General features: G+C 66.6%; 56 protein-coding genes, 1 tRNA gene and 4 pseudogenes (1 of these 61 only partly in view). 26 read left to right on the top strand and 35 right to left on the bottom strand.

Annotated features, from left to right (window positions below; genetic code table 11):
* From JM664_RS13805 to dusB, 4 genes are all read right to left on the bottom strand, one after another.
* Positions 1-459: the 5' end (the start) of a sensor histidine kinase NtrY-like gene (locus tag JM664_RS13805; RefSeq protein WP_227420509.1), read on the bottom strand. The gene continues 1,797 nt to the left of window position 1, outside the view; the window shows 459 of its 2,256 coding nt (coding positions 1-459); the start codon lies at positions 457-459; its stop codon lies off the left edge, out of view.
* 76 nt (positions 460-535) lie between these two features.
* Entirely contained in the window at positions 536-1,906 is a 1,371-nt protein-coding gene (locus JM664_RS13800; protein WP_227420508.1) for a response regulator, read from the bottom strand.
* Positions 1,906-2,988, bottom strand: coding sequence for a two-component system sensor histidine kinase NtrB (locus tag JM664_RS13795; RefSeq protein WP_227420734.1), 1,083 nt, complete (start codon positions 2,986-2,988; stop codon positions 1,906-1,908). The genes JM664_RS13800 and JM664_RS13795 overlap by 1 nt, the downstream gene beginning before the upstream one ends.
* The gene (gene dusB, locus JM664_RS13790) at positions 2,988-3,914 is read right to left on the bottom strand and encodes a tRNA dihydrouridine synthase DusB (protein ID WP_227420507.1); all 927 of its coding nucleotides are present in this window, start codon (positions 3,912-3,914) and stop codon (positions 2,988-2,990) included. Before dusB ends, JM664_RS13795 begins: the two co-directional genes overlap by 1 nt.
* A 232-nt stretch (positions 3,915-4,146) precedes the next feature.
* On the opposite strand from dusB, the gene JM664_RS13785 reads away from it, so the two are divergent.
* The 3 genes from JM664_RS13785 to JM664_RS13775 are packed head-to-tail and all read left to right on the top strand — an operon-like array spanning position 4,147 to position 6,253.
* Positions 4,147-5,286 carry a bifunctional 2-C-methyl-D-erythritol 4-phosphate cytidylyltransferase/2-C-methyl-D-erythritol 2,4-cyclodiphosphate synthase gene (locus JM664_RS13785; protein ID WP_227420733.1) on the top strand — a complete coding sequence of 380 codons (1,140 nt, stop codon included), beginning with the start codon at positions 4,147-4,149 and terminating at the stop codon, positions 5,284-5,286.
* Positions 5,283-5,777, top strand: coding sequence for a phosphatidylglycerophosphatase A family protein (locus JM664_RS13780; RefSeq protein WP_227420506.1), 495 nt, complete (start codon positions 5,283-5,285; stop codon positions 5,775-5,777). The genes JM664_RS13785 and JM664_RS13780 overlap by 4 nt, the downstream gene beginning before the upstream one ends.
* The gene (locus tag JM664_RS13775; RefSeq protein ID WP_227420505.1) at positions 5,774-6,253 is read left to right on the top strand and encodes a CinA family protein; all 480 of its coding nucleotides are present in this window, start codon (positions 5,774-5,776) and stop codon (positions 6,251-6,253) included. The genes JM664_RS13780 and JM664_RS13775 overlap by 4 nt, the downstream gene beginning before the upstream one ends.
* Here JM664_RS13775 and JM664_RS13770 read toward each other — a convergent pair.
* The gene (locus tag JM664_RS13770; protein ID WP_227420504.1) at positions 6,205-6,687 is read right to left on the bottom strand and encodes a type II toxin-antitoxin system RatA family toxin; all 483 of its coding nucleotides are present in this window, start codon (positions 6,685-6,687) and stop codon (positions 6,205-6,207) included. The two genes, JM664_RS13775 and JM664_RS13770, sit on opposite strands and share 49 nt — an antisense overlap.
* Before the next feature lie 94 nt (positions 6,688-6,781).
* Here JM664_RS13770 and hpt point away from each other — a divergent pair, with 94 nt between their 5' ends.
* The 4 genes from hpt (at position 6,782) to JM664_RS13750 (ending at position 9,285) form a co-directional block, all read left to right on the top strand.
* On the top strand, positions 6,782-7,330 hold the full coding sequence (hpt, locus tag JM664_RS13765) for a hypoxanthine phosphoribosyltransferase (protein WP_227420732.1): 549 nt from the start codon (positions 6,782-6,784) through the stop codon (positions 7,328-7,330).
* A 92-nt stretch (positions 7,331-7,422) separates the two neighbouring features.
* A complete protein-coding gene (locus JM664_RS13760; RefSeq protein WP_227420503.1) occupies positions 7,423-7,893 on the top strand; it encodes a c-type cytochrome in 471 nt (156 codons plus the stop codon).
* Between the two features lie 20 nt (positions 7,894-7,913).
* Complete coding sequence (locus JM664_RS13755; RefSeq protein WP_319637539.1) at positions 7,914-8,795, top strand: cytochrome c; 882 nt, start codon at positions 7,914-7,916, stop codon at positions 8,793-8,795.
* A gap of 85 nt (positions 8,796-8,880) precedes the next feature.
* The gene (locus JM664_RS13750; protein ID WP_227420501.1) at positions 8,881-9,285 is read left to right on the top strand and encodes a type II toxin-antitoxin system Phd/YefM family antitoxin; all 405 of its coding nucleotides are present in this window, start codon (positions 8,881-8,883) and stop codon (positions 9,283-9,285) included.
* A 4-nt stretch (positions 9,286-9,289) separates the two neighbouring features.
* On the opposite strand, the gene JM664_RS13745 is transcribed toward JM664_RS13750, so the two are convergent.
* The 4 genes from JM664_RS13745 to JM664_RS13730 form a co-directional block, all read right to left on the bottom strand.
* Positions 9,290-9,466: a hypothetical protein gene (locus JM664_RS13745; RefSeq protein ID WP_227420500.1), complete on the bottom strand. Its 177-nt coding sequence runs from the start codon at positions 9,464-9,466 to the stop codon at positions 9,290-9,292.
* A 110-nt stretch (positions 9,467-9,576) separates the two neighbouring features.
* Positions 9,577-10,689 (bottom strand): hypothetical protein, encoded by a 1,113-nt coding sequence (locus JM664_RS13740; RefSeq protein ID WP_227420499.1) that lies wholly within the window; start codon positions 10,687-10,689, stop codon positions 9,577-9,579.
* 111 nt (positions 10,690-10,800) lie between these two features.
* A complete protein-coding gene (lipA, locus tag JM664_RS13735; protein ID WP_227420498.1) occupies positions 10,801-11,766 on the bottom strand; it encodes a lipoyl synthase in 966 nt (321 codons plus the stop codon).
* A 29-nt stretch (positions 11,767-11,795) separates the two neighbouring features.
* The gene (locus JM664_RS13730) at positions 11,796-12,752 is read right to left on the bottom strand and encodes a hydrogen peroxide-inducible genes activator (RefSeq protein ID WP_227420497.1); all 957 of its coding nucleotides are present in this window, start codon (positions 12,750-12,752) and stop codon (positions 11,796-11,798) included.
* Between the two features lie 96 nt (positions 12,753-12,848).
* On the opposite strand from JM664_RS13730, the gene JM664_RS13725 reads away from it, so the two are divergent.
* The gene (locus JM664_RS13725) at positions 12,849-14,357 is read left to right on the top strand and encodes a catalase (RefSeq protein ID WP_227420496.1); all 1,509 of its coding nucleotides are present in this window, start codon (positions 12,849-12,851) and stop codon (positions 14,355-14,357) included.
* Between the two features lie 104 nt (positions 14,358-14,461).
* On the opposite strand, the gene JM664_RS13720 is transcribed toward JM664_RS13725, so the two are convergent.
* Positions 14,462-15,583, bottom strand: a complete 1,122-nt coding sequence (locus JM664_RS13720) for a DUF6456 domain-containing protein (protein ID WP_227420731.1) — start codon at positions 15,581-15,583, stop codon at positions 14,462-14,464.
* Between the two features lie 220 nt (positions 15,584-15,803).
* Here JM664_RS13720 and JM664_RS13715 point away from each other — a divergent pair, with 220 nt between their 5' ends.
* On the top strand, positions 15,804-16,091 hold the full coding sequence (locus JM664_RS13715; RefSeq protein WP_227420495.1) for a DUF6477 family protein: 288 nt from the start codon (positions 15,804-15,806) through the stop codon (positions 16,089-16,091).
* 3 nt (positions 16,092-16,094) lie between these two features.
* Here JM664_RS13715 and JM664_RS13710 read toward each other — a convergent pair whose 3' ends face one another.
* Positions 16,095-17,624, bottom strand: a complete 1,530-nt coding sequence (locus tag JM664_RS13710; protein WP_227420494.1) for a trimethylamine methyltransferase family protein — start codon at positions 17,622-17,624, stop codon at positions 16,095-16,097.
* Positions 17,625-17,757: 133 nt separating this feature from the next.
* Here JM664_RS13710 and guaA point away from each other — a divergent pair, with 133 nt between their 5' ends.
* The 6 genes from guaA to JM664_RS13680 all read left to right on the top strand — a co-directional run bounded on the left by guaA (position 17,758) and on the right by JM664_RS13680 (position 23,995).
* Positions 17,758-19,323: a glutamine-hydrolyzing GMP synthase gene (gene guaA, locus JM664_RS13705; RefSeq protein ID WP_227420493.1), complete on the top strand. Its 1,566-nt coding sequence runs from the start codon at positions 17,758-17,760 to the stop codon at positions 19,321-19,323.
* A gap of 80 nt (positions 19,324-19,403) precedes the next feature.
* Entirely contained in the window at positions 19,404-20,255 is an 852-nt protein-coding gene (locus JM664_RS13700; protein WP_227420492.1) for a DMT family transporter, read from the top strand.
* Positions 20,256-20,348: 93 nt separating this feature from the next.
* Positions 20,349-21,479: an OmpP1/FadL family transporter gene (locus JM664_RS13695; protein WP_227420491.1), complete on the top strand. Its 1,131-nt coding sequence runs from the start codon at positions 20,349-20,351 to the stop codon at positions 21,477-21,479.
* 72 nt (positions 21,480-21,551) lie between these two features.
* Positions 21,552-22,415 (top strand): ATPase, encoded by an 864-nt coding sequence (locus JM664_RS13690; RefSeq protein ID WP_227420490.1) that lies wholly within the window; start codon positions 21,552-21,554, stop codon positions 22,413-22,415.
* Between the two features lie 38 nt (positions 22,416-22,453).
* Entirely contained in the window at positions 22,454-23,371 is a 918-nt protein-coding gene (gene metA, locus JM664_RS13685) for a homoserine O-acetyltransferase MetA (protein ID WP_227420489.1), read from the top strand.
* Between the two features lie 6 nt (positions 23,372-23,377).
* Positions 23,378-23,995 carry a TetR/AcrR family transcriptional regulator gene (locus JM664_RS13680; RefSeq protein ID WP_227420488.1) on the top strand — a complete coding sequence of 206 codons (618 nt, stop codon included), beginning with the start codon at positions 23,378-23,380 and terminating at the stop codon, positions 23,993-23,995.
* A 3-nt stretch (positions 23,996-23,998) separates the two neighbouring features.
* Here JM664_RS13680 and JM664_RS13675 read toward each other — a convergent pair whose 3' ends face one another.
* The 5 genes from JM664_RS13675 to rplM form a co-directional block, all read right to left on the bottom strand.
* Positions 23,999-25,081, bottom strand: coding sequence for an ABC transporter ATP-binding protein (locus JM664_RS13675; protein ID WP_227420487.1), 1,083 nt, complete (start codon positions 25,079-25,081; stop codon positions 23,999-24,001).
* Positions 25,078-25,884, bottom strand: a complete 807-nt coding sequence (locus JM664_RS13670; RefSeq protein ID WP_227420486.1) for an ABC transporter permease — start codon at positions 25,882-25,884, stop codon at positions 25,078-25,080. The genes JM664_RS13675 and JM664_RS13670 overlap by 4 nt, the downstream gene beginning before the upstream one ends.
* A complete protein-coding gene (locus JM664_RS13665) occupies positions 25,881-26,705 on the bottom strand; it encodes an ABC transporter permease (protein ID WP_227420730.1) in 825 nt (274 codons plus the stop codon). The genes JM664_RS13670 and JM664_RS13665 overlap by 4 nt, the downstream gene beginning before the upstream one ends.
* Positions 26,706-26,953: 248 nt before the next feature.
* Positions 26,954-27,445 carry a 30S ribosomal protein S9 gene (gene rpsI / locus JM664_RS13660; RefSeq protein WP_227420485.1) on the bottom strand — a complete coding sequence of 164 codons (492 nt, stop codon included), beginning with the start codon at positions 27,443-27,445 and terminating at the stop codon, positions 26,954-26,956.
* On the bottom strand, positions 27,445-27,909 hold the full coding sequence (gene rplM, locus JM664_RS13655) for a 50S ribosomal protein L13 (protein WP_227420484.1): 465 nt from the start codon (positions 27,907-27,909) through the stop codon (positions 27,445-27,447). Before rplM ends, rpsI begins: the two co-directional genes overlap by 1 nt.
* A gap of 165 nt (positions 27,910-28,074) precedes the next feature.
* Between rplM and JM664_RS13650 the strand changes: the two genes are divergently transcribed.
* Positions 28,075-28,602 (top strand): 2'-5' RNA ligase family protein, encoded by a 528-nt coding sequence (locus JM664_RS13650; RefSeq protein WP_227420483.1) that lies wholly within the window; start codon positions 28,075-28,077, stop codon positions 28,600-28,602.
* Here JM664_RS13650 and JM664_RS13645 read toward each other — a convergent pair.
* From JM664_RS13645 to JM664_RS13630, 4 genes are read right to left on the bottom strand one after another with little or no spacing between them, the layout of a single operon-like run.
* On the bottom strand, positions 28,566-28,988 hold the full coding sequence (locus tag JM664_RS13645) for a PaaI family thioesterase (protein WP_227420729.1): 423 nt from the start codon (positions 28,986-28,988) through the stop codon (positions 28,566-28,568). The genes JM664_RS13650 and JM664_RS13645 overlap by 37 nt on opposite strands.
* A 29-nt stretch (positions 28,989-29,017) precedes the next feature.
* Positions 29,018-30,499 carry a carboxypeptidase M32 gene (locus JM664_RS13640; RefSeq protein ID WP_227420482.1) on the bottom strand — a complete coding sequence of 494 codons (1,482 nt, stop codon included), beginning with the start codon at positions 30,497-30,499 and terminating at the stop codon, positions 29,018-29,020.
* The gene (gene ctaA / locus JM664_RS13635; protein ID WP_227420481.1) at positions 30,496-31,641 is read right to left on the bottom strand and encodes a heme A synthase; all 1,146 of its coding nucleotides are present in this window, start codon (positions 31,639-31,641) and stop codon (positions 30,496-30,498) included. Before ctaA ends, JM664_RS13640 begins: the two co-directional genes overlap by 4 nt.
* 57 nt (positions 31,642-31,698) lie before the next feature.
* Complete coding sequence (locus JM664_RS13630) at positions 31,699-32,415, bottom strand: RNA methyltransferase (protein WP_227420480.1); 717 nt, start codon at positions 32,413-32,415, stop codon at positions 31,699-31,701.
* A 116-nt stretch (positions 32,416-32,531) separates the two neighbouring features.
* On the opposite strand from JM664_RS13630, the gene JM664_RS13625 reads away from it, so the two are divergent.
* On the top strand, positions 32,532-33,149 hold the full coding sequence (locus JM664_RS13625; RefSeq protein ID WP_227420479.1) for a thiamine phosphate synthase: 618 nt from the start codon (positions 32,532-32,534) through the stop codon (positions 33,147-33,149).
* Here the strand turns inward: JM664_RS13625 and JM664_RS13620 are convergent.
* The 3 genes from JM664_RS13620 to JM664_RS13610 all read right to left on the bottom strand — a co-directional run bounded on the left by JM664_RS13620 (position 33,121) and on the right by JM664_RS13610 (position 35,020).
* Complete coding sequence (locus tag JM664_RS13620) at positions 33,121-33,963, bottom strand: lysophospholipid acyltransferase family protein (RefSeq protein WP_227420478.1); 843 nt, start codon at positions 33,961-33,963, stop codon at positions 33,121-33,123. The two genes, JM664_RS13625 and JM664_RS13620, sit on opposite strands and share 29 nt — an antisense overlap.
* A complete protein-coding gene (locus tag JM664_RS13615) occupies positions 33,960-34,730 on the bottom strand; it encodes a GNAT family N-acetyltransferase (protein ID WP_227420477.1) in 771 nt (256 codons plus the stop codon). The genes JM664_RS13620 and JM664_RS13615 overlap by 4 nt, the downstream gene beginning before the upstream one ends.
* 116 nt (positions 34,731-34,846) lie before the next feature.
* Positions 34,847-35,020, bottom strand: coding sequence for a DUF3553 domain-containing protein (locus JM664_RS13610; RefSeq protein WP_227420476.1), 174 nt, complete (start codon positions 35,018-35,020; stop codon positions 34,847-34,849).
* A gap of 33 nt (positions 35,021-35,053) precedes the next feature.
* Here JM664_RS13610 and JM664_RS13605 point away from each other — a divergent pair, with 33 nt between their 5' ends.
* Entirely contained in the window at positions 35,054-35,647 is a 594-nt protein-coding gene (locus JM664_RS13605; protein WP_227420475.1) for a histidine phosphotransferase family protein, read from the top strand.
* Here the strand turns inward: JM664_RS13605 and JM664_RS13600 are convergent.
* From JM664_RS13600 to JM664_RS13570, 7 genes are all read right to left on the bottom strand, one after another.
* On the bottom strand, positions 35,644-36,909 hold the full coding sequence (locus JM664_RS13600; RefSeq protein ID WP_227420474.1) for a glutamate-5-semialdehyde dehydrogenase: 1,266 nt from the start codon (positions 36,907-36,909) through the stop codon (positions 35,644-35,646). The two genes, JM664_RS13605 and JM664_RS13600, sit on opposite strands and share 4 nt — an antisense overlap.
* On the bottom strand, positions 36,906-38,012 hold the full coding sequence (gene proB, locus JM664_RS13595) for a glutamate 5-kinase (RefSeq protein ID WP_227420473.1): 1,107 nt from the start codon (positions 38,010-38,012) through the stop codon (positions 36,906-36,908). Before proB ends, JM664_RS13600 begins: the two co-directional genes overlap by 4 nt.
* Positions 38,000-39,040 carry a GTPase ObgE gene (gene obgE, locus JM664_RS13590; RefSeq protein WP_227420472.1) on the bottom strand — a complete coding sequence of 347 codons (1,041 nt, stop codon included), beginning with the start codon at positions 39,038-39,040 and terminating at the stop codon, positions 38,000-38,002. Before obgE ends, proB begins: the two co-directional genes overlap by 13 nt.
* Positions 39,041-39,089: 49 nt before the next feature.
* On the bottom strand, positions 39,090-39,632 hold the full coding sequence (locus JM664_RS13585) for a GNAT family N-acetyltransferase (RefSeq protein WP_227420471.1): 543 nt from the start codon (positions 39,630-39,632) through the stop codon (positions 39,090-39,092).
* Positions 39,633-39,733: 101 nt separating this feature from the next.
* Positions 39,734-40,003 (bottom strand): 50S ribosomal protein L27, encoded by a 270-nt coding sequence (rpmA, locus tag JM664_RS13580; RefSeq protein WP_227420470.1) that lies wholly within the window; start codon positions 40,001-40,003, stop codon positions 39,734-39,736.
* 6 nt (positions 40,004-40,009) lie between these two features.
* Entirely contained in the window at positions 40,010-40,636 is a 627-nt protein-coding gene (locus JM664_RS13575) for a 50S ribosomal protein L21 (protein ID WP_227420469.1), read from the bottom strand.
* Positions 40,637-40,805: 169 nt separating this feature from the next.
* Positions 40,806-41,639: a DUF2059 domain-containing protein gene (locus tag JM664_RS13570; RefSeq protein ID WP_227420468.1), complete on the bottom strand. Its 834-nt coding sequence runs from the start codon at positions 41,637-41,639 to the stop codon at positions 40,806-40,808.
* A 99-nt stretch (positions 41,640-41,738) separates the two neighbouring features.
* Between JM664_RS13570 and JM664_RS13565 the strand changes: the two genes are divergently transcribed.
* Positions 41,739-41,828, top strand: a tRNA-Ser gene (locus JM664_RS13565).
* Between the two features lie 294 nt (positions 41,829-42,122).
* Here JM664_RS13565 and JM664_RS13560 read toward each other — a convergent pair.
* Positions 42,123-42,686 (bottom strand): annotated as a pseudogene (locus tag JM664_RS13560) (restriction endonuclease); the annotation flags it as partial.
* A 135-nt stretch (positions 42,687-42,821) separates the two neighbouring features.
* Between JM664_RS13560 and JM664_RS13555 the strand changes: the two are divergent.
* Positions 42,822-44,519 carry a hypothetical protein gene (locus JM664_RS13555; RefSeq protein ID WP_227420466.1) on the top strand — a complete coding sequence of 566 codons (1,698 nt, stop codon included), beginning with the start codon at positions 42,822-42,824 and terminating at the stop codon, positions 44,517-44,519.
* 226 nt (positions 44,520-44,745) lie between these two features.
* On the opposite strand, the gene JM664_RS13550 is transcribed toward JM664_RS13555, so the two are convergent.
* Positions 44,746-45,912, bottom strand: a complete 1,167-nt coding sequence (locus tag JM664_RS13550) for a fumarylacetoacetate hydrolase family protein (protein WP_227420465.1) — start codon at positions 45,910-45,912, stop codon at positions 44,746-44,748.
* A gap of 572 nt (positions 45,913-46,484) precedes the next feature.
* On the opposite strand from JM664_RS13550, the pseudogene JM664_RS13545 reads away from it, so the two are divergent.
* The 3 genes and pseudogenes from JM664_RS13545 to JM664_RS18750 all read left to right on the top strand — a co-directional run.
* Positions 46,485-47,342, top strand: a pseudogene (locus tag JM664_RS13545) (DNA methylase); the annotation flags it as partial.
* A 269-nt stretch (positions 47,343-47,611) separates the two neighbouring features.
* Positions 47,612-47,800 (top strand): annotated as a pseudogene (locus JM664_RS18755) (phage terminase small subunit P27 family); the annotation flags it as partial.
* A 67-nt stretch (positions 47,801-47,867) separates the two neighbouring features.
* Positions 47,868-48,131 carry a P27 family phage terminase small subunit gene (locus tag JM664_RS18750; protein WP_264465714.1) on the top strand — a complete coding sequence of 88 codons (264 nt, stop codon included), beginning with the start codon at positions 47,868-47,870 and terminating at the stop codon, positions 48,129-48,131.
* Positions 48,132-48,444: 313 nt separating this feature from the next.
* Here the strand turns inward: JM664_RS18750 and JM664_RS13535 are convergent, their stop codons facing one another.
* Complete coding sequence (locus tag JM664_RS13535; protein ID WP_227420464.1) at positions 48,445-49,593, bottom strand: alpha/beta hydrolase; 1,149 nt, start codon at positions 49,591-49,593, stop codon at positions 48,445-48,447.
* Positions 49,594-49,895: 302 nt separating this feature from the next.
* Between JM664_RS13535 and JM664_RS13530 the strand changes: the two genes are divergently transcribed.
* Positions 49,896-50,603, top strand: a complete 708-nt coding sequence (locus JM664_RS13530; protein WP_227420463.1) for a recombinase family protein — start codon at positions 49,896-49,898, stop codon at positions 50,601-50,603.
* Between the two features lie 423 nt (positions 50,604-51,026).
* On the opposite strand, the gene JM664_RS13525 is transcribed toward JM664_RS13530, so the two are convergent.
* On the bottom strand, positions 51,027-51,725 hold the full coding sequence (locus JM664_RS13525) for a winged helix-turn-helix transcriptional regulator (protein ID WP_227420462.1): 699 nt from the start codon (positions 51,723-51,725) through the stop codon (positions 51,027-51,029).
* A 160-nt stretch (positions 51,726-51,885) separates the two neighbouring features.
* On the opposite strand from JM664_RS13525, the gene JM664_RS13520 reads away from it, so the two are divergent.
* Positions 51,886-52,443 carry a hypothetical protein gene (locus JM664_RS13520; RefSeq protein ID WP_227420461.1) on the top strand — a complete coding sequence of 186 codons (558 nt, stop codon included), beginning with the start codon at positions 51,886-51,888 and terminating at the stop codon, positions 52,441-52,443.
* A gap of 372 nt (positions 52,444-52,815) precedes the next feature.
* Here the strand turns inward: JM664_RS13520 and JM664_RS13515 are convergent.
* Positions 52,816-53,331, bottom strand: a pseudogene (locus tag JM664_RS13515) (MFS transporter); the annotation flags it as partial.
* 41 nt (positions 53,332-53,372) lie between these two features.
* On the opposite strand from JM664_RS13515, the gene JM664_RS13510 reads away from it, so the two are divergent.
* Positions 53,373-53,642: a hypothetical protein gene (locus JM664_RS13510; protein WP_227420460.1), complete on the top strand. Its 270-nt coding sequence runs from the start codon at positions 53,373-53,375 to the stop codon at positions 53,640-53,642.
* Positions 53,643-53,838 lie beyond the last annotated feature (196 nt).

Below are 53,838 nucleotides of genomic sequence, written 5' to 3'. Positions count from 1 at the left end.
GTCCCGGCGCTCGTCTTCCTCGTAGGCTTCCGCGGCGGCGAGCGATGCGGCGACGGCGCTTCGGACGCGGTCGGAGAACCAGCCTTCCAGCCCGACGTTGATCGTGAGGCCGGCGAATACCGCCACTGACACCGTCGGCGCCAGCGCGACGAGCGCGAAGACGCCTGTCAGGCGAAGATGGAGGCGCGATCCTGCAGACTTGGCACGGCGCGCGGCGATCATTCCGGCGATCCGGCGCATCACCAACGCCGCCACGACCAGCACGTACACGAGGTCTGCCAGCAGGATCAGTCGCAGGGTCAGCTGTGAGTTGACATGGTCCAGCGGGCCCAGCACCACGAAGGTCGCGAAGACGAGGATCGGCCCTAGCAGGACGAGCCCGAGCGTCGCTGTACTCCGCACATTGCGGTCCTGCGCAGCCGCGGAAAGCCGCTGCAGGCTCACGCTTCTAAGACGCATTCTCACCGTGCCGCCACCGCCCGTCTCGATCAGGTGGCTTCGATGAGATCCATCCGCCACTCTTGGTGTTGCCGGTTTACATCAACTTGCGCCTTCGTGTCACGCGAATATCGAGGTCGGTGATCTTCTTGCGCAGGGTATTTCTGTTTATACCCAATAAGTCTGCGCACTTGGCCTGATTTCCTCCGGTCGCGTCGAGGGCAATCTCTATAAGCGGCAATTCAAGCTCGCGGAGGATCCGCTGGTAGAGACCAGGTGGCGGAAGGATCCCGCCGTGGAGGTCGAAATAGCGCCGGAGGTTTTTTGCGACGGCCGCCGAGAGCTTGTCGCCCTCGCCGCTGCCGGTCATCGGCTCGATCGCCGGCTGGTTGCCCAGCACCTGTTCGATCTCCTGCCGTCCAATCTCCTCCTCGCCCTGCGTCACGACGAGCCTGCGAATGGTGTTCTCCAACTGACGCACGTTTCCGGGCCACGAATAGGCGCGGATGAGGTTTAAAGCCCCGTCAGAGATCCGGCGAAGGCCGAGGCCGTCTCGTTCCGCCCGCGCAAGGAACGAGGCCGCAAGCAAAGGAATATCGTCAACGCGATCTCGCAACGACGGCACGGCAATGGTGACGCCGCCGAGACGGTAGAAGAGATCTTGCCGAAAGCCGCCGCCATCTATCGCGTCCGCCAGGTCGCGCTGGCTGGTGGCCATGACGCGCGGACCCGTCTCGACCAGACTGTCGAGCATCCGGACGATGCGCGCCTGAGCCTCCATGTCGAAATCGCCGATCTCGTCAAAGACGAGCGTGCCATTCCTGGCTCTCGCGAGCACAGCGGCGGGCCCGTCGATGCTGACCATGTCCGCGGCGGTCACCACCAAGAACGGGAGGGTGCGGCGATCCGAAAAATCGTGGATCGCGCGCGCGATCAGCGACTTTCCGGTGCCGGATTCGCCAGTGATCAGAACGGGTAGGTCGGCGTTCATTATCTTCGCTACGAGGCGATAGAGAGCCTGCATCGCCGGTGTGCGCCCGACGAGGGGCAGATCGTCCGCCGGTTGCGACTCCGGTGCCGCTCGACGCGCCCCCGCCGCCCGACGCTTCACGTCGAGCGCACGCGCGGCACGCTTCAGCAGGTCCGGCAGGTCGAATGGCTTCGGCAGGTAGTCGTAGGCGTCCGCCTCGGTGGCCTGGATGGCGGTCATGATCGTGTTCTGCGCCGAGATCACGATCACCGGCAGGCCTGGACGCCGAGAGGCGATGGTAGGAAGGGCCTCCAAGCCGTTGCCATCAGGCATGATCACGTCCGAGATGACGAGGTCCCCCTTGCCCTCATCGACCCAGCGCATCAGCGTGACCATCGACGAGGTGGCATGCACCTTGCATCCCGCCCGGGTTAGCGCCTGCGTCAATACCGTGCGTATCGTGCGGTCGTCGTCGGCGACCAGGATCGTGCCGTCCATCAGTTCCCCTTCCTATCGCCATGGTCTTTCGGCGCGACCGGCAGCGAGATGCGGAACGCGGTCCGCCCCGGAACCGAGTCCACGGCGATCCATCCATCGTGCTCCGACACGATCTTCGACACCAGCGCCAGCCCCAGACCCGTCCCGTTCTCGCGGCCGGAGACGAAGGGCTCGAAGACCTCGCGGGCGATCTCTGGCGGCAAGCCCGGACCGTCGTCGACGATCTCGACCTGCAGTGGCAGTGTCGCGCCCGTGCCGTCGCTGCGTCGCAGTCTCAGGGACGGCTCGTAGAACGTGCGAATCGTTACCATTCCACCTTCCGGCCCTGCCGCTTCGGACGCGTTCTTCAAAAGATTGAGGAACACCTGCAGCATTTGGTCGCCGTCGACCCATGTCGGCGGCAACGACGGGTCATAAAGCTCGACCACGTGCATCTTCGCCGCGAAACCCACGGAGGCGGACCGGCGCGCACGGTCGAGCAGATCGTGGACATTGACGACCTTTCTTACCGGAGGCCTGAGGTTGCCAAACTGCTCCACCTGCTCGAGCAGCTTGGTTACCCGTCGCGTCTCCGCAACGATCAAGTCCGTCAACTCCCGGTCCTCGCCACTCAGATTCATGCTCAGAAGTTGAGCCGCGCCCGCGATTCCCGCGAGCGGGTTCTTGATCTCGTGCGCGAGCATCTCGGCCATGCCGATGGCGGACCGCGCGGCTGATTTAACTGAGTGCGACCGCCCGAGCCTGGCCGCGATGTGCCGCTCCTCCATCAGCAGGAGCAGATGGTCACGTTTTCCGACCACCGGCGCTACCTGCACGTTGCAGACCACCGGCGGGCGGTTCCCGGACCCGACGTCCACATTGTTGATGAAGAGAGGGCTCTCGTCGCGCCTCACCCGCGCCAGCGCCTCCTCCATTGGCGCGTCGATCGCCAGCCGATCGAACAGCGGGACATCCGCGAGGGAGCGGAACGACGCATTCAGAAACTGTTCCGCCGCAGGATTGAGGTTTAGGATGAGATCGTCCGGGCCAAGGTGAAAAACCGGCATCGGCAGCGAGATCCAGATGGTATCGGCGGTCAGCATCATGCCGCAAGCGCCTCATCAACCACCGCATTCTGGAGCATGCGGTGGATCCGCTGCGGTGTGTCCTCAGTCAGCAGGCTGCGCCGAATCTGAGGATCCGTGCCGGCGGCGTCGAGGTACCAGCCGAGGTGCTTGCGCATTGTCTTCACGCCCGTCTCGCGGCCGTGGAACAGGCACGCCCTCTCGTGATGATCGGTGATCACTTCCACCAGCTCGGCGGCGCGCGGCGGGCGTGGCTGGCGAGTTCCTGCCAGATGTGCCGAGACATCGCGCAACAGCCACGGGCGGCCCTGCACTCCCCGGCCGATCATGACGCCGTCCGCGCCGCTCGCACGCAGCGCCTCTTCCGCTCCAGGCCCGTCCAGAATGTCACCGTTAACGATCACCGGCACGGTCACAGCTTGCTTCACCCGGGCGACCGCCGCCCAGTCGGCGCGACCTTTGTAGAACTGGCATCGCGTGCGGCCGTGCACGGTGACCATCCGCACGCCCGCGTCCTCGGCCCGTCTTGCGAGGTCTGGCGCATTCAGCGCGGTTTCGTCCCAGCCGAGACGCATCTTTACCGAAACCGGAACCTCGACCGCGGCGGTCACAGCCTCGATGAGGCTGACGGCGTGATCCAGATCCCGCATGAGCGCTGACCCGGAATAGCCGTGCACCACCTTCTTTGCCGGGCAGCCCATGTTGATATCGATGCGCCGCGCTCCGCGTGCCTCAACCAGCCGCGCCGCCTCGCCCATCCAGTAGACATCGCGCCCGGCCAGCTGCACCGCGGTCCGCTCGTGTCCATGGCCGAGCTCGGCGCGGTCCCGCGCGCTGGGACGCGCCTGCACCACTTCCTGGCTCGCGACCATCTCGCTCACCAGCAGATCAGCACCGAACCGCGCCACCGTCTCGCGAAACGGCAGGTCCGTGATGCCGGCCATGGGGGCCAGTACGACCAGGGGTTCGCCACAGGCCGCCGGATATCGGGTCAAATGATCAATCCTTGTGCACTCGGCTCGGAGTAGCCCTGATGGCCGCAGCTCGCAACCGACGTATGGCTTCGGATCGGCGGGAACCGTCTTGTGCCTAATTTTTGAGCAGTGGCTTCTTGCCATGGCGATGCATTGTTCTCTCCGCAAGCCGAGTCTAGACAACGGCCAACAAGGGGCGGGAATGGCAACAGCTGCCGTAATCGTGGCTGCAGGGCGTGGAACGCGCGCCGGGGGCGGCCTTCCGAAGCAGTGGCAGAGCCTCCGCGGCCGTACCTTGGTTGCGTGGGTGCTCGAGGCGTTCCGCGTGTCGCCGCTCGTCGACCGGATTTGCCTTGTGCTGCATCCCAACGATATGGACCTCGCCGCCGGTTATCTGGGGCATCCTGACGTACAGGTCGCGGCAGGCGGGACGACACGAGCGGCATCCGCGATGCGCGGACTGGAGGCGCTGGCCGCCTTCCGTCCCGATCGAGTCCTCATCCACGACGTCGCGCGGCCCCTCGTGAGCCAGGAACTGATCGCAGCGGTTGCTCAGGCGCTCGAGCAAGCCGACGGGGCCGCGCCCGCCCTCCCCGTCACTGATGCAATCTGGCGCGGCGGCGAGAGCGACGTCGCGGAAATTCTCGATCGCTCCGAGCTTTGGCGGGCGCAGACGCCGCAAGGCTTTCATTACGACAAGATCCTGGCAGCCCATCGCGCTCACTGCGGCACGCCGTCAGATGATGTCGAGGTAGCCATTGCGGCGGGGCTGGACGTCCGCATCGTCCCGGGCGAGGAGAGGAACCTCAAGATAACAGGCCCTGACGATTTTGCGCGGGCCGAGAGAATGCTGGAGAACATGATGGACGTGCGGTGCGGAAACGGCTTCGACGTGCACCGTTTCGGATCTGGCGATCACGTGATGCTCTGCGGCGTCAGGATCCCGCATTCCGCTGGTCTCGTGGGGCATTCTGATGCTGACGTCGGGTTGCACTCGATCACCGACGCGATCTATGGCGCGCTCGCCGAGGGTGACATTGGCCGTCACTTCCCTCCGACGGACCCGCAGTGGAGGGGTACACCATCTCGCCTCTTCCTCGAGCACGCGGTCGGTCGAGCTCATGCGCAGGGCTTTCGCATCTCGAACATCGACTGCACGCTCGTATGTGAAGCTCCCAAGATCGCCCCGCATGCGGCTGCGATGTCGAAAGAAATTGCCTATCTTGCGGAACTAGGTGAGGATCGGGTCAGCGTGAAGGCGACGACGTCGGAAAGGCTCGGCTTCACTGGTCGCGGAGAAGGCATCGCTGCCCTCGCCACCGTCACGCTGGTCTCGCGATGAGCCTCTGGATCTCGACCCTCTTCGGCATCGGCTATCTGCGCCCCGGCCCCGGCACCTGGGGCTCTGCCGTCGCAGTCCTGCTCGCCTGGCTCCTGCATGGCCTCGGAAGTTTTCCGCTCCTGGCCCTTGCCACGCTCTTGGCCTTCCTCGGCGGCTGGTGGGCGGTCGCGGACGCGACGCGCGGCGCCTCGGACCACGATCCGGGCGAGATCGTGGTGGACGAGGTCGTTGGCCAATGGATCGGCCTCTGGCCACTCTCCGCGGGCCTCTGGTGGGCGGGCTTCGAGGGTTGGACGTTTCCCTGGCCCGGCTGGGTCGGCGCATTCCTGCTGTTTCGCCTGTTTGACATCTGGAAGCCGGGGCCGGTCGGCTGGGCGGATCGGCGCGGCGATGTCTTCGGTACGATGATGGATGATGTGATCGCCGGTTTTCTCGCCGCCATCGTGGTTGCCGCGGCGGCGTACATAGCCCACGCGGTGGTGATGGCATGACGACCGCTGAAGATGTCATCATGGCCGCGCGTCGCACGAGAGCCACCCTCGCCCTTGCCGAAAGCTGCACCGGCGGACTGCTGGCCAGTGCGCTGACGGCGGTAGCAGGTGCGTCCGACGTCTTCGACCGGGGTTTCGTGACCTACTCCAACCACGCCAAGCGCGAGATGCTTGGCGTCGAACAGGACGCCCTCGACCTCCACGGCGCGGTCTCTGAGGAAATCGCACTGCAAATGGCGCGTGGCGCCCTTGCCCGCTCAGGCACGTCGCTCGCCTTGTCGATCACAGGCATCGCCGGACCGGGCGGCTCCGGGTTCAAGCCCGAGGGGCGCGTTTGTTTCGGCATTGCCACCAAACGCGGCGCGACGACCGAGACCGTGGAGTTCGGCGCCCTCGGCCGCACCGGCGTCCGGGCGGCTTCGGTGAATTATGCGCTGGACCTTCTGCTCGCCGCACTCGCGCCGCCGGAGCCATAGAGCGCCGCCGCGCGCCGCTCGAAGGCCCGGACGATCCGCTGCATCGCGTCGTTAAAGACGACTCCTATTACGCCCTGCAAGACCCTGTTGCGGAATTCGAAATCCACGAAGAAGTCCACCTCGCACCCTTCCGGCGCGTCGCGAAAGCGCCAGGTGCTTTCCATGTAGCGGAAGGGGCCGTCGAGGTACTCGGTGTCGATCTTTCTCTCGCCCGGCCACAGCGTGACGCGGCTGCCGAAGCGCTCGCGAAAGACCTTGAACGAGATGACGAGATCCGCGTCCATCACCTCATGATCGCCCTCGTCGCGCCGGTCGCGCACGCGCGCCGCAGCGCACCAGGGAAGGAACTGCGGGTAGCTCTCCACATCGGCGACGAGAGCGTACATCTCGTCAGCTGTGTATGGCAGTCGGCGGATCTCTGAATGCGTCGGCATGACGCGAGCTTAGTTCCCCCCAACGCAGCCGCAAGGGCCGGCTTTACTGCCGCGTCGCCTCGCGCTAAGCGGCCCCGTGTCACGAGGGAACGGGATGCGCACCGACTACGTCATCGACGAAATGATCTCTGCCAAGGCGATCGCGGCGCGGATCGAGGAGCTTTCGCGCGAGATCCGGACTGCCTTTGCAGGCACCGACAAGCTTGTGGTCGTGGGCCTGCTGCGGGGCTCCTTCGTCTTCATCGCCGACCTGGTGCGCGAGCTCGACCTGCCGGTTGAGGTCGATTTCCTCGAAGCCTCGTCCTACGGCTCGTCGATGGAGAGCAGTCGCGAGGTCCGCATCCTTAAGGATCTGCGTGGCAAGATCGGCGGCCGCGACGTGCTGGTCGTCGAGGACATCGTCGACACCGGCTACACGCTGCACCACGTGCTGCAACTGCTCCGCACGAGGGGCCCGCGGCGGCTGGAGACGATTGCGCTTCTGGACAAGCCTACGCGGCGCGAGGTTGACGTGAAGGCGACGTGGACCGGCTTCGAGATCCCGGACGAGTTCGTGGTCGGCTACGGCATTGACTATGCGCAGCGGAACCGGAACCTGCCCTACATCGGGAAGGTGCGCTTCATCGAGACCTCGGCCGACTGACGTCACGCCTGCGTTACGTGCCGAATTTCCTATAGGTAAATCGCGGTGGTCGGCTACGCTCGCCCCGCGAAGATGCAAAATGGGAGAGTTCGATGACGCGCGCCTTCTACCTGTTCCTCGCCGCCGCTGCACTGACAGGTCCCGCCTTGGCGCAGGACACGGAGGATCCGGCGACCGTTGCTCACGAGATGCGCGAGAGGCAAATGCAACTCTTCGCGTACAATCTCGGTCCTCTGGGTGGCATGGCGCGCGGCGATATCGCTTTCGACGGCGAGACGGCCGCGCTGCACGCCGGCAACATCGCATCGCTCGCGAGCGTTGATTTCTCACCTTACTGGGTCGAGGGCTCGAGCAATGAGGAGTTGGAGGATAGTCGGGCGCTGCCGGCGATCTGGGAAAATTTGGAAGATGTGGAGCAGAAGCGCCTGAACCTGGTCGAGGCGGCGCAGGCGCTGGAGGCGGCGGCCGGTGAAGGGCCTGAGGCGTTCGGCGCGGCGTTCCGAAATGTGGGACAGGCCTGCGGCGGGTGCCACGAGGACTACCGCGAACCCGACGAGGACTGACAGGCAAGCGCTTGAGACTGTTGGCAGTTTCGACCTCCGCCGCGGTCGCGGCGGGGGTGGTCCTCTGGTGGGGGCTGACCCGGCCTGCGCCGCTGGCCGCAGAGGCGCTGGCGGGGCTGGAGGGCGACCCTGCGCGCGGGGAAAACGTATTCAACGCAGCGGGTTGCGCGTCGTGCCATACGGCGGAGGACGCCGAGGAGGACGGGCCGCCGGTGCTGGCCGGAGGGCGGCGGTTTCCGTCGCCATTCGGTACCTTCGTCGCGCCGAACATCTCGCCGCATCAAGTGGTTGGTGTCGGCGGGTGGAGCGATGTGGAGCTGGTCAGCGCGATCATGCTGGGCGTGTCGCCTGAGGGATCGCACTATTTTCCCGCGTTTCCTTATGCTTCCTATGGGAAAGCTGAGATGCAGGATGTGGTTGACCTCGTCAGCTACCTGAGAACGTTGCCTGAATCGGATCGGCCGAGCGAGGCGCATGAGGTGGGGTTTCCGTTCAACATCCGACGGAATCTGGGACTCTGGAAAATTCTTTTCGTTCAGAATGATTGGGTTATAGGCGGAGAGCTTTCGGCGGAGGAGGAGCGCGGGCGATATCTGGCGGAGGCCTTGGCGCATTGCGGGGAGTGCCATACGCCGCGGAACGCGCTCGGTGGGTTCGAGCGGGACAGGTGGATGGCGGGGGCGCCATTTCCGGCGGGTGACGGGCGGGTGCCGAACATCACGCCGGCGGAATTGTCGTGGTCCCACGGGGACTTGGTGGAGTATTTTACATCCGGCTTCACGCCCGATTTCGACACGGCGGGCGGGGCGATGGCGGAGGTGGTGCGGACGCTGGCGAAGCTGCCGGAGGCGGATCGGGCGGCCATCGCGAGCTACGTCAAGGCGCTGCCGCCGGCGGAGTAGCGCGCGCCGCGTCAGGCCCATCTTGCAACTTCGTGCAAGACACTGACCCCGGTTTTTCAACTTCGTGCAAGAACCGGAGACCGCCATGGCCCGCGTCAGCGTCACCCACCTGCGCCCCGAACTGACCCGCTGGATCGACCACGTCCGCCGCTCGGAGGAGTACGTCGTGCTGACCTCGCACGGACGCGAGGTGGCGGCGCTGGTCTCGATGCAGACGCTGAGCGTGATCTGGGAGGGACAGGACGAGCGGCGGATCGGACCGATCAACCCCGCCACCGGCCGCCCGTTCGGCCGCGCCTGGGTGCTGGAGCACTTCGGCGGCCACTACGAACGCGCCCGCGACCCGCAGAGCCACCTCCACCCCAGCAGCAAGGACGCCCCCTGGCTCGGCAGGTCGTTCCCCTGGCCGCCGGAGGAGTCCGCGGGGCCGGAGACGGTGGCCGAGGCCCCGGCCCCGGCGCGGCGGTGGTGGGAGGTCTGGAGGCGCTGAGGTTCTAGCGGCGGCCCTTGGCCTCGTCCCGGGCGGCGACCATGTTGCGGATCACATGCTGGAACCGCAACTCGCTGTCCTTGGGCTTGAGCGGCGCGGCCGCCGTCTCGGGCGCGGCCCCCTTGGCCTTGGCGCCCTTCTCCTTGCCAGCTCGCTTGGATTCAACCGTCTCGTCAGGCATGGGCAAAGCTCTCGTTCACCGACACCGATGCGCAGAGCTTACCCAGCATAGGCACGTTGCGCAAGTAAGCGCCGCAGCTCGACGATAACCAAAATTGGCGATTGCAACCGTTACTCGTTGCGAAAAATATCGGCCGCAAAATTTAGCTCGAAGACGATGGCGCTCGAGCCTTCTACGACGGCCGCCATCCTCCGAAGATGCCCGGACGGATGGCGCTCTCTGAACAGCCGAAGGCTCTCGTTGGCGACGTCAAATGCCGAGTCCGGGACAACTTTGGTCCCGGGCATCCTGATGTTAATTCGCTGAGTGCGCTCGAGTCCTTCGCCCGGATTTGAGTACCAGTAAGTAACAGCATACATTAAGATAGCTCCTACTCTTTCTGCATCTGCAAAGTATCTTTCGCCGTTGCTTCCATCGAAAATGGCCTCGGCCGCCTTAAATGAAATCGACTGAATGATATCGATGGAAAATAGTGCTAAGCTCTCGGCGGCGCTTTGGTCGTGCGGCTTCCACGAGTCCCTTCGCTTGATGTTCCCGTGAAAATAGAATCCGCGTTTCTCCACTAGGTGCTTGATCACCTCGCTAACGCTCGGTGATTTTCTCAAAAGCTCTTCCGTGTCAGAGGTGTGCGCCGCCCTAGGTCTTAGCCGAGTATCCAACGCAACGCGGACTAGCTGAACGAACTCCTCACTTTCCATCAGCGCAGCCTGTAGCGCCTCCTTCTTGAATTTACCGCCACCATAAAGTGCTTCTAGCAGCAGGAATGAGTATCGGAATGAGTTTATATATTGTTGCTCCGAAAGAGCCTTCCGAGCGGATCTGGTGAGAGTAACGATGAAACTGGGTGCATCGTGTCGCTCCGCCGCCATAAGAGAGCGAGCGAGGAGGTCAAATGACAGGGGCAACGGTTGAGTCGCGAGGCCGTACTTGAACTTTGAAATTACTCCCTCGCCAAGATCCTCATCGCCCTCTGCTTCATAGAAGACCTCAACTTCATCAAAATCTAGATCAATCTCGAACATGCATTGAAGAAATCCCACAGCCTGCCGTAGCTGCCTCAAAGCGAACGGCCGAAGACGATCTGCATCCACAATGGTTGCGGAGATACCTGCGCCTGCTCCTTGGTTGATTCGCAGGACGTATTCGGCTGGCTGCTTTGAAAATATTAGCTCTAAGGCTGAGGCATATCCGCTTTTCTCTACGACGCGGCAGATTCCGCCCATAAACGGAATATCCCAATGGTCCGCTAGTAGCACTTTCCTTTCTATTGGGATGACATAGCGAATACGCATTGAGCTAGATAGTGCAGAAGAACGCAGACTCCGGGAAGCCGTTTACCTAAAGGAGAAACCAGCTTCCAACGCCCTCTCTCGCGCCGCCTTCAGCCGCGCGAAATCGTCCCCCGCATGGTACGAGGAGCGGGTGAGCGGCGTCGCCGAGACCATGAGGAAGCCCTTGCCGTAGGCGGCGCGCTCGTAGGACGCGAACTCGTCGGGGGTGACGAAGCGGTCGACGCGGTGGTGCTTGGGCGTGGGCTGCAGGTACTGGCCGATGGTCAGGAAGTCGATGTCGGCGGCGCGCATGTCGTCCATGACCTGGAGGACGGACTGGCGGTCCTCGCCCAGGCCCACCATGATGCCGGACTTGGTGAACATCGCGGGGTCGATCTCCTTCACGCGCTGGAGCAGGCGGAGGGAGTGGAAGTAGCGGGCGCCGGGGCGGACCTCGGGGTAGAGGCCGGGCACGGTCTCGAGGTTGTGGTTGAAGACGTCGGGCTTGGCGGCGACGACGGTCTCGAGCACGGAGGGGTCGCAGCGCAGGAAGTCGGGCGTCAGGATCTCGATCGTGGTGCCGGGGGCCTGGCGGCGGACGGCGCGGATGGTCTGGGCGAAGTGCTCGGCGCCGCCATCCTCGACGTCGTCGCGGTCGACCGAGGTGATGACGACGTGGTTGAGGCCGAGTTTCTTGACGGCGTCGGCGACGCGGCCGGGTTCGAACACGTCGAGCGCGTCGGGGCGGCCGGTGGCGACGTTGCAGAAGGTGCAGCCGCGGGTGCAGATCTCGCCCATGATCATCATGGTGGCGTGGCCTTGGGACCAGCACTCACCCACGTTGGGGCAGCCGGCCTCCTCGCAGACGGTGGTGAGGCGGTGCTCGCGCATGATGTCGCGGGTGGCCTTGTAGCCCGGGGAGCTGGGCGCCTTGACGCGGATCCAGTCGGGCTTCTTCGGCTGGGCGTTGTCGGGGCGGCGGGCCTTTTCAGGGTGGCGCTGGCCGGGGATCGTCAGGTCGCGGGGCATCGGGGTCTCCGGGAGGTCTGAGGCGTGATCTAACCCGTTGGCGGGGCGTTGTCCAAGGGCGGCGGGGCGAGGTGTCGCGCCTCATCGAGGACGGCGCGCCCGGCGTCGGAGAGCATGGCGGCCAGGTCGTCGACCCACGCGGTGCCGGCGCCCGCGCGGTGGACGAGCGCGAGGGTGCGCGCAGGCTCGGGCGGGGAGAAGCGGCGGACGGCGAGGCCGGGGGCGGCGGCGGTCTCGGTCGGCAGCGCGGTTTCGGGAAGGAGCGTCAGGCCGAGCCCTTCGGCCACGAGGCCGCAGAGGGTGGCGAGCGACGAGGCGCCGAGATCCATGCGGCCGCGGCGGGCGAGGTGGCAGACCTCGAGCGCCTGGTCGGCGAGACAGTGCCCCTCGTCGAGGAGGAGGATCTGGTCGGGCGCGAGGTGCGAGGGCCGGAGTTGCGCCGCCGCTTCGGAAAGCGCCTCGATGCGGGCCGAGGAGCCTGCGAGGACGAAGCGGTCCTCGAAGAGCGGAATGGCGGCGATGTTGCGCTCCGGCACCGGGAGCGCAACGACGGCGGCGTCGAGCCTGCCCTGCCCCAACGCCTCGATCAGCGACGCGGTCTGTGCCTCGCGGACGCGGATGTCGAGGGTGACGTCGTGCGCTCGCAGCCGGGTGAGGAGCGGCGGCAGGATATAGGGCGCGGCCGTGGGGATGATGCCGAGCGTGAGGTGGCCCGAGAGGCCATGCTGCCGGCGCGTCGCCTGCTCGAGATCACTGACCTGCGAGAGGATGGCGCGGGCGCGCAACAGCGTGTCTCGGCCTGCACGGGTGAGGCGCACCTCGCGCGGCAGGCGCTCGACGAGGCGGACGCCTAGCGCGCCCTCGAGCTCGCGCACCTGGACGGAGAGCGCGGGCTGGCTGATCCGTACCCGCTGCGCGGCGCGGCCAAAGCTCCCCTCCTCCGCGAGCGCGACGAAGTATCCCAGCTGCTTGAGGGTGAGCGCCATAGGGACAGGTTATCGGCAGGCGCAGAAAATGCAATTTCACATTATCGGCCTGATCGACGATCTTGCGCCCGAGAATCATTCAAGGAGGAAGCAACCATGAGCGACAGACCTCGTCTGACGACGACGGCCGGCGCGCCGGTCGCCAGCAACCAGAACTCCAAGACCGTGGGCCCGAATGGGCCGGTCCTGCTGGAGGACTACCAGCTGGTCGAAAAACTGGCCCACCAGAACCGCGAGCGCGTGCCCGAGCGCGTCGTCCACGCCAAGGGCTGGGGCGCCTACGGCACGCTGACGGTGACCGAGGACATCACCAGGTACAGCCGCGCCAAGGTGTTCGAGAAGGGCAAGCAGACCGAGATGCTGGCACGCTTCTCGACCGTGGCCGGTGAACAGGGCGCGGCCGATGCCGAGCGCGACGTCCGCGGCTTTGCGCTGAAGTTCTACACCGAAGAGGGCAACTGGGACCTCGTCGGGAACAACACGCCGGTGTTCTTCGTCGCCGACCCCTACAAGTTCCCTGACTTCATCCACACGCAGAAGCGGCACCCGCGCACCAACCTGCGCTCGGCCACCGCGATGTGGGACTTCTGGTCGCTCTGCCCCGAGTCGCTGCACCAGGTGACGATCCTGATGTCGGACCGCGGCATTCCGACCGACCCCAGCCGGATGAATGGTTACGGCAGCCACACGTTCAGCCTGTGGAACGACCAGGGCGAGCGGTTCTGGGTCAAGTTCCACTTCAAGACCAATCAGGGCCACAAGCACTTCACCAACGACGAAGCCGCCGAAGTCATCGCCAAGTCGCGCGAGAGCTATCAGGAAGCGCTCTACGGCATGATCGAGGAGGGCAGTTTCCCGAGTTGGACGATGTACATCCAGGTCATGCCCGAAGGCGAGGAGCAGGCTTTCGAGGAGAAGACCGGCTGGAGCGCGTTCGACCTGACCAAGGTCTGGCCGCACGGGGATTATCCGCTGATCAAGGTCGGCACGATGGAGCTGAACAAGAACCCAGAGAACTACTTCCACGAGATCGAGCAGTCAGCGTTCAACCCGTCGAACGTGGTGCCGGGGATCGGTTTCAGCCCGGACAAGATGCTGCAGGGGCGGCTGTTCTCGTATCCGGACGCGCACCGCTACCGGATCGGCACGCATTACGACGTGCTGCCGGTGAACAAGCCGCGGTGCCCGGTGCACCACTATCACCAGGGCGGCGAGATGGCATTCGGGCTGAAGACCAACCCGGATGCCTACTACGAGCCCAACAGCTTCAACGGCCCGGTCGAGGATCCGACCGTGGAGGAGCCGCCGCACAAATACTCCGGTCAAGTCGGCCGGTACGAGTTCCGCGGGGTGGCCGACCACTACAGCCAGCCGCGCGCGCTCTTCAACCTCTTCGACGATGATCAGAAGAAGCGGCTTTTCTCCAACATAGCTGGTGCGATGCAGGGCGTTCCACAGTTCATCGTGGACCGTCAGCTCGAGCACTTCGACAAGGTCGATCCGGCCTATGGCGCGGGCGTGCGCGAGGCGCTGGAGAAGCAGGGCCGCGATGACGCGGAGGCCAGCCTGAGCACCAGCCACAGCGCCCAGACGGCTGCCGAGTAAGGTCTTTTTCTGAAAGAGCGGCGGCGCGGCCAGGAGGAGAAGCCGCGCCGCCGCAGCGCAAGGATCATGATGGCGGCTTTATGCTCGTCGGGCACCGCCAGCGGTCAGCCGATCATCGGCGACCAGCCATCCTCGCGTTCGTCGTAGTGCCGCTTGAGCCGTTCTAGAGCGATGCGCAGCACGATCTTGCCCGAGCGTGCGGACCAGCCCATCCGCTTCTCGGTCATCTCCAGCCCCTCGAGAAAGCAGCAGCAGCGCAGGGCGACGTGCCCGAGGCCGGGCCCGAGGTCCGCGAGCGCCGCCGCCACCCGGTCGCGCGCCTTCTGTGAACCGTTGCCCGTCTCGCTGCGCGGCCCGAATGCCTCGCGGCCGCCAATGAGGAACTTTTCCCAATTCTGCGTCACACGCGGGCCGAGCTGCGCCAGCTCGAAGTCTTCGCGCAGCCGCTCGCCCGCCGCGACCTGCTCGGCCGACAGGAAGGGCGAACCATCCTTCTCCTTGCGGCGGGCGAGCGTGGTGAGGGGGCTCTCGCTGACATTGTAGCGGATGCCGCGGCGGCTCTTGCTGTCGTCGTCGTAGTCGCGGTGCTGGTCGGCGAAGGCCATCGGCGCCTCGGAGAAGCCGTGTCTGTCGGCTTCATCCTGCGAGATCAGTCGTTTGAGAGCCGATCTTCCGGCCTGCGTGATGCGATAGCGGGCCACCCTGCCTTGGCTGTGGCAGCGGATCCAGTCCTTCAGCGCCATCGCCTCGGCGATCTCGCGGTCAAGCACAGCCGTCCGGATGGTGCGGCCGTCCGCGGAGTCGCGAGCGACCACCGCCTTTTCCATGTCCTTGGCGATGGCGAGGCAGGCGCCCGGCTCGTTGAGACGGCGCAGCACCCGGCGGGCCTCGCGGTCGATCGTCTCTTCGGTGGGCGTCTGTGGCGGATTGAAGGCAGCGGTCATGGGCTTGCGTCCCCTGGTGGATCGTTCGCTTGAAGAGGCGAAATGAGAAGAACCGAGACGCCGGAGCGCCTCATCCACGAGAGGGTCGTCGCGCAAGCTTTCGAACCGGCGGACCTGGCGCAGCACCGTCGAGGCATGGCAGCCCGAGCGGCGGGCAAGCTCGCGGATGGAGCTGCCGGTCTCGATGTGAACCAGGTAATGCCGTGCCGCCTTGGGAACCCAGAGCGGCAGGGCGGAGCAGATACGCCCGGCGGTGTCCGTCTTGATCACGTCGCCCTCCATTGCACCCGTCGCCCTCCGACCGAACTTTTCCCCAGACGATCCACAACTTTCGATTGTAGCTGCGTCCGGCGCTTTGGCGACGAATTTCATCAATTCAAGGTCTTTATCAAACTTGAAGATCACCGGAAGCCAACGAACGCAAATACTGTCCACAGCGCAACACCCGCTCTGGTTGTTTGAAGCTGCCGCTGTCTGCTTCGTCAAGAATGGGAAAACCAGGATGACCAATCTCACAGGGGCTTTGAACACGCTGCGCCGGCCGCGCCTACTTATCCGCGCTGCGCGCTTCGGACTGCGCGATTACAACCGCGAGCGCGACCTGAAGCGCTTGATGAAGGCCGAGACCCTGCCGGCGCCAACCCGAGCGATCTCGTCGCTGATTGCGGAGGAGGCGCGGATCGAGGAAACGCGCCGGGCACGGGATGCCGCCTACAGCCCCGCCCGCCACGTGGAGCTGCTGATCGCGCTCATCGCCGAGGCGCGCCTGCTGCCGCGCATCGTCACCTGAGGATCAGGAAAAGCTGTCTGGTTCCGCAGCCTTGCGCCGCGAAACGAACTCCTCGAGCTGCTCGAGGACAGCAGGGTCAAGCGGCGGCTGCTCGTAGGCGGCGAGCAGCCGGTCGACCCTGGCGGCGGCGAGCGCCTCCGTGTCGGGCGCGCCCGCCTCGTCCCAGCTTTCGAACGGGCGATAGTCAAGCACGTCGCTCCGCCAGAACGCCTCCTTGAAGTGCGCCTGCGTGTGGGCGCAGCCGAGGTAGTGACCGCCCGGCCCGACCTCGCGAATGGCATCCATCGCATCGTCGGCGGGCTCCGTCCGGACGCCCGCCGCGAAGCGGTGCAGCGCGCCGAGTTGGTCCGCATCCATCACGAATTTTTCCGGCGAGGCCACGAGACCGCCCTCGAGCCACCCGCACGCGTGCAGCATGAAACTGACCCCCGCCAGCAAACCCGCCTGCAGCGAGTTGGCTGATTCGTACCCCGCCTGGGCGTCGGGACGTTTCGATCCCGTGAACCCTCCGGCCGAGCGGTAAGGCAGCCCGAGACGCCGCGCGAGCTGTCCGGCGCCGAAGGTCACCTGCGCGGCCTCCGGCGTGCCGAAGGTGGGCGCGCCGCTGTTCATGTCGATCGACGTGACGAAGGCGCCGAAGATCACCGGCGCGCCGCTGCGCACGAGCTGCGAATAAGCGACGGCCGCCGTCACCTCAGCCTGGATCTGCGTCAGCGTCCCAAGGACCGTCACCGGCGCCATCGCCCCGCCGACGATGAAGGGCGAGATGATGCAGGCCTGCCCCGCCGCCGCGTAAACCTCCAGCGCGCCGGCCATCGTCGCGTCGAATGTGAGCGGTGAGTTGAGGTTTATGAGCGATGTGAGCACCGCGTTTTCTGCCAACGCCTCGCGGCCGAAGAGGATCGCGGCCATGGCGACGGAGTCCTCGGCGCGCGAGGGTTCGGTGACCGAGCCCATGAACGGCTTGTCGCTCAGCGTCATGTGGGCGAGCAGCATGTCGAGGTGCCGCTTGTTGACCGGCAAGTCCGTCGGCTCGCACAGGGTGCCGCCCGAGTGGTGCAGCCAGCGCGACATCTGGCCGAGCTTCACCAGGGTGCGAAAGTCCTCGATCGTCGCGTAGCGCCGCCCGCCGCTCCGGTCGCGGATGAAGGGCGGCCCGTAGACGGGTGCGAAGACGAGGGAATTGCCGCCGATCTCGACGCTGCGCGCCGGGTTGCGCGCGAGCTGGGTGAAGCGTGAAGGAGCGGTCGCGCAGAGGCTTCTCGCCAGGCCGCGCGGTATGCGCACCCGATCGCCGTCCACGTCCGCGCCGGCGTCGCGCCAACGCGCCAGCGCCGCGGGGTTCTCGGGAAAGGCGATGCCGATCTCTTCGAGCACCGTCTCGGCGTTCGTCTCGATCAGCTCCAGCGCCTCGGGGTGAAGGATGTCGAGCGTGGGGATGCGCCGCTCGATGAACCGCGCCGCCTCGACCTGCAGCGTGCGCCGCTCGGCCCGTCGTGCCGCTCCGCCGCCACGTCCCCGCCGCTCTGCCATGCCGCGCCTCCCGGTCCTGAAGGATTCGGTAGAGATCAACCGGGGGGTCGGTCAATCGAAGATTCGGCCGACGCGACGCGTGGCGGGCGGCGCGGCCCTTGCCCTCGGGCGGGCGCGCTTCTATCGCGGGGCAATGGACCGCTCACGCCACGACCTCCTCCTCATCATCGACTTCGGCAGTCAGGTGACGCAGCTGATCGCCCGCCGCCTGCGCGAGGCAAGCGTCTACTGCGAGATCTGGCCCTACAATGCCCTGAACGACGCCAAGATGCGGGAACTCGCGCCGAAGGGCGTCATCCTCTCCGGCGGCCCCGCCAGCGCGACGGCCGCCGACAGCCCGCGAGCGCCGGATGCTGTCTTCGATCTAGGCGTGCCGGTGCTGGGCATCTGCTATGGGCAGCAGACGATGCTGCTCCAGCTGGGCGGCCGGGTCGAGGGCGGGCACCACCGCGAGTTCGGACGCGCCTTCGTCACCCCTAGCGGGACACACGGGCGCGACTCGATCTTCGCCGGCCTTTTCGCCACCGGGCGCGAGGAAGTGTGGATGAGCCACGGCGACCGGGTGACGGAACTGGCGCCGGGGTTCGAGGTCGTCGGCACCTCTCCCAACGCGCCGATGGCCATCGTCGCAGACGAGGCGCGCGGCTTCTATGCGGTGCAGTTCCACCCCGAAGTGCACCACACGCCGAATGGGCGACTGCTCCTGCAGAACTTCGCGCGGCTCGCCGGCTTTAAGGGCGACTGGACGATGGGCGCCTATCGTGCCGAAGCCATCGCAAAGATTCGCACTCAGGTCGGCGACGGCAAGGTGATCTGCGGTCTCTCCGGCGGCGTCGACAGCTCGGTGGCGGCAGTGCTGATCCACGAGGCGATCGGCGATCAGCTGACCTGCGTCTTCGTCGATCACGGGCTGCTGCGGCAGAACGAGGCGCAGGAAGTGGTCACGATGTTTCGCGACCACTATAACATCCCACTCGTACATGCTGACGAGAGCGATCTTTTCCTCGATGCGCTGGACGGCGTCGCGGACCCGGAGGTCAAGCGGAAGACCATCGGCCGCCTCTTCATCGACGTGTTCCAGAAGCATGCAGAAGCGGTTGGCGGAGCGGCGTTTCTTGCGCAGGGCACGCTCTACCCCGACGTGATCGAGAGCGTCAGCTTCGCCGGCGGCCCGTCGGTCACGATCAAGAGCCACCACAACGTGGGCGGCCTGCCGGAGAAGATGGGGCTGAAGCTGGTCGAGCCGCTGCGCGAGCTCTTCAAGGACGAGGTCCGTGCGCTGGGGCGCGAGCTGGGCCTTCCGGCGAGCTTCATCGGCCGCCATCCGTTCCCCGGCCCCGGCCTCGCCATCCGCTGCCCCGGCGAGGTGACGCGCGACAAGCTGGAGATCCTGCGCAAGGCGGACGCGATCTACATCGACCAGATCCGGCGGCACGGCCTCTACGACGACATCTGGCAAGCGTTCGTCGCGCTGCTGCCGGTGCGGACCGTGGGTGTGATGGGAGACGGGCGCAGCTACGATTATGCCTGCGCGCTCAGGGCGGTCACCAGCGTGGACGGGATGACGGCGGACTACTACCCCTTCACCCACGAATTCCTCGGAGAGACAGCGACCCGGATCATCAACGAGGTGCACGGGATCAACCGCGTGACCTACGACGTCACGTCGAAGCCGCCCGGCACCATCGAGTGGGAGTGAGGCTTCCGCGGCGTCTTTCCCTCGCCGGTGGCGCTGCCCTGTCCCCCGAGACGTCGAGACCGCTCGCCGCAGCAGCCTGGATGACCGGTGCGATCGTCAGCTTCAGCTCGATGGCGGTCGCCGGTCGCGAGGTTAGTTTGGAGCTAGATACGTTTGAGATCATGCTCTACCGATCGCTCCTCGGCATCGCGCTGGTGCTCGGCGTGGCCTCGGTCGCGGGCACTCTGCGTCAGGTCCGGGCAAACCGGATGGGCCTGCACCTGGTGCGGAACGTCAGTCACTTCACCGGGCAGAACCTCTGGTTCTTCGCGATCACGGCGGCGCCGCTGGCGCAAGTCTTCGCACTGGAGTTCAGCCAGCCGCTCTGGGTCGCGCTGCTGGCGCCGCTGATTCTGGCGGAGCACCTGAACCGGGCGCGCGTCTTCGCGGCGGTGACGGGCTTCCTCGGAATCCTGATCGTGGCGCGGCCGGGGGCGGAGCCGATCTCGGCCGGGCTGGTGGCGGCGGCGCTCGCTGCCATCGGTTTCGCCGGTTCGGCGCTGACGACAAAGCTGCTGACGCGGACCGAGACGATCACCTCGATCCTCTTCTGGCTGACGGTGATGCAGGCGACCTTCGGCCTGATCTGCGCGGGGATCGACGGGTCGATCACCCTGCCCTCGCCCGGCAACTGGCCCTGGGTCGGCGTCATCGCCTGCGCCGGGCTGCTCGCGCACTTCTGCCTGACGCAGGCACTCTCGCTAGCACCGGCGACGGTGGTGATCCCGCTCGACTTCGCGCGCCTGCCGGTCATCGCGATCGTGGGCATGCTGCTCTACGGCGAGCCGCTGGAAACGCCCGTCTTTCTGGGCGCCGCGGTGATCTTCGCGGCCATCTACCTCAACGTGTGGAACGAGAGGAGACGACGGGGGAAGGTTGTGACAGAAAGATAACGCCGAGTTAGATAATTGCTCATAGAAGCCGGAGACAGTTGACCTTGTACGCCGCGCGGACTGAATGGGATCCGACCAATTCGAGGGAGAACAATGCACCGGTTTCTCGCAACCACCAGCGCAGTCGTCCTCGGCACGGGCACTGCCTTTGCTGGCGGCGTCGACCGCTCGGGCCAGTCGATCGCCATCATCTTTGAGGAGGGGAACCGGGCGGAACTGGCGTTCGGCACCGTCAGTCCCGACCTCTCCGGCGTACAGGTGATCAACCTGCCCGGTTCGCCCGCCGGTTCGTCATCCGGCAACATGGTAGATGATTTCCGCCAGCTCTCCGCGGCCTACAAGCATGACTTCGGAAACGGCCTGAGCGGCGCGCTCATCTTCGACCAGCCGTTCGGCGCCGACGTCGACTATCCCGGCGGCACGTACTTCGCTGCCGGCTCCACGGCCGAACTCAACACGAACTCGCTGACGGCGGTGCTGCGTTACAAGATGCCGTCGAACTTCAGCTTGCACGGCGGCCTGCGCTACCAGACGCTAGAGGCGACGGCGATCGTCCCCTTCGTCACCTCCCCCCTCGGCCCGCTCGCCGGTACGCCCTACGAGGCCGACGGCGAGGCGGACGCGGGCGTCGGCTACCTGATCGGCGCAGCTTACGAAATCCCGGCGATCGCGGCGCGCATTGCACTAACCTACAACTCGCGGATCGAGCACAATCTGGACACGGTCGAGGACTCGGTGCTCGGACTAGGCCGGGAATCAAATACCGAGATCGAAACGCCGCAGTCGGTGAACCTGGAGTTCCAGACGGGGGTGGCGCCGGACACGCTCCTCTTTGGAGGTGTCCGGTGGGTCGATTGGGACGAGTTTGACATTTCTCCCGCCGATTACCTCAGTCTGGCGGACCAGGCCCTTGTCAGCTTCGAGGAAGATACTTGGACGTATACGCTCGGGGTCGGGCGGCAGTTCACGGAACAGTTCTCGGGCGCGCTCTCGGTCTCCTACGAGCCGCAGGTCGGCGGTTTCGCCGCCAATCTCGGCCCGTCCGACGGACGGACCAGCGTCACGCTCGGCGGCACGTACCGGATCGAGAACGTCTCGATCACCGGGGGTGTCAGCTACGCTTGGCTTGGCGATGCCGAGACCCAGCTTAGCGGCGCTCAGGCAGGTGATTTCACCGACAACGAAGCGATCGGCGTCGGCATCGAGATCGGCTACAACTTCTAAGGGCTCACCGGCTCCGGACTGTCTGGAGCCGGGACCTTGCGCCGCGGCTGCCGGCGTGGCAGCGGGAGGCGCATGATCTACAAGACCTCCGACGACTGGCGCGCCGCCGCATCGAAGCGCATCCTGCTCTTCGGCATGTCGGGGCTTGGCAAGACCCACGTCTCGAACCTGCTACGGCGGGCCGGCGGGTGGTTCCACTACTCGGTCGACTACCGGATTGGCACGCGGTATCTCGGCGAGCACATCGTCGACAACTTCAAGCGCGTGGCGATGCGCGAGCCCTTCCTGCGCGACCTGCTGCTGAGCGACTCGATCTACATCGCCTCGAACATAACGTTCGAAAACCTTGCGCCTCTTTCCACCTTCCTCGGCAAGCCGGGCGACCCCGCCAAGGGGGGGCTGCCCTTCGAGGAGTACATGGCGCGGCAAGAGCTGCACCGCGAGGCGGAGATCGCGGCGATGCGCGACACGGTGCGCTTCATCGACCGCGCGCGCGACCTCTACGGCTACGACGACTTCGTCTGCGACACGAGCGGCTCGATCTGCGAGGTGGTCGATCCGCATGACCCGACTGACCCGCTCCTGACTCTCCTGACGCAGCACCTTCTGCCGGTCTGGATCGAGGGCAGCGACGCGCACACCGAGGAACTGATACGCCGCTTCGACCGGGCACCGAAGCCGATGTACTACCGTCCCGACATGCTGCGCGCAGCATGGTACGAGTATCTCGGCCAGACGGGACAGTCGCCCGTCGGAGTGGACCCCGACGCGTTCGTGCGCTGGACCTATGCCCGCGCTCTCGCGCACCGTCAGCCGATCTATCGCGCCATGGCCGACAAGTGGGGCGTCACGGTCGCGGCGTCCGAGGTCGCGCAGGTGCGTTCGGCCCAGGACGTGATCGACCTCGTCGCCGAGGCACTTGAGAGACGCCGCTGAGGGGCGTATTCCGAGCGCTCCGCCCGAAGGACCCGCCGATGCCGATCACTATCCCCGCAGACCTTCCTGCCTTCCAGGTCCTGACCCGGGAAGGCGTGATGGTGATGTCGGAGGCGACAGCGGCGCGGCAGGACATCCGCCCGCTGAGGATCGGACTCCTGAACCTCATGCCGAAGAAGATCCAGACCGAGACGCAGTTCGCCCGACTGATCGGCGCGACGCCACTGCAGATTGACCTGAACCTCATCCGCATGACCTCGCACGAGACGAAGAACACCGCGGCGGAGCACATGGAGGCGTTCTACCGCCCGTTCTCCGACGTGCGGGGCGAGAAGTTCGACGGCCTCATCATCACCGGTGCGCCGATTGAGCACCTGCCGTTCGAGGAGGTGACCTACTGGGACGAACTCCGCGAGGTGATGGACTGGACGCAGACGCACGTGCATTCGACCTTCGGCGTGTGCTGGGGCGGGATGGCGATGATCCACCACTTCCACGGAGTCGCGAAGCACATGCTGGAGGCAAAGGCCTTCGGCTGCTACCGGCACGACAACTGGGATCCCGCCTCGCCCTATCTCCGCGGCTTCTCGGACGATTGCGTGGTGCCGGTCAGCCGCTGGACCGAAGTCCGGCAGCCGGAGATCGACGCGGCGGAGGGGCTGAGAACGCTGCTCGGCTCGCCCGAGGTGGGGCCGTGCCTCGTCGAGGACCCGTGCCACCGCGCGCTCTACATCTTCAACCACTTCGAGTACGACAGCGGGACCTTGGCCGAGGAGTATCGGCGCGACCTGTCGGAGGGTCGGAGGATTGCCGCGCCTGTCGACTACTTCCCCGGCGACGACCCGTGCCAGAGCCCGCGCAACCGCTGGCGCAGCCATGCCCACCTGCTCTACGGCAACTGGATCAACCAGATCTACCAGACCACGCCCTTCGACATCGCCGAAGTCGGTCGGTGAGCGCGGATGCCTAAGCAGGGCTATCACCATGGCAACCTGCGACAGGCCCTCGTCGAGGCGGCGCTGGCGCTGATCGAGGCGAAGGGGCCGGCGGGCTTCACCCTCAGCGAGGCGGCCAAGGATGCGGGCGTGACGCCCGCGGCGGTCTACCGGCACTTCGTGGGGCGCGAGGACCTGATCGCCGAGGCGGCGCGGCAGGGCTACGCCATCTTCGCCGACCTGATGGAGCACGCCTACGAGAGCGGCCAGCCGTCCGCCCTCGCCTCCTTCGAGGCGACTGGACGCGCCTATCTCGCCTTCGCGCGCCGTTATCCCGGCCACTACATCGCCATGTTCGAAAGCGGCATTGCGCCAAACCGGAGCTCGGCGCTGTCGGACGCCGCGTCGCGCGCCGCGCGCGTGCTCGAGCGGGCGGCGGAGGGGCTGTCGCAGCGCATCCCGCCGGAGAAGCGTCCGCCGCCGCAGATGTTCTCGGCCCATGTCTGGGCGATGAGCCACGGCGTAGTCGAGCTCTTTGCACGCGGCGAGGTTGGCGCCAAGTCGCCCTTTTCGCCCGAGGACTTGCTCGAGTCGGGCATCGGCATCTACCTGCGCGGGTTGGGCCTGATCCCCCCGGACGCGTAGCGCTCAGGGAAAGAAGATCAGCGCCTCGGGCGACCACGCCACGCGGGTCCGCGTGCCGGGGTCCAGAATGTCGCGCCCCGGAAGATTGCGCATCGAGATGGTCACCGGCCTGTCGGTCCCGTCGAGGCGAACGCCGTAATAAGTCATGTCGCCGTAGTACGTCTCTTCCTCAATGTTCCCGTGGGTGACGCGGCCGCGATCCGGCTGGCCCTCGTAGAGCACGGTCAGCGTCTCGGGGCGCAGGCCGGCGGTTGCCGCCCCGGTGAGGCCGCCGGGCACCTGCCGCGCTTCGATCGGCACGGTGCCCAGCCCCTCGATCTCCGCCTCGATGCCGCTGCCGTTCCGGCGAATTTCGGCTCGCAGGAGGTTCATCACGCCGATGAACTCGGCGACGCGGCGGTCCACGGGACGGTTGTAGATGTCCTCGGGCGTGGCGAGCTGGGCGATGAGGCCCTCGAACATCACGGCGATGCGGTCGGACATGATCAGCGCCTCCTCCTGGTCGTGGGTGACCAGGATGAAGGTGATGCCGACCTGGCGCTGGAGGCTGCGCAGCTCGTGCTGCATCTGCTCGCGCAGCTTGCGGTCAAGCGCGGAGAGCGGCTCGTCGAGCAGCAGGACCTTGGGCTTGAGGATCAGCGCGCGAGCGAGCGCGACCCGCTGCCGCTGACCGCCCGAGAGCGCGTGGGCCGCACGGCGGCCGAGTCCGCCGAGACCCACCTGCTCGAGCATCGCCTCGACGGCGCGCGCACGCTCGGGCTTCGGCATCTGCGAGCGTCGCAGGCCGAAGCCCACATTCTCGGCGACGCTGAGGTGCGGAAAGACGGCGTAGGTCTGGAACACCATGTTCGTCGGCCGTCGGTTGGCCGGCACGCCTGCCATGTCGCGCCCGTCGAGCAGGACGCGGCCCTCGGAGGCATCCTCGAACCCGGCGATGGTGCGCAGCAGCGTCGTCTTGCCGCAGCCAGACGGACCCAGCAGCGAAAAGAATTCGCCCGCCCCGATCTCGAGGTCGATGCCGCGCAGCGCGTGGTAGTCGCCGTAGGACTTGTGCACGCCCTTCAGGGCGACGATCGGTCCACTCAAATGAAGCCCCCGCTGTCGGTTGCGCCGGTCCGGGCGAGGCCGCGGCGGCGGAAGAATTCGGCCGTGGTTATCAGCAGGATGGACAGCACGACAAGGATGGTTCCGAGCGCCATCACGACCGGCAGGCTCGACGGAAAGCGCAGGAGGCCCCAGAGATACACCGGCAGCGTGGGGTCCGTCCCGCTGAGAAAGAACGCGATGATGAACTCGTCGAGCGAGATCGTGAACGAGATCAGGAGCGACGAGATGATGCCCGGCATCACCAGCGGCAGCGTGATGAGGCGAAAGGTCGACCACCGCGTCTCGCCCAGATCGACCGCCGCCTCTTCGAGCGAGGCGTCGAGGTTCTGGAATGCTGATTGCAGGATCGCGATCGAGAACGGGACGCAGATCAGGACGTGCGCCGCGATCACGCTCCAGACCGAGAGGTCGAGGCCGAGCTGCAGGATCAGGGTCAGGAGGGCGACCGCGACGATGATCTCGGGCAGCACCAGCGGGAGCATGATGAAGCCCAGCACCGGGCCCTTGCCGCGAAAGCGGTAGCGGGCGGCGGTGCGGGCGGCGCAAATGCCGAGCAAAGTCGCCAGCACGGCGGAGACGACGGCGATGAAGAGGCTGTTCAAGACCGCCTCGTGCAGCGCGTCGACCGTGACCAGCTCCTCGAACCAGCGGGTCGAGAAGCCTGCGAGCGGAAAGGCGATGATCTGCGACGAGTTGAACGCGAAGAGCGGCAGCAGGAGGATCGGCGCATAGAGGAAGAGCAGGTAGATGAGCGCGTAGATGCGCAGTCCCCCGCCCCTCATGCCCAGATCCTCGCGGTCAGGCGCGAGGCGAGGAACACCAGCGCCGAAATGACCGCAACGATGGCCATCGCCAGCACGGCGAGTGTCGCCCCCATCGGCGCATCGTTGAGGCGCAGGTACTGGGTCTGGATCATGTTGGCGATCATCAGCCCGTCAGGCCCGCCCACCAGCCGCGGCGTGACGTAGTCGCCGATCGTCGGGATGAAGACGATCAGCGCCGCGGCGACGATGCCCGGCATCGCCAGCGGCAGTGTCACCCGCAGGAACGTCGTCAGGTGCGTCTCGCCGAGGTCGCGCGAAGCCTCGAGCAGCGAGCGGTCGATCTTTTCCAGCGCGACGAAGATCGGCAGGATCGCAAACGGCGCGAAGGCGTGGGCGAGCGTGATGACCACGGCGTTGGCGTTGTAGAGGATGAAGGAGAGCGGCTCGTCGATGATGCCGAGTCCGAGGAGCGTCGTGTTCAGCACGCCATTGTAGCCGAGGATCACCTTCCAGAGGAAGACGCGGATCAGGTAGCTCGTCCAGAACGGAATGGTGATGAGGAAGATCCAGAGCGCCTTGCGCCGCTGCGGCACGTGGAACGACACGAAGTAGGCGATGGGAAATGCGGTCATGACCGTCGCCAGCGTCACCGCCCCGGCGATCCACACGGAGCGCAGCATGAGTTGGCGGTAGAGTGGGTCGTTGAATGCCTCGCGATAGTTCGAGAACGTGAGGGTGCGGTCGATCGTGAGGCCGTCCTGCGTCCAGAAAGTGTAGGCGAAGATCGTGGCAAGCGGCACGGCCAGCATAAGCAGCGCATAGAGCGCCGGCGGCCCCATCAGCACCCAACCCCGTCTCGCCTCGCTCGCCAATCCTGTCCCCCGCGACGTGAATCGGCGGCCTGTGCGGCCGCCGCCTTGTCACCTTAAGAATCCAACGCGGGTCGATGTAAAGGCGGTAGTCACTGCAGTCGCAGCGAGCGCCCGTCTTGATGGAAGGTGTATCGGCTGATCGACCTGAAGGGGCGTGGCACAGGCAGCCAACACCCGCGAGGGCGGCGGGCGGCCGGACCGCCCGCCGAAGATCGTCAGCGCTTGGAGAACTGGAAGCTGCGGCGGGCCTTGGCACGGCCGTACTTCTTGCGCTCCACCACGCGGCTGTCGCGCGTCAGGAAGCCTGCGGCCTTGAGCGGCGCGCGCAGGCTGGGGTCGTAGAGCTGCAGCGCCTTGGACACACCGTGCTTGACGGCACCGGCCTGGCCGGAGAGGCCGCCGCCCTTGACGGTCGCCTGCACGTCGAACTGGCCCTCGACGCCCGCCACCTGGAAGGGCTGGCGCAGGATCATCTGCAGCACGGGGCGCGCGAAGTAGGTGTTGATCTCCTTGCCGTTGACCGTGACCTTGCCGCTGCCGGGGCGGATCCAGACGCGGGCGACCGCGTCCTTGCGCTTGCCGGTGGCGTAGGAGCGGCCGAACTCGTCGCGCACGGGCTCGCGCGGGGCCTCGGACTCGGGCAGCGCGGCATCGGTGCCGGCGACGGCCTGGTCCAGGTCGTCGAGCGATCTGATTTCTTGGGCCATCAGGCGGTCCTCGTGTTCTTCTTGTTCATCGACGCGACGTCGAGAACCTCGGGGTTCTGTGCGGTATGCGGGTGCTCTGCGCCGGCGTAGATGCGCAGGTTGCCCATGACGTGGCGGCTCAGCTTGTTGCCGGGCAGCATCCGCTTTACGGCGGCCTCGACCACGCGCTCGGGGTGCTTGCCGTCGAGCACCTTCTCGGCGGTGGTGGACTTGATGCCGCCGGGATAGCCCGTGTGGCGCCAGTAGGTTTTCTCCCGGCGCTTGTTGCCGGTCAGCTGCACCTTGTCGGCGTTGATGACGATGACGTTGTCGCCCATGTCCATGTGCGGGGTGAAGGTCGCCTTGTGCTTGCCGCGCAGGCGCATGGCGACGATCGAGGCGAGGCGGCCCAGGACGACGCCCTCGGCGTCGACCACCACCCACTTCTTCTCGATGTCCGCCGGAGTAGCGGTGAAGGTTTTCATCTCTGGTATCCTGAAGTCGGGTCACGCGCCGAATCCGCCGGCGCCGGATGGAAGGGTTCTAGCGATTGGAAAACGCCAGTCAAGCGCGCAACGCGCGAAATATCCACGCCTCGTCAGTGAGTTGCGTATGCGGTATTTATATACCCCACGAATGAGAGGGATTGGATGACGGGCCAGGCCCCCCTCATCGTGACCGTGTCGCTCGACAAGTGCGCGCAGCAGGCGTTCGACACGCTGCGCGCGCGCCATTTTCCGCCGGAGCGGAACTTCGTCCCGGCGCACCTGACCCTGTTCCACAAGCTGCCGGGCCATGAACGCGTCCGCGTCGGCCAGGATCTGGCAGCGGCGGCGGGCCGTACGGAGCGGTTGAACTTCCACACGGCGGGCGCCATGGATCTCGGGCGCGGGGCCGCGCTGCGCATCGTGTGCCCGCCCCTGCCCGGTCTACGCAGCGCTCTCGCCGCAGTCTGGGCGGACTGGCTGGCGCCGCAGGACCGCGCGGGACTGAAGCCGCACGTGACCGTTCAGAACAAGGTCGACCGGGAGACGGCGCTCGGCACGCTGGCGCATCTGGCGGCCCTGCCGGAGATCACGGGCGACGTGACCGGACTGCTTCTCTGGCGCTACCTCGGCGGGCCGTGGGAGCTCGAGGAGCGTTACCCGTTTCGGACGCGCAGCGGCGGGATCGAGTAGGTCAGGCTCGCCCGCGCAACCGGCTCCGGCAGGCTGTCGGAGAACATGCGCACGTCGCCGACCGCCAGCGTCCGCCCGAGCTTCAGGAGCTCCGCGCGCGCCGTCATCGCGGCCTCTGCCGCCGGCTTGCGCATGAAGTCGATCGAGCAGTTCGTGGTTACCGCCAGGCTGCGCGGACCGATCATCGCCAGGATCGCAAGGTAGACCGCCACGTCGGCCAGCGCGAACATCGACGGGCCCGACACGGTGCCGCCGGGACGCAGGTTCCGCTCCGTCACCGGCATCCGTACCTCGACCTGCATCGGCATGACGCGCATGATTTCAAAGTTAGACGCCACCTGCGGAAACTCCGTCGCGAGGAAGGACGCGAGAGCGTCCGCGTCCATCTCCAGGCCCTGATGGTCCACCGGCGCCCTCAGAGGCCGTAGATCCCGGAGAACTTCGCCTCGAGGTAGTCGAGGAGCGGCGTTTCCGACGGCTCGAAGCCGCAGGCGGAGGCGATGACCTCACGCGGCTTCATCAGGCCGCCGTGCCGCTGCACCTTCTCGCGCAGCCAGCCTGTCGCCGGGCGCGTGTCGCCCTCCGCCAGCGCGGCGTCGAGGTCCGGCACGTCGCGTCGCAGCGCCGCGTGGAGGCAGCCGGCATAGACATTGCCCAGCGTATACGTCGGGAAGTAGCCGAAGAGACCAACCGACCAGTGCACGTCCTGCAGGCACCCGTTCGAAGGGCGATCGACCTCGACCCCGAAATCGCGCGCGGAACGCGCGTTCCAGGCATCCGGCAGGTCGGCGACGGCGAGGTCGCCGTCGATCATCGCGCGCTCCAGATCGAAGCGCATGAGGACATGGAGGTTGTAGTGCACCTCGTCGGCTTCGGTACGGATGAAGCCGGGATGGACGTAATTCACTGCCGCATGAAAGTCGTCCGCGCTCCTGATGCCGAAGTCGCCGAAACGCTTGCGCATCCGGTCGAAGAGCCATCCGGTGAAGGCACGGCCGCGGCCGATCTGGTTCTCGTAGATCCGGCTCTGGCTCTCGTGCACGCCCATCGAGACCCCCTGCCCCAGCGGCGTCAGCGCGTAGGCGTCGTCGATCCCCTGCTCGTAGGCGGCGTGGCCGACCTCGTGGATCGTGGAGTAGAAGCAGTTGAACGGGTCGCGCGGCTGTGTGCGGGTGGTGATCCGCACGTCGAGGCCCGAGCCCGACGAGAACGGGTGCACCGCCTTGTCGATCCGACCGTGCTCCATGTCGTAGCCGAAGGCCAGCGCGAGTTCGGTGGACATGGCGAGCTGCGCCGCCTCGTCGAACTCGCCCGAGACGCGGGGCGCGCGCCGGTCGGACCCGAGCACCCGCTCGCGCAGCGCCACGAGCCGCGGCCGGAGCGCGCCGAACATCGCAGTCAGCTTCTCGGCCGTCGCGCCCGGCTCGTAGTCGTCGAGGAGCGCGTCGTAGAGTTCGCCACCGTCGGCCAGCGCAGCCGCCTCCTCCTGCTTCAGCCGGACCACGCGCTCGAGCGTCGGCGCGAAGGCGGCGAAGTCGTCGGAGGCGCGCGCCAGCGCCCACTCGCCCTGCGCACGGCTGGTGACGCGCGCCAGTTCGGAGGCCAGCGCCGCCGGAAGGCGCGTCGTCCGCTCGAACGTGCGGCGGATGTGGCGCAGCTGCGCCCGCGCCACGGCGTCGAGCGTAGGATCGGCCTCGCACCGCTCCAGCCACTCGCCCACGCGCGGGTTCATTCGCCGCGCATGCAGGACGCCCTCGATCGCCGCCATCTCGTCGGCCCGCTGCGGCGCCGCGCCGCGCGGCATGACCGTCTCCTGGTCCCACGAAAGACGGCCGGCGATCTGCGCCAGCGCCTCGGTCTCGCGCTGGTACGCCATCAGGTCGTCGTAGGCGCTCATCCCCGGCCTCTCACCGACTGCGGCAGCGGATACTGCGCGAAGAAGCGCGCCCGGAGGATCAGCACCCAGAGCGCCACCGCGCCGAGCTGGTGGAGGATCGCGAGGTGCCACGGCGCCGAGCTCATCACCGTCACGATGCCGAGCACCACCTGCCCGAAGAGGATGACCGCCATCCAGTCGAAGGCGGTGCGGGTCGCCCCGTTGCCGGAGCGGCGAGAAACGCGCCAGACGACGAGGCCGAAGACGAAGAGGACATACGCCACCATGCGGTGCATGAACTGCACGAGGCCGTCGTCCTCAAAGAAGTTGCGCCACCACGGGCTGAGCTGAAACAGGTCCGGCGGCAGGAAGCCGCCCGCCATCAGCGGCCAGTCGGTATAGCCGCGCCCCGCGTCGATGCCCGCCACCAAGGCGCCCAGCAGGATCTGCAGGAAGGTCAGGTGAAGGAGGCCCGTGCTCATCCCGAAGAGCCGCGCCTCGCGCGCGCGCCGCGCCTGCAGGAGCGCCGCCTCCGGCCGGCCGAGGCGCATCACGAACCACGCGATCGCGCCAAGGATCACGAAGGCGAGGCCAAGATGCACCGCCAGCCGGTAGGAGGCGACGTCCAGCATCTCGCCGCCGAGGCCGGAGCTGACCATCCACCAGCCGACCGCCCCCTGCAGGCCGCCGAGCGCGCCGAGGAGCAGCAGCCGTCCGGTCCATCCCGGCGGCAGCCGCCGCGTCAGCGCGAAGCCGGCGAAGCCCACGAGCCACACCAGCCCAATCACCCGGCCGAGCTGGCGGTGTCCCCACTCCCACCAGTAGATCGTCTTGAAGTCGTCCAGCGTCATGTCGCGGTTCTGGAGCTGGAACTCGGGGATCTGCTGGTAGAGTTCGAACTCCGCCTGCCAGTCGGCGTCGCTCAGGGGCGGCACGGCGCCGGTGACCGGGCGCCACTCGGTGATCGAGAGGCCGCTGTCGGTCAGCCGCGTCAGCCCGCCCACTGCGATCATCACGACGACGAGCGCGAAGAGCACGATCAGCCACACTCGCAGCGCACCTCGCGCGCCGGGACGCGCGCGGTCGATCAAACCGCCCGCCTGCTCCGACTGCTCCCGCCGGTCGCTCTCGACCTCCTGAAAGATGGCACGCTTTTGGCTCATCGGGTCCATCCTGCTCGGTGCGCGCGGACCCTATGGGAGCGGGAAGACGCCTTCAAGTCAGCCGTCGCGCCGCCGGACCAGTTGCCGCAGCATTCCGTGAAAGATCTGCACATCGCCGTGCGTGAGCGAGAGGCGGTTCCAGAGGTTGCGCAGGTTGAGGCGCATGGGGCCGGCCTTGGCCTCGGGGAAGAAGAACCCGGCCTCCGTCAGCCGCTCCTCGTAGTGATCCGCAAGCGCCGTGATCTCCCGTCGAGTCGCGGACTCGGCGGCCTCGGCGGGCGCGACCGGGGCTCCGGCGCGGCGCCACTCATAGGCCATCAGGAGTACGCACTGCGCGAGGTTCAGCGACGGGAATGCGGGGTCCACCGGCACCGTGACCACGGCCGAGGCGAGCGCGACGTCCTCGTTCTCGAGCCCCGCACGCTCGGGGCCGAACAGCACCGCAACCTTCTGCCCCTCGCCAATCCGGCGGCGCGCCAGCTGCATCGCGGCCTCGGGCGTCAGCACGTCCTTGACGAGGCCACGCGGCCGCGCCGTCGTCGCCAGAACGAGATGCCGGTCCGCAAGCGCCGCCGGCAGGTCATCGTGCAGGCTCGCCGCGTCCAGGAGGCGCCCCGCGCCACTCGCCATCGCCACCGCTCGCGGATTCGGCCAGCCATCGCGCGGCGCGACGACGCGCATCTGCTCCAGGCCGAAATTGGCCATCGCTCGAGCGGCCGCACCGACGTTCTCGCCCATCTGCGGGCGCACGAGGACGAAGGCGGGCTGGGACATTGGCACCTCGGGGAACGGACGCGCCCGGGACTAGGGCCGCGGCCGCGGGACCGCAAGCATCCCTTTGCGGCGGCCTCGCGCAGCGGTTATAGCCAGCCTCGCACCGGGGAGCAGCCATGGCCGATACGCAGACGCCCAGGATTTATCTTGTGACGCCGCCGGAGATCGACGCGGAGGTGTTTCCTGACACGCTCGCGGCCGTGCTGGACCGCGTCCCGGTGGAGTGCCTGAGGCTCGACCTCGCCACGACGGACGAGGACCGCATCGCACGCGCGGCGGACGCGGTGCGCGAGGTGGCGCACCGGCGGGACGTGGCGGTGGTGGTCGCCGCGCATGTGGGCCTCGTGGAGCGGCTCGGTCTCGACGGGGTGCACCTGCTCGACGGCGCGCGGTCGGTGCGGAAGGTTCGCAAGGCGCTGGGCGGCGACCGGATCGTTGGCGCCTTCTGCGGGCACTCGCGCCACGACGGGATGAGCGCCGGCGAGGCGGGCGCGGACTATGTCTCGTTCGGGCCGGTGCGCCAGAGCCAGCTCGGCGACGGCTCGTTCGCCGAACCGGAGCTCTTCGCTTGGTGGTCCGAGATGATCGAGATCCCGGTTGTGGCCGAGGGCGTCAACCTCCCGTCGCTCGAGGCGCTGATGCAGGTGACGGACTTCGTGGTGCCGGACACGGAGTGCTGGCGCGCAAACGATCCCGCCGATGCGTTCAGACGGATTCTCGAGCCCCTTCTCTGAGCCGCTCGAGGGCGTGGCGCACCTCCTCCTCGCAGCGGCGCGCCAGTTCCTTGCGGTTCGGATGGTTTATAACCCGGATCGGCTCGAGATACGCCACCGTCACAAGCCCCTGGCGCCGAGCTGCCAGCACCCTGAGGAAGTGCGGCGCGAAGTCCATGCCGCCCCACCAGCCGTAGAAGCGCGGATCCTCTCCGGGCGGCGCGCGATAGAAGATCGCTACAGGCTGCACCACGAGGTCTGGCATGCCGGGCGCGAAGAGAGCGTCGAAGAGCGACGTCCTGAACCGCAAGACTCGCATGCCGTCGGTCGAGGTCCCCTCGGGGAAGAAAAGGAGGCGCTGCCCGGCGGCGATGCGGCGCGAAATCATGTCGCGCTGGAGCGGCGCAGCGCGCGCCTGCCGCTCGATGAAGACGGTGTCGGTGGCGCGGGCGAGCCAGCCGATGCCGGGCCACGTGCCGACCTCCGACTTCGACACGAACCGGAGCCGCTGGCCCGCATTCAGCGCGAAGATGTCGAGCCAAGAGCCGTGGTTGGCCACCACTACCGCCCGCTGCGCCACCGGCTGGCCGATCGTGTGTCGTGGCAGGCCGATTATCCGGAGGGCCATCCTGCAGACCGTCCGGGTGATCGACGGCGTAACGGGTCTGCGCCCGTCGTAGAGCGGCCACTCGACCAGCCGCACCACCAACAGCAGACCGAGGCCGCCGAACATGACCGTCGCCAGCGCCGCGCACCGGAGCGTCGCCCTGATCCAGGCGAGCCCGCGGATCGGGCGGACAGGCGGCTCGTCCTCGGACCGCCAGACGTAGTTCAAGCCGATCCTCGGGCGTAGAGGTTGTGCCCGCGGCCGCTCAACCGCTCGGTGTCCATCACCAAACAGACGTCCACCGTGTTGAACTGCCGATCGATGAAGGCGCCCCAGCCGACGTGGCCACCGAGCCGGAGGTAGGCCTTGATGAGCGCGGGCGTCGCGACCATCGCTCGGCGCCGGTCGATCTTCTCCGGCGGCATCAGGTCCATCCGCTGCGGCATTCGCGAGCGCACCCGCAGCTCGGGCGGCGCCAGGTGCGCGAGGTGGAGCTGCGCAAGCGGCATGGCCAGTGCTTCGACGTCAATGCCGGGGAAGCTGGCGACGCCGAAGAGGATCTCGCTCCCGTGGCGGGTGACATAATCGGCGAGCCCCTTCCAGAGCTGGAACATCGCACCGCCCCCGCGATAGTTCGGGTGCAGGCAAGATCGCCCGAGTTCCAGCAGCGAGCGACCGCTCTGCCGCAGAGGCGCCAGGTCGTACTCCGTCTCAGAATAGAACCTGCCGTTCGGTGCCAGCTGGTCGTCGCGCAGCAGGCGATAGACGCCGACGACGTGGTCGAGCCCACTCGGATCCCGCGCCGCGTCGACCAGCACGAGGTGGTCGCAGACCTCGTCGAAGGCATCGCGCTCTAGCCGGCGCTTGTGATCCACCATCGGGCCGTCGCCGCCCATCTCCTCAACGAAGACCTCGTAGCGCAAGCGCTGCGCCGCCCGCAGGTCACGCTCGTCCGCCGCGAGTCGTAGCGTCAGGTCATTGTCGATCGTACGCATCCGGTCGCCGCCCTCCGAGGCGCCAGTGTCTAGGCGGCAGCAACGTACGGTGCAAGCTCATGCCTCGTTTGACACAACGGGGGGTTGTGTTACGGTCCCGGCGCCGTGTCTGGAAATCAGGGATCGAAAATCGGTATGAGATCAATGCGTTCGCCGTCAATCACGACCTTGCCGCAATGTTCGAAGTTGACAGTGATCCGGCCGCGGATGTTCGACTGCACCTGCCCGGTGCCCCAGTCGTCGCGCGAGGGGTGGCGGACGAGCATGCCGGGCTCGAGCAGCGAGTTCATGTCAGTCAAGGCAGCCTCCGGATCGGCACGGCGATGAGCAAGCACGACCTGAACGCGCTCCTCGGGTCGCGCATCTGTCACGACCTTATCAGCCCGCTTGGCGCGATCGGCAACGGCGTCGAGCTTCTGAACATGTCGTCGCCCGCGACCATGCCCGAAGTCGCGCTGATCTCCGAGAGCGTCGAGAATGCCAACGCACGCATCCGCTTCTTCCGTATAGCTTTCGGAGTGGCGAACCCGGACCAGCGGCTCGGAAACTCCGAGGTCGGGCTTGTGCTGAGGGACGTCTACAAGACGTCGCGCATCAAGGTGGACTGGCAGGTCGAGCGGGACGGGCGGCGCGAGGAGGTCAAGCTTGTATTCCTGCTGCTGCTCTGCTTCGAGACGGCGTTGCCTTGGGGCGGCCGCGTGACCGTGCGGCACGACGACGGCATCTGGAACGTTGCCGGCACCGCCGAACGCCTCTCCTTGAACGATCGGATGTGGCAGCTTCTGGATAACCCCGATGCCGCGGTCGAGCTGACCTCGGCCAACGTCCACTTCGCCCTGGCGCCGGAGACCGCGCAGAAGATCGGTCGCAAGCTGCGAACCGAGACGGGCGAGAAGTCGATCGGCGTCTCGTTCTAGGTTCGAACCGTCCCTTCGCCCTCGACCAGATAGCGGAACGTCGTAAGCTGCTCGGCGCCGACCGGGCCGCGCGCGTGCATCTTTCCGGTCGAGATCCCGATCTCGGCGCCCATGCCGAACTCACCGCCGTCCGCAAATTGAGTGGAGGCGTTGCGCATCAGGATCGCGCTGTCGAGCCGGGCGAAGAAGCGCTCCGCCGCCGAGTCGTCGTCGGTCAGGATGCAGTCGGTATGGGCGCTGCCGTAGCGGCGAATGTGGGCGATGGCCGCGTCGACGTCGTCGACGACGCGCGCCGCGATGATCTTGTCGAGGAATTCGCGTCCCCAATCATCTGCCCCCGCCGGAACCGTGCCTTCGATCTTCTGCAGGGTCTCGTCCGCGCGCACCTCGACGCCCGCGTCAAGTAGCGCCCGCACCAGACCTTCCCCCAGCGTGTCGGCCGCGTCGCGGTGGATCAGCAGACACTCCGCCGCGCCGCAGATGCCCGTGCGCCGCGTCTTGGCGTTCAGCACCACCCGCAGCGCCTTTTCGGGATCAGCGACCGCATCGACATAGATGTGAACGATGCCTTCGAGGTGCGCGAAGACAGGCACCCGCGCCTCGCGCTGGACGAGGCCGACGAGCTGCTTGCCGCCGCGCGGCACGATCACGTCGATCGTCTCCGTCATCGTCAGCATCTCGCTCACCGCCGCCCGGTCGCGCGTCGGGACGAGCTGGATCGCCGTCTCAGGCAGTTCGACCCTGCGCAGGCCCTCGACGAGACAAGCATGAATCGCGGCCGAGGAATGGAAGCTCTCGGAGCCGCCGCGCAGGATCACCGCGTTGCCTGCCTTGAGGCAGAGCGCCCCGGCGTCGGCCGTCACGTTCGGCCGGCTCTCGTAGATCACGCCGATCACGCCGAGCGGCTGCGAGACGCGGCGGATGCGCAGGCCATTCGGCCGCGTCCAGTCGGCCAGTACGCGACCCACAGGATCGTCCTGCGCCGCCACGGCGCGAAGCCCGCCCTCGATACCGCGGATGCGCGACCCGTCCAGCATCAGGCGGTCGATCATCGCGTCCGACAGGCCCTTCTCGCGCCCGAATTCCAGATCCCTGGCATTGGCGGTCAAGATCTCGTCCCGCCGTTCCGAGATGGAGGCCGCCGCCGCCTCGAGCGCGGCGCGCCGGGTTGCCGCGTCCGCCACGGCCAGCTCGGCCGCCGCCTCGCGCGCCTGCGATCCAATGGCCCTCATCATCGCGTGGATGTCGTCCATGTCCTTCATAGCACCATGTCGTCCCTGTGGATGAGCGCCGCCCGTCCCGGATACCCTAGCGTCGCGGCAATGTCACCGGAGCGCCGGCCGCGGATTAGCCGCGCCTCCTCGGCCGTATAGCGCGAGAGGCCCTGCCCCAACCGCGCACCGCTCTCGTCCAGTATCGAGACCGGCTCACCACGGCCGAACTCGCCCGAGACCTCGGTCACGCCCGCGGGCAGCAGCGACCGCCCCTGCCGCAGCGCTCCGGCGGCACCGGCGTCGACGCGGACTGCGCCGGACGGCTTCATCGCCGCGATCCACCGCTTGCGCGCCGCGTGGGGATCGGTCTCGGCCAAGAACCATGTCGCAGGCGCGCCATTCTCCAGCGCCGAGAGCGGGCGCGCCACCGATCCCTCGGTTATGGCCATGGTGCAGCCGGCCGCCACGGCGGTCTTGGCCGCCATCAGCTTGGTCCGCATGCCGCCCTTGGAAAGGCCTGTTCCCGCATCGCCTGCCATGGCCTCGATCTCGGGCGTGATCCGATCGATCCGGTCGAGCCGACGCGCGGTCGGGTCGCTCCGCGGATCGGCGGTGTAGAAGCCATCGACGTCGCTGAGCAGCACCAGCCGGTCGGCCACGACAGTCGCGGCGACCTGTGCGGCCAGTCGGTCGTTGTCACCATACCGTATCTCGTCGGTGGCGACGGTGTCGTTCTCATTCACAATCGGCACGACACCGAGCCTCAGCAGATGCTGGAGCGTTGCGCGGGAGTTAAGGTAGCGGCGTCGGTTGGCGCTGTCCTCCAAGGTGACCAGCACCTGCCCGGTGATGATGCCGTGCGGCGCCAGCACCTCCTCGTAGGCGCGCGCCAGGCGGATCTGCCCGACCGCGGCCGCCGCCTGGCTCTGCTCCAGCGTCAGCGGACCCTGCGGCAGCGCCAGGACCTGCCGCCCGAGCGCAATGGAGCCCGAAGAGACCAACACCACGTCCACGCCCAAACCGCGCAGCCAGGCCACGTCCTCGGCCAGATCGCGCAGCCATGCCGCGCGGAGCGCTCCCGCCCGGCTGTCGACGAGCAGGGCCGATCCGATCTTGACGACGACCCGGCGCGCGTCGGTTAGGGACGCCACGGCTCGCTCTCCTGCACGCCCACGGCCTTCTGGCGCAGGCGGTCGCCGTCGATCCGGGCGCGGAGCGCGCGCAGCACTTCCGTCAGCCCCTCTCGGCTCACCCCTGACATTGCGAAAACCTCGTCGCCCACCGCCTCGCGCAGTTCCGCCAAGCGTTCGGCCCGCGTCTCGTCGTCGAGCGCGTCGACCTTGTTCAGCGCCGTCACGCGCGGCTTGTCGGCGAGCGCACCGCCATATGCCTCCAGCTCCGCCAGCACCGTCTCCCGGTCCGCCACAACGTCCTCCGACGTGCCGTCGATCAGGTGCAGCAGGACGGAGCAGCGCTCAACGTGGCCAAGGAACCGGTCGCCGATACCGCGGCCTTCGGACGCGCCCTCGATCAGACCGGGGATATCGGCGACCACGAACTCCACGTTGTCGACACCGACCACGCCAAGATTGGGGTGCAGCGTCGTGAACGGATAGTCCGCGATCTTTGGCCGCGCGTTCGACACCGCCGCGAGAAAGGTCGACTTGCCAGCGTTCGGCAGCCCCAGCAGCCCCACGTCTGCAATGAGCTTCAGTCGCAACCAGAGGGCGCGCTCGACCCCCTCCTGCCCCGGATTGGCGCGCCGCGGCGCCTGGTTCGTCGAGGTCTTGAAGCGCAGGTTGCCCCACCCGCCGTTGCCGCCCTTGGCCAGCAGCACCCGATCGCCGGGGCGGGCGAGGTCGGCGACGACCGTCTCCTCGTCCTCCTCCAGGATCTCGGTACCCACCGGGACGCGCAACACGATGTCGTCGCCGTCTTTCCCGGTGCGCTGGCGGCCCATGCCACCCTGCCCGTTTCGCGCGAAGAAGTGCTGCTGATAGCGAAAGTCGATGAGGGTGTTCAGCCCTTCGACCGCCTCGGCCCACACGTCGCCGCCGCGCCCGCCGTCGCCGCCGTCAGGGCCGCCGAACTCGACGAACTTCTCGCGCCGGAAGCTCATCGCCCCGGCGCCACCCGAGCCCGAGCGGATGTATACTTTCGCGAGATCGAGGAACTTCATCGTGCCGCTCCGCCCAAGGCCCTCGCACTAGAGGATCGGGCGGGCGGCATCAAGCGCGCTGCATGCGTCTCGAATAGGTCCAGGTCGGCACGGTCGCCCGGCGCGCCACGGAATAGGTCTCGGCGTCGCCCAGATAGTCGAAGCCGCAGTTCGTGAGCACTCGCGCCGAGCCGGGATTGTCCTGGAACACCTCCGCGAACAGCGTGTCGACCTCGTGCGGATTCGCCTCCACCATCGCCGAGACCGCCTCTGATGCGATGCCGGTGTTCCAGAGCGCCGGTGCGACCCAGTACCCGACCTCGGACTGTCTGCGATCCAACCGCTTGAGCGAGACCACGCCCAGCACTTCGTCCCGGCCGATCGCGGTGCCATCGATCGCCCAGACGTCCTCGCTGCGATCCGGAGCCGTCGCCCGCGCCAGGTATGCCTCTGTCTGGCCCGGCGGCAGCGGGTGCGGAATGCGCGAAGTCATCCGCGCGAGACGCTCGTCGGACGCGTAGAGCCCGATCAGTCCGGCGTCCGAGCGACGGAGCGGCCGCAACTTGAACCGCTCCGCCTCGATGACCGGCTGCTCCAGGACGGCATCTTTCATGACTTCATCCTCCCGGCGGCGGCACAGGAACCGGTGGCCGCAAAATGCGACGGGGACCGGCCTTCCGCCGGTCCCCTATCTCACGTTCGTTATGAGGCGGTTTATTCGGCGGCTTCGGCGGCTGGCACCACGTGGATGAAGGTGCGTCCCTTCAGGCCCTTGGCGAAGGTCACATGACCCTCCTCCGTCGCGAAGATGGTGTGGTCACGACCGAGGCCCGTGCCGCTGCCCGGCCACCACTTGGTGCCGCGCTGACGCACGATGATGTTGCCCGGAATCACGGCCTCGCCGCCGAACTTCTTGACGCCCAGCCTGCGGCCGGCGCTGTCGCGGCCGTTGCGTGACGAGCCGCCCGCTTTCTTGTGTGCCATGAGCCGTTACTCCTCTTCAGAGGCGAAGTTCTTCGCCTGCTCGATCCAGTTGTCGCGCGCGATGCGGCCCTTGAACGAGAGCTTGTCGTCCATGTAGGCGACCTCCTCGTCGGACCAGGCGGCGATCTGATCGAAGTGATAGACGCCATTCTCGTGCAGCAGCTTCTCGAGCTTCGGGCCGACGCCTTCGATCTTCTTCAGGTCGTCGGGCTGGCCGCCGCGTGCCTCGCTCAGCAGGTTCGCAGGCTCGGAACCCTTCGGCGCTTCCGCCGCCGTGGGCTCGGCCTTCCGGGTCTTCTTCGCCGCACCCGACGACTTGCCGTCGGTGAGGATGTCCGTCACGCGGAGCAGCGTCAGCTGCTGACGGTGCCCCTTGGTGCGCTGCGACGAGTGCTTCCGGCGGCGCTTGACATAGTGGATGACCTTCTCGCCCTTGATCTGGTCAATAACTTCGGCCTGGACCGAGGCGCCCTGCACAAGCGGCGTGCCGAGAATCGTGTTCTCGCCGCCCACCATCAGGATCTCCTGGAAATTCACCGTCTCGCCGGCCTGTGCCGCCAGCTTCTCGACCCGCAGCACGTCGCCCGACTGGACCCTGTACTGCTTGCCGCCGGTCTTGAGGACCGCAAACATCTGCATCTTCCTTCGTCTACCGCGTCCTTCGGCCCCCGTCGCGGCGGGCGTTCTCGGCATTTGCCACCTGGGACAGCGCGCCCCTCGCGGAGCGAATGTTGTCACTCCGGCCGGACTTCGGCCCGCCGGAATGCGGGCTTATCGAAGAGACGTCCGCGCCTGTCAAGCCTCAGATGTCCCGACCCGCCATGAAGCGGGCCACGCCCTCGCCAAGCGCCCGGGCGATATCGGTCAGCGCCGGCTCGAAGGCCGTGAAGAAGGCAGTGTTCAAAGCCTGACCCTGAGGCGAGCGCGAGATCTCGATGTATTCGCGGATTTCCTCGTCGGAGAGAGGCGTGAAGGCCATGGAGAGCTGCGCCACCAGCCACCGCCGGTTGTCGGCGCGGATGGCGTCCTCCTGCGTCCACGTTTCCGCAAGCGCGTCGGCGGCGGTCATGCTGCCCTCAAACGCCTCGCCATCGACCAGACCGAGGTTGAAGGCATAGCTGTAGGTCAGGGCCGCTGCGACGTTCGCCTCGACCAGATCGTTGACCTCGATGAACTCCTCGATCAGCGCGCTCCGTTCCGGATCGGCGGAAGCCTGTGCATCGGCCATCTCGTAGGCCGCCTCCTCGACCTCCTCGTCCAGGAACGCGACCCGCGCCTCGAGCTCGTTCTCCACGATGCGCTGTCCGAGGTCGCTGCCGTAGAAGGCTTCGAGATCGTCGCTGCCGGCCGCGTCCAGCGCGCTGGCGAACATCGGCCGGATCTGCCGGATCAAACGCTCCGGATCGTACTGCTCCGCAACGAAGGCATCCCACGACGGTCCGCCGCCGCCCTCGAAGAGCTGCTCGGCGAGATCGTCACCGTAGGCCTGCCCCTCCTCCGCCATTATCGCTGCAAGCTCGTCGAGCCGCAGCATCTCCCATAGCGCCGACCCATCGGCCCGCGCCATGCCTGCAGCGGGCAGGATCATGATCAGCGCAACGCTCAGCGCCGCGAGCAGGCGTGCAACATTTCTCATGTCCGCACACCTATCACGCTCCGTGGCAGGGGGAAGGGCCGGAGGATTTCTCCCTTGCATGGCCCTGGCGCGCGCATTATTGGACCCGCGACCCTTCGCGGAGAGGTGCCGGAGTGGTCGAACGGGACGGTTTCGAAAACCGTTGAGGGGGCAACCCCTCCCAGGGTTCGAATCCCTGTCTCTCCGCCACTTGCACCCGCGAAAGCGTTCTCCCGATCCGGCTGCGGCCGGATTTTCTCGTTGTTTTAGAGGGTTATGCAGGAGGGGCTTAGCACTGGCCCCGGCGCCAGAAGGCCCGGAAGCGGTCTCCCAGGGTCGATATTCTCCGGACCTCTCGACTGCCCGATTTTGGTGTAGAGCCTGTAAGCCTCAGAAAATAAGGGAACAGATCGAAGGCTGACCTGAACACTTCGATGCTAGTGGCGCCATCGAGATGGAACCGGGATCGAACAACTCTGTCGCGCTTTGGCTGAAACGCCAGCTCTATTCTGCAGGCTCGACGACGGCAGCGTGCCTCGCGATGATGTCCTGCACCTCGCCCGGCTTGAACGCGACATCCCAAGCCCAGCGTCCGAAACCGCCTGCTGCGTTGATCGCCTTCACCCATTCGTTCAGCGCGTCCCGCTTCGCCTTGTTCTGAGGGCTGTCGGTACCCTTGATCTCGAGCGCGAGGATGGTGCCGCCAGCAAGGCGGACCAGGATATCCGGGACGTATCGCCGCCGGGAGCCCGCCCACATGTAATAGATCTGAAAGCCCAGGTGATCGTTCTTCGCATATGAGAGAACGTCATCGCGCTTCTCGAAGACGTTGGCCGCGTGGCCCTCCCAGGCAGAATCTCCCACCAGATGGCTGATGTGCGATTTGGTCGTCGGGAAGCACGGCTTGGTCGTGTACCAGGTGCGCATCAACCCGGTTGCACCGATCGGGTTTTCCTCGTCGAACACTGGCGTCAGGCGTTCCGTGTTCTGCTCGGTCACATTGCTCAGCCCATGCTGGACCACGAGATCGATGTTGAGCGCGATCAGTATCCGCCGCCGAAGCGGATCGCCGCGACGCTGATCCGCAACGCCGAGCGCGACATTCGCCGCGACCTTGCCCGGCAATGGACGGAAGCGGGTCTGGCTGCAGCCCTCGACGAGGACCAGCAGCGCCCGGAGCCGATGTGCCGCGACACCGATGCGGTGGACATCGCCATTGAAGCCGGGATCGAGGTGCAATCGTCGGTCTGCCGCGACCGGACCGGGCAGACCTGCCGGTTCTTCGAGGGCTGTCCTAAGCAGGAGAACCTGCGCGAGGTGGCGGCGGCCGCCGTGGTGGTCGCAACCTACGACGCGCTCTTCACCGGCTTCTCCGGCAACACCGACGACGTCGGCCTCGTCATCGTCGACGAGGGCTGCTGGCAGCGCGCCGAGCAGGAGCATGTGCCGATCCCGCTCGACACACTGACGCTTCTGGCAGGGTCGCTGCGGCCGCGCGCGGGCTCCGATCCGATGGCGGACATGGCCGACCTCCACGATCTGCGGACGACGCTCCAATCAGCCCTCTCGTCCTGCGAAGGGCCGGTGCCGCGCAAGTCCCTGCTCTCGGCCGGTCTGACTGCAGAGGCGTGCCGGCTCGCGGCGAGGCTGGAGGAGCGGCTGGTCCGGAACCCGAAGCTGAGGCCGGGAATGACGCCGTCGCTGCGGAAGATGTCGCGGCGCGTCGCCTCGACCAATTCCCGCGCTCGGAGCTTCGTCGCGCTCTGGATCGCGCTGGCCGACCTCCTCGCGAGCGGCGCAGAGCGCGACGGGCGGGTCTGCGTCGAGATGGCGGGGAACGCGCGCCATGTCCTGGTTCGGGGTGTGAAGCGCGTCCATACCTCCCTGGCCGGCAAGCCGGTGCTGCATCTCGACGCGACGCTGCGGCCGGAGCTTGCGCGCACGATCCTGCCGCGCCTCCGGACTGGGGAAGTGGAGGCGGCCGCGCCGAACATGCACCTCACGCTGGTCACCAGCAGCTTCGGCAAGGGCATGCTCTGCCCGACGCCGGGGCTCGCGCAAGCCGAGGCCCGACGGCGCGGCAACCGCCGACGGGAGTGCGTCGACTATGTCCGGTGGCAGGCGGCCAAGGTGGCGCCGGGCAAGGTGCTGGTGGTGACCTACAAGAGCATCGAGGCGGCCTTCGCCGGCATCCCCAACGTCTCCGTGGCCCACTTCAACGCCATCGCCGGGCTCGACGCCTACCGCGAGGTGCGGTCCCTGATCGTCATAGGCCGGCCGCTGCCGTCTGACGCCGATCTGCTGTCCCCGACCGCCGCGCTGCTGGCCCACGCGTCTGAGGGCAGCTACCGCAAGGTGACCCGCGGCGTCAGGATGCGCGACGGCACCAGCCGAGCGGTCGAGGTGGTCGAGCACGGCGATCCGAAGGCCGAACTGCTGCGGGCGGCGATCTGCGACGACGAGCTGATCCAGGCGATCGGCCGCGGGCGCGGGGTGAACCGTACTGCAGAAAACCCGCTCGACGTCCATGTCCTTGCCGACGTCGCGCTGCCGCTGGTGCACGACCGGGTGGTGCAGTGGGACGGAGCAAGGCCCGACATCGTGCAGCGGATGCTGCTGGCAGGTGTGGCAGTGGACAGTCCGGCGGATGCGGCATGTCTTCACCCGGACCTTTTCGACAATCCGAACCAGGCGCGGCTGTCCCTCGTGCGAGCGGGATTTGGCGGTCAAAACCCTATAAGGGGTACTCATAGGGAAATGACCGTTAAATCGGCTGCATATCGAAGGGGTGGCCGCGGCCGCTCGTGGCAGCGCGTGTGGTGGTTCGCCGCGTCCGCTGCAGAGGTGCGCCAGCGCCTGGAGGCGGCCCTAGACCACCTCGCGGAGTGGCGCTGTGACTAGAATAGGGTCCAGGCGTGTCCGGCGCCCTGCTGGAGCGGACATCCAGCCCGCTCACTCTGGTGAAACTGCAGGTCCTCTTGAGAGATGCTGCGCCGTCATCCAGCGGCAGGAAAGCCGACAGATCGGCCATCCGAATCTGCCAGCCGCCTCGCTCGCCAGAAGCAAGAGACGCCGCCGAGCCAGCGCTCGTCGGCGCCTTTCGTTTCACCACCTCAGTGAGCTACGTCTACTGATCCCGGTATTCTCTTGTCGGCGTCAGCTGCGCCCCCGAAAGATCGTCCGGCACACTGGTCTCCTCGACCACCGGGTGGGTCAGCGTGCCGATACCCTCGATGCTGGCCTGGATGGTCTCACCGTCGACCAGGTAGCCGGAACCGGTGGCGCGCTGTACCCGTCCAGCGCCGGTACCGCCCGAAGTGCCGCTCTGCAGCACATCACCGGGGAAAACCGTCATGATCGACGAGGCATACTCGATCAGCTCGGGGATATTGTGGATCATGTCCCCGGCGCGGGCTTCCTGCACGGTGACGCCGTCCACCACGGTGGTCTGATGCAGTCGCTCCATCGGGTCGCCGAAAAATTCCTTTGGCACGATCCACGGACCGTGCGGTGCGAAGGTGTCATGTCCCTTGCCCACGAACCAATCAGAACGCTGATCCCAGCCCCCCGGCGGACGACCGCCACGGTCCGAGATGTCCATCGCGACCATGTACCCGAACACGTGGTCATAGGCGCGTGCGGCCGAGACGTATTTGCCGGTCCGCCCGAATACGATGGCCATCTCGACTTCGTATTCGATCTCGTCGCGACCATAAGGCATGATGATCTCGTCGCCGTCGCCAATGACAACTCCGCGGGTAGGCTTGAGAAAGAGGTAAGGCACGCCGCGATTTTCCTGCCGCTCGCGAGTTTGTGCCGCGAGTTCTTCTTCAGTGCAGCCTTCGCAGGCGTGAGAGTAGAAATTCACGGCCGCGTTCATGATCTTGCTGGGATACTGGATTGGAGCCATGATATCCACGGAATCGACTGGATGTATGTAATCCGGCGGACTGTCGGCGCTCAGCTGGTCCTCCTCAACCATCCAGTTGACGATCTCGTAGACACGGTTTTTCGCGCCGTATTCGTACTGTTCGATGAATGCCAACATGTCGTCCGGGAGGTCCATCTCCGCATATTCCGGTTCAAGCTCCAGCGCCTGGTTCGCGGCCGACAGATCTACAATAAGAGAATCACCTCGCATCACGAGACCGACCGTCTCCACGCCGTCGATGACGAACGTGCCAACCTTGAACGGCTCGGCGGATTCCATGGCCTGGGAAAAGACGTGGGTCGGAGCGGCACATACGGGAAGGGCCGCCATCAGCCCTATTCGCAACAAACTCATTCGCATCATTCTCTCCTCCTCGCAGAGCACTCCGATGTAGCCTTTTAGCGAGTGCATTATCTATGTTGATATGCGCGGCAGTCTCGCCGCCCTCGAAAGCGTACGGAGGTAGGTGCCGCGCGCAAAGGAAAATTACTGGCGGACAACCAATACTAATATGATATTTCTATTAAGTGGGTCTGGGTTTGGAAAACTTAGAGGTGGATCGTCTGGATGCGCCGCATCGCCTGAACATCCCCGTTTTGACGCTCCGGACAATCTCAAGGGGCGACGACCGCAAGCCATGGTCTCTTGCTTCATGCTTACCGGCGGCACCGTCGTGAAGTCTTTTGGACCGCAGCTTCATCCCGCAGACCGAACATGTCCTCCGATCCCGCTGGCGGCAGCACGGCGCAGAAGGCGGCCGTCGCGCCCAACCGGTGCATGACAGAAAGGTTCAGGACTTCCGGCCCCAAGCGATCGCCTCACCAGCGGTGTATCGACAATCGGCGTCGTAGCGCCTCGTGGTCGAGCGGAAGAACCAGGCGAAGAGAAGCAGGACTGCTGATCCGGCGGCGCTTGCCTCGGGCCACGGCCTCACCATCGAGCACCGGCCGATCGACAAGCTCATCCCCTACGCCCGCAACGCCCGCACCCACTCGGAGGCGCAGGTCGCGCTGATCGCGAGCTCGATCCGGGAATACGGGTTCACCAACCCGGTGCTGGTCGACGGCGAGGACGGCATCATCGCCGGCCACGGGCGGGTGCTGGCGGCGCGGCAGCTGGGGCTCGCGACGGTGCCGGTGATAGAGCTGGCGCACCTGACGCCGGCGCAGAAGCAGGCGTATATCCTCGCCGACAACCGTCTCGCCCTGCAGGCCGGGTGGGACCCGGAGCTGCTGGCACTGGAGCTGGGCGAGCTGGAGGACCTCGGCGTCGATCTAACCTCGCTCGGCTTCGAGACGGGAGAGATCGACGCGCTGCTCAGGAGCGACGCGCCCGACCCGCGCGAGGAGGAGACGCCGGAGGCGCCGGCGAACCCAGTCTCGCGCCCTGGGGACCTCTGGCGGCTCGGCGCGCACCGGCTCCTTTGCGGCGACGCCACCAGCGGCGAGGACGTGGCTCGGGTGCTGGGCGAGGTTAGTCCGCATCTCCTGGTCAGCGATCCGCCCTACGGCGTGAACTACGACCCGGGCTGGCGCAACCGTGCCGGCGCCTCGGAGACGAAGCGGACGGGCAAGGTGCTGAACGACGACCGGGCGGATTGGCGTGCGGCTTGGGCGCTGTTCCCCGGCGAGGTGGCCTATGTCTGGCATGGCGCCCTGCACGCCACCACAGTCGCCGAGAGCCTCGCGGCCTGCGGCTTCGAGATCCGCAGCCAGATCGTCTGGGCGAAGGAGCGGCTGGTGCTCTCCCGCGGCGACTACCACTGGCAGCACGAGCCGTGCTGGTACGCGGTCACGTCGCCAACGGGCTGCTGCAGAAGGCGCGCTCCGGCGACACCACCTCGTCGATCTTCTACCTCAAGACGCAGGCCGGATGGCGCGAGACCGAGCGGCTGGAGCACTCCGGACCGGGGGTCCCATCGAGACCGCGGACGCGGGAGACCAGCTGGAAGCATTCCTCGGCCGGCTGCACCGGCGGATGCGGGAGGCGGGACACCCGCTCATCGAGGCCAACGCCCATTTCTCCAGTCTCGAACTCGCGGAAGCTCCCGGGGGCGACGACGATGCGGGGTAGGAAGCCGCAGCCGACGGCGATCCCGCGCGCCAACGGCAACCCCGGCAAGCGCGCCTACAACCACGCGGAGCCGCAGCCGCCGAAGGATCTGCCGGACTGTCCGCCGCACCTGTCGGAGGTCGCCCGCGCCGAGTGGGCCCGGGTGGCGGAGACGCTGCACGACATCGGCGTCTTGACCTCCATCGACCGCGCCGCGCTCGCCGCCTACTGCCAGGCCTACGGCCGCTGGGGAGGCGGAGGAAAAGATGAAGGAGACGCCGGTGATGCTGAAGACGCCCTCGGGCTACGTGCAGCAGTCGCCTTGGCTCTCGGTGGCGAACAAGCAGCTGGAGTTGATGGGGCGGTTCATGACGGAGCTCGGCATGACTCCCGCGGCGCGGTCGCGGGTGCAGGTTTCGGAAGCGGCGGCGCACGAGCCGGTGACGATCGTGCGGCTGATATTCTCCAGCCCAGGCGATCAAGAGGGTGATGTCGTCGACGGCACCGCGTCGGCGGTCCTGCGCGCATGAGGCGAGGCCCTGTTCTGCGACTACCGGTCCCAGGAGAGATCTCAGCGCTGTACCGCTCTCTCGTGGCAGCCTGACGCCAAGGGCCGGCAGAAGCTCCTCCAGATCGTCCTCCAGCCGCTTCAGCTGTGAGCGTGCGACTGCCCGTCACTCGTCCAGATCGTACGCTCCTGAGAGCTGCTGACAGCCGCCAGGACGCGCGGGGCGCGGCTAACTGGTCGCATCGGTGCCGCGCATCAGAGCGGGAAGGACAGGGCGCCGCGCCGCTCAAGGACGCCGGGCGACGTGGTCGCCGCCCGACCATGTTGCCGAATCGTCAGTTCAGAACCCCGACGTCACCATTCTCCCCGACATGGAAAGCCCCCGACGACTCGCCCTGATACGTGCCGTCACGCAGCCACTCGATTGATGCATCATGGAGTGCATGACGCTGCTTTTCCCACAGCATGAAGTGCGACGCGCAGTCGACGAGGACGAAAACCTTCTCGGGGGAGCCTGCCTGTTCATAGCTTTCGCGCCTCGTTTCGGGGACGTCGAATTCGCCTGCAATCACGAGGAGCGGCGCCTGGAGCGCCGCGGCCATGTCCGGCGTCCAGACGGCGTTCGTCCGGACCGGACCACGGACGTAGCCTGGCTGCCCCTCTGGCCCCCACGTCGCTCCGATTGGGTCCCAGGTCATGCTGGCCTCCCAATACGCGTCCAATGCGCCTTCCTCGACCTGTCCCTCGCACTGCGTGTCCTCGGCCCAGCTCTCTCCGAAGCCCTGCTTATCGCGGAGCGTCGTCGTGAAACCCTCTTCGGGACTGTCTACCGGTTGCCGCTCTGCATTCGGGGCGCTTGGTGCGAAAAGAAAGAGGCGGTTAACCTTGTCGGGGTTCTGAGAGGTGTATCCGCCCGCGCGCGGTCCTCCCGCGGACCAGCCGATCATGCTCAGGGAGTCCGCCCCGGTTTCGTCCAGAATGTGGTCGACAACGGTACCTATCTCTTCCCACTCGCCGCGGATCGTATTGAAGTTTGTCGGGTGGTGGGCGCTGCATGTCGCCTCTAGGACGTTGCCGACGAGCAAACTGTCCTGCAGTTCGGGGTCGACGTTGCAGGGGTCGTCCATGAATGGACGGGCCGAACCGCCGTAGCCGGTTTGATCCATCGCCCAGACGTCGAAGCCTTCTTGCGCTAAGGCTTCCATCCAGCTGTAGTCACTGAAATCGAGATCATATCCGGCTGCTACCGGCGTCGTTCCGCCGTGGATAAAAAGAACGACTCGATTTTCTTCGGCGACTTCACCTGCAGGATTGGCAGCCGTGACGTGGCGGACATACAGCGGCAGCGTCATGCCGACATGACCGCCCACCGTCGGCGTATGGGCGACGAATAGATCGTCTTTCGTAAACTCCTGCGCAGAAAGGCTCGAAACCCCCAGCAAGACAAGCACAAGTGCCCCGCCCGAAAAAGTGTGCAGCTTCATTTCTGATCCTCCCGTCCTCACCGTCGAGAACGGAAGCCATATATCATGCGCGGAATGACTCGCGAAGCGGAAGGCGCGCATCGAGACTTTGATGAACGAAATATCCTATGATACCATTATTTCAGCGAGCGATCCTGTGCCGGCGCGCGTTTGAGTGGTCGTTGCTCACTCTGGCATCAACAGGGCGGAGCGAGCGCCGATGTGCGTAAGCCAAGCAAACCTCTGATTTGAGTACGCGAGTTCCCGCATTCGAGGTACAGAACTGCGCAACGAACGTTTGGCAGGTCTGTACGGGGGGCGGCATGGGCGCGACGTCGGCATTATCGCAGCGGTTCGTGGCCTACGAGCGGGTCTCGACGAAGCGGCAGGGGGCTAGCGGGCTCGGGCTTGAGGCGCAGCGGAAGGCGATCGACGATCTAGTCGCATCGAGGGGCGCCGAGGTCATCGCGCGCTTCACCGAGGTGGAGAGCGGGAAGCGCGCCGACCGGCCGGAGCTGGCGAAGGCACTGCATCTCGCGAAGGTCACCGGCGCGGTGCTGCTTATCGCCAAGCTCGATCGGCTGAGCCGGAACGCGGCGTTCCTGCTGACGCTGAGGGACAGTAGCGTCCGCTTCGTCGCCGCTGACATGCCAGAGGCCAACGACCTGACGGTCGGGATCATGGCGCTGGTGGCCGAGCAGGAGCGGGAGGCGATCTCCCGGCGCACGCGGGAGGCGCTAGCGGCGGCCAGGGCGCGCGGGGTGCGGCTGGGCAACCCGAACGGCGCCGCGGCTGTCAGGCGGGCTGGACGGGGCGGTGCGCCGCTCAGGGAGGCGGTCGCGCGGAATGCCAACCAGCACGCCGAGGACCTGCGGGCGGTGGTCGAGGACGTCCGTGGGGGCGGAGCAAGCAGCCTGCGGGCAATGGCGGCGGAGCTGAACGCGCGCGGCATCCTCACCGGACGCGGCGGGCGATGGCACGTCTCAACGGTGATGAACCTGCTCAAGCGCCTGTACGCAACCGGAGCTTGAATGCGGCGCGTTCGGCAACCCCCCCGCGCGCCTTAATCGACTTGGGGCAACCCAACGGGGGCAGCTTTGCCGAGATTCTGTTCAAAAATTCGGAGGCGCTCCAGCGCAGTTCAAGTGTAGATCATCGTTCTCATTGGACGGTGCTTGTCGCCGCTGAAAAGACCAATTGATCGTTGCTGAGGAACAATCTCCAGGTGCTTGGACCTCCGGCGGCCGATCTCCGAGTTTTTCGACAGAGTCCCGACGCAGCCGACCTTCGCTGCGCCTGCAACACGCCCTGCCACGCTCACAGGGCATCCGCCAACGTCGGTGAGGACCGGGCCTTCGGCGGCTAGGCCAGGGTCAAGTCAGCGGGACATTTCGGCAGTTCGCCCTGATGCGCCTGCCCGGGAGAAGCTGACATGATGTGTGATCCGCCGTCGCTCAGCCGACGCGCTTCTCTTGGCTCGCGAAGGGACTGAGGCCGAGCCAGTCCTGCATCGCCCGCGCGAGCCCGGGGTCGCCGGTGAGGGCCAGCCGGCCCCGATCCGCCTCCTTGCGGACGGTGGTCAGGCCCATCCAGATCGCCGTCATGCACCTGAGATCGGTCTCGACATCGAGGTCGACGTCGAAGCCCGGTTCGATCGAGCACAAGTCGACCTCGGCTTCCGGCTCGACGATCAGCCACCAGTGCCGCCGCTCCTCCGGCTGGTCAGGATACCGGAATGCGATGACCGTCTTGATCTCTGGCATCGGCGTCGGGTCGAGATTGCGCCGCATGTCCCACATCAGCAGGCCCGGATCGAGGTTGCCGAGGCTCGGCTCCGCCTCGACCCACTTCTGGCCCCACATGCCGACGGCTTCGACCACCGGGGCAAGATCCCGCCCCGGTTCGGTCAGCTCGTAGCCGAGATGCGCAGGCTCGCCCTCGATCGGCGCGCGGCGGACGATGCCGGCCGCCTCGAGCTCGCCGAGGCGCTTGGACAGCAGCGTCGGCGACATCCGTGGAACGCCGCGCCGCAGATCGTTGAAGCGGGTCGATCCGGCGACAAGCTCACGCACCAGGACCATCGTCCAGCGGGTGCAGAGCACTTCGGCAGCCATCGCGACGGGACAGAACTGGCGGTAGCGATCCTTGGCCATGAGAATTCCGGAGGCTGTGCGCGCCCGAAATCGTAAGGGCGCGCGGTCGCCATTGTCGACCCCGTGGTACAGTTCATTGACTGGAAGGCCCGCCCGGCGATCTGCGACTCTCGGCACGCGGTCGCAGATCGGCCGAACGCAACGCGCAAGGAGGACGACCATGACACGAATGGCGACAACCTGCACGATCGTCACCGCGGGTCTTGTGATGGCGGGCACCGCCGTCGCGCAATCGGATCAGGCGATGATCGACGAGGCGCTCAGCGCGGCGCCACCGCAGCTTCGGGATGAAGTCGTCGTACGCGCCCTCGACGGAACGCTTTTGCGCGAGGGAGACGAGACCTTCACCTGCATGCCGGCGCCCGAGGCCTTCGCTGGTCCCATGTGCCTTGACCAAGCCTGGATGGGCTGGTTCGAGGCCTACCAGAACCAGGAAGACTTCACGCCGGACCGGATTGGCATCGCCTACATGCTCGCAGGAGATTCGTCCGGCGGCGGCGCCAGCAACATCGAACCCTACGCCCAGGGTCCGTCACCAGAGAACAACTGGGTCGTCGAGGGGCCGCACGTCATGATCATCGTTCCAGACGACTCGATCTTGGACGGCCTGCCGGTCACGCCAGACACCGACGGACCGTATGTGATGTATCCGGATACACCCTACGCTCATATCATGCTGCCGGTCGACGAGCGTCCCGAGCAGCGGCCGCTTCAATGACGGTTCTCTCGATGGCCCTGCCGCCAAGGCGGCGGGGCCGCTCCCCGCATCTGCCGCTTTCCGATGCCGCGCAACATCGGTCGAAGAGGGCTCCTCAGTGCCTTTCGCCGTTTGGAGCTATCGCGTTCGACACGTGGAACGATGCGATGCTGTGCCTGCGAAGGCGGAGACTGGCCGAACGTCCGGTGTTCGCGGGAAGCGGTCCCGTGGCCTCTAGCGCCCCGGCCCGCTCTTTCGAACCGGAGAGGTGCTGTCGGCTTCCGGAAAGCCACTTCCTCGATGCTCAACAGGGCGAGGCGTCATCGTAAAGCTCCGCCACACGAAGGCCATAGGGAGAAACCCTGGCAGTCGCGCTGCGGTATGGACCCGGGATCAAGAACGAGCCTCGGCCTCGCGGCCGGCCTCGGCGTTTTCCGCCGCCCAGCTGCCGGCTGCCTCTACCGCCACCGGGGAGACCGTGGGCAGGACGCCCAGGTAGCTCTCGGTTTGCTCCACCGACACGGCCGCGCGCTTCGTCATGCGGTAAAGGGCGTAGACCGCAATCGCGCCGAAGGTCGCGCAGAGCACCAGCCAGAACGCGAAGGGGCCCAACTGCTCCATGGCCCAACCGGTGGCGAGCGGGCCGAGAATAGCGCCGAACCCGAAGGTGAACACGAGGCCGCCGGACGCCGCCGCCATGTCCTCGACCGAGAGGTAATCATTGGTGTAGGCGAGAAACAGCGCGTAGAGCGGTGTGGTCACACCGCCGGCGAAGAACGCCGCCGCCATCAGCGGCCAGAGATCGCCTCCCGTGATCCACCCGAACACGCAGGACGCCGCACCGAGGACGGACGCGCCGAAGATCAGCGTGCGTCGGTCAATCCGGTCAGAGAGCCAGCCGATCGGGTATGCGCCGGGCCGGGGCCGTGTGCCTCTCGGCGTGTCCCTATATGCTTGCGGGCGGAGTCGAGCGGCGCGTAAGCAGGGCTGCGGCCATCGGCGTTCACCAGCACTACTTTGGTCAGAATGTGGTCCTGCCCGCGTTCCTCGCGGTGAGCGACGTGCAGGCGGGACAGGCGGAAGTCATGGACTTCCTCGACGAGATGGGCGTCAGCCCGCTTCTCATGATCCCGGCCATGACGACCGCGCCCGACGACATCTACATCCTGCTGGAGAGTGAATTGGAGGATTTTGCGCTCGCCACCGAGGTGTTCGATTAGTTGGCTCGGGGACCTGACGCGAGCCTCGCGCGTCCGACGGCAATAGAGGTCGTACTGGCTCCTGAGACACTGATCACTCCCAGACGACGCTGATCAAGGAAGGTCTGATTGTCGCTGAATGAACTGGCCCCCGTTTCGACCGGACCCCCAGGCATAGCCATGGAGGCTTAGGCATATGCCTGAGCACGTGCTCATG

Origin of the sequence: Roseitranquillus sediminis (assembly GCF_016918935.1) — a bacterium.
GTDB classification, from domain to species: domain Bacteria; phylum Pseudomonadota; class Alphaproteobacteria; order Rhodobacterales; family Rhodobacteraceae; genus Roseitranquillus; species Roseitranquillus sediminis.
This window is presented reverse-complemented; position numbering and strand designations above follow the sequence as displayed.

What these genes read in the sequence shown, in the direction of transcription:
- JM664_RS13800 (WP_227420508.1), bottom strand. Translation starts at nt 1,906, where the DNA reads ATGGACGGCACGATCCTGGTCGCCGACGACGACCGCACGATACGCACG.
- JM664_RS13795 (WP_227420734.1), bottom strand. Translation starts at nt 2,988, where the DNA reads ATGCTGACCGCCGATACCATCTGGATCTCGCTGCCGATGCCGGTTTTT.
- dusB (WP_227420507.1), bottom strand. Translation starts at nt 3,914, where the DNA reads ATGGCCGGCATCACGGACCTGCCGTTTCGCGAGACGGTGGCGCGGTTC.
- JM664_RS13785 (WP_227420733.1), top strand. Translation starts at nt 4,147, where the DNA reads ATGGCAACAGCTGCCGTAATCGTGGCTGCAGGGCGTGGAACGCGCGCC.
- JM664_RS13780 (WP_227420506.1), top strand. Translation starts at nt 5,283, where the DNA reads ATGAGCCTCTGGATCTCGACCCTCTTCGGCATCGGCTATCTGCGCCCC.
- JM664_RS13775 (WP_227420505.1), top strand. Translation starts at nt 5,774, where the DNA reads ATGACGACCGCTGAAGATGTCATCATGGCCGCGCGTCGCACGAGAGCC.
- JM664_RS13770 (WP_227420504.1), bottom strand. Translation starts at nt 6,687, where the DNA reads ATGCCGACGCATTCAGAGATCCGCCGACTGCCATACACAGCTGACGAG.
- hpt (WP_227420732.1), top strand. Translation starts at nt 6,782, where the DNA reads ATGCGCACCGACTACGTCATCGACGAAATGATCTCTGCCAAGGCGATC.
- JM664_RS13760 (WP_227420503.1), top strand. Translation starts at nt 7,423, where the DNA reads ATGACGCGCGCCTTCTACCTGTTCCTCGCCGCCGCTGCACTGACAGGT.
- JM664_RS13750 (WP_227420501.1), top strand. Translation starts at nt 8,881, where the DNA reads ATGGCCCGCGTCAGCGTCACCCACCTGCGCCCCGAACTGACCCGCTGG.
- JM664_RS13745 (WP_227420500.1), bottom strand. Translation starts at nt 9,466, where the DNA reads ATGCCTGACGAGACGGTTGAATCCAAGCGAGCTGGCAAGGAGAAGGGC.
- JM664_RS13740 (WP_227420499.1), bottom strand. Translation starts at nt 10,689, where the DNA reads ATGGGCGGAATCTGCCGCGTCGTAGAGAAAAGCGGATATGCCTCAGCC.
- lipA (WP_227420498.1), bottom strand. Translation starts at nt 11,766, where the DNA reads ATGCCCCGCGACCTGACGATCCCCGGCCAGCGCCACCCTGAAAAGGCC.
- JM664_RS13730 (WP_227420497.1), bottom strand. Translation starts at nt 12,752, where the DNA reads ATGGCGCTCACCCTCAAGCAGCTGGGATACTTCGTCGCGCTCGCGGAG.
- JM664_RS13725 (WP_227420496.1), top strand. Translation starts at nt 12,849, where the DNA reads ATGAGCGACAGACCTCGTCTGACGACGACGGCCGGCGCGCCGGTCGCC.
- JM664_RS13720 (WP_227420731.1), bottom strand. Translation starts at nt 15,583, where the DNA reads ATGGAGGGCGACGTGATCAAGACGGACACCGCCGGGCGTATCTGCTCC.
- JM664_RS13715 (WP_227420495.1), top strand. Translation starts at nt 15,804, where the DNA reads ATGACCAATCTCACAGGGGCTTTGAACACGCTGCGCCGGCCGCGCCTA.
- JM664_RS13710 (WP_227420494.1), bottom strand. Translation starts at nt 17,624, where the DNA reads ATGGCAGAGCGGCGGGGACGTGGCGGCGGAGCGGCACGACGGGCCGAG.
- guaA (WP_227420493.1), top strand. Translation starts at nt 17,758, where the DNA reads ATGGACCGCTCACGCCACGACCTCCTCCTCATCATCGACTTCGGCAGT.
- JM664_RS13700 (WP_227420492.1), top strand. Translation starts at nt 19,404, where the DNA reads ATGACCGGTGCGATCGTCAGCTTCAGCTCGATGGCGGTCGCCGGTCGC.
- JM664_RS13695 (WP_227420491.1), top strand. Translation starts at nt 20,349, where the DNA reads ATGCACCGGTTTCTCGCAACCACCAGCGCAGTCGTCCTCGGCACGGGC.
- JM664_RS13690 (WP_227420490.1), top strand. Translation starts at nt 21,552, where the DNA reads ATGATCTACAAGACCTCCGACGACTGGCGCGCCGCCGCATCGAAGCGC.
- metA (WP_227420489.1), top strand. Translation starts at nt 22,454, where the DNA reads ATGCCGATCACTATCCCCGCAGACCTTCCTGCCTTCCAGGTCCTGACC.
- JM664_RS13680 (WP_227420488.1), top strand. Translation starts at nt 23,378, where the DNA reads ATGCCTAAGCAGGGCTATCACCATGGCAACCTGCGACAGGCCCTCGTC.
- JM664_RS13670 (WP_227420486.1), bottom strand. Translation starts at nt 25,884, where the DNA reads ATGAGGGGCGGGGGACTGCGCATCTACGCGCTCATCTACCTGCTCTTC.
- JM664_RS13665 (WP_227420730.1), bottom strand. Translation starts at nt 26,705, where the DNA reads ATGGGGCCGCCGGCGCTCTATGCGCTGCTTATGCTGGCCGTGCCGCTT.
- rpsI (WP_227420485.1), bottom strand. Translation starts at nt 27,445, where the DNA reads ATGGCCCAAGAAATCAGATCGCTCGACGACCTGGACCAGGCCGTCGCC.
- rplM (WP_227420484.1), bottom strand. Translation starts at nt 27,909, where the DNA reads ATGAAAACCTTCACCGCTACTCCGGCGGACATCGAGAAGAAGTGGGTG.
- JM664_RS13650 (WP_227420483.1), top strand. Translation starts at nt 28,075, where the DNA reads ATGACGGGCCAGGCCCCCCTCATCGTGACCGTGTCGCTCGACAAGTGC.
- JM664_RS13645 (WP_227420729.1), bottom strand. Translation starts at nt 28,988, where the DNA reads ATGGACGCGGACGCTCTCGCGTCCTTCCTCGCGACGGAGTTTCCGCAG.
- JM664_RS13640 (WP_227420482.1), bottom strand. Translation starts at nt 30,499, where the DNA reads ATGAGCGCCTACGACGACCTGATGGCGTACCAGCGCGAGACCGAGGCG.
- ctaA (WP_227420481.1), bottom strand. Translation starts at nt 31,641, where the DNA reads ATGAGCCAAAAGCGTGCCATCTTTCAGGAGGTCGAGAGCGACCGGCGG.
- JM664_RS13630 (WP_227420480.1), bottom strand. Translation starts at nt 32,415, where the DNA reads ATGTCCCAGCCCGCCTTCGTCCTCGTGCGCCCGCAGATGGGCGAGAAC.
- JM664_RS13625 (WP_227420479.1), top strand. Translation starts at nt 32,532, where the DNA reads ATGGCCGATACGCAGACGCCCAGGATTTATCTTGTGACGCCGCCGGAG.
- JM664_RS13615 (WP_227420477.1), bottom strand. Translation starts at nt 34,730, where the DNA reads ATGCGTACGATCGACAATGACCTGACGCTACGACTCGCGGCGGACGAG.
- JM664_RS13610 (WP_227420476.1), bottom strand. Translation starts at nt 35,020, where the DNA reads ATGAACTCGCTGCTCGAGCCCGGCATGCTCGTCCGCCACCCCTCGCGC.
- JM664_RS13605 (WP_227420475.1), top strand. Translation starts at nt 35,054, where the DNA reads ATGAGCAAGCACGACCTGAACGCGCTCCTCGGGTCGCGCATCTGTCAC.
- JM664_RS13600 (WP_227420474.1), bottom strand. Translation starts at nt 36,909, where the DNA reads ATGAAGGACATGGACGACATCCACGCGATGATGAGGGCCATTGGATCG.
- obgE (WP_227420472.1), bottom strand. Translation starts at nt 39,040, where the DNA reads ATGAAGTTCCTCGATCTCGCGAAAGTATACATCCGCTCGGGCTCGGGT.
- JM664_RS13585 (WP_227420471.1), bottom strand. Translation starts at nt 39,632, where the DNA reads ATGAAAGATGCCGTCCTGGAGCAGCCGGTCATCGAGGCGGAGCGGTTC.
- rpmA (WP_227420470.1), bottom strand. Translation starts at nt 40,003, where the DNA reads ATGGCACACAAGAAAGCGGGCGGCTCGTCACGCAACGGCCGCGACAGC.
- JM664_RS13575 (WP_227420469.1), bottom strand. Translation starts at nt 40,636, where the DNA reads ATGTTTGCGGTCCTCAAGACCGGCGGCAAGCAGTACAGGGTCCAGTCG.
- JM664_RS13570 (WP_227420468.1), bottom strand. Translation starts at nt 41,639, where the DNA reads ATGAGAAATGTTGCACGCCTGCTCGCGGCGCTGAGCGTTGCGCTGATC.
- JM664_RS13550 (WP_227420465.1), bottom strand. Translation starts at nt 45,912, where the DNA reads ATGATGCGAATGAGTTTGTTGCGAATAGGGCTGATGGCGGCCCTTCCC.
- JM664_RS18750 (WP_264465714.1), top strand. Translation starts at nt 47,868, where the DNA reads ATGAAGGAGACGCCGGTGATGCTGAAGACGCCCTCGGGCTACGTGCAG.
- JM664_RS13535 (WP_227420464.1), bottom strand. Translation starts at nt 49,593, where the DNA reads ATGAAGCTGCACACTTTTTCGGGCGGGGCACTTGTGCTTGTCTTGCTG.
- JM664_RS13530 (WP_227420463.1), top strand. Translation starts at nt 49,896, where the DNA reads ATGGGCGCGACGTCGGCATTATCGCAGCGGTTCGTGGCCTACGAGCGG.
- JM664_RS13525 (WP_227420462.1), bottom strand. Translation starts at nt 51,725, where the DNA reads ATGGCCAAGGATCGCTACCGCCAGTTCTGTCCCGTCGCGATGGCTGCC.
- JM664_RS13520 (WP_227420461.1), top strand. Translation starts at nt 51,886, where the DNA reads ATGACACGAATGGCGACAACCTGCACGATCGTCACCGCGGGTCTTGTG.
- JM664_RS13510 (WP_227420460.1), top strand. Translation starts at nt 53,373, where the DNA reads ATGCTTGCGGGCGGAGTCGAGCGGCGCGTAAGCAGGGCTGCGGCCATC.